The sequence below is a fragment of the Komagataeibacter swingsii genome (assembly GCF_003207895.1).
GTDB lineage: Bacteria > Pseudomonadota > Alphaproteobacteria > Acetobacterales > Acetobacteraceae > Komagataeibacter > Komagataeibacter swingsii.
The window spans coordinates 57,672-113,816 of record NZ_NKUB01000005.1 but is presented as its reverse complement, the minus strand read 5'-3'; the positions used below and the strand labels follow the sequence as shown (position 1 = coordinate 113,816).

Annotated in this window: 52 protein-coding genes; 25 read left to right on the top strand and 27 right to left on the bottom strand. The window is 65.2% G+C overall.

The genetic code is table 11. The features are described from left to right. Positions 1–4: 4 nt before the first annotated feature. Positions 5–958, bottom strand: coding sequence for a bifunctional enoyl-CoA hydratase/phosphate acetyltransferase (locus CFR76_RS06225; RefSeq protein ID WP_110556344.1), 954 nt, complete (start codon positions 956–958; stop codon positions 5–7). A gap of 180 nt (positions 959–1,138) precedes the next feature. On the opposite strand from CFR76_RS06225, the gene CFR76_RS06220 reads away from it, so the two are divergent. Beyond that, on the top strand, positions 1,139–2,014 hold the full coding sequence (locus CFR76_RS06220; protein WP_110556343.1) for an NAD(P)-dependent oxidoreductase: 876 nt from the start codon (positions 1,139–1,141) through the stop codon (positions 2,012–2,014). Between the two features lie 132 nt (positions 2,015–2,146). Here CFR76_RS06220 and CFR76_RS06215 read toward each other — a convergent pair whose 3' ends face one another. After that, on the bottom strand, positions 2,147–3,001 hold the full coding sequence (locus CFR76_RS06215) for a squalene/phytoene synthase family protein (protein WP_110556342.1): 855 nt from the start codon (positions 2,999–3,001) through the stop codon (positions 2,147–2,149). A 129-nt stretch (positions 3,002–3,130) separates the two neighbouring features. Between CFR76_RS06215 and CFR76_RS06210 the strand changes: the two genes are divergently transcribed. Further along, entirely contained in the window at positions 3,131–3,739 is a 609-nt protein-coding gene (locus tag CFR76_RS06210; protein ID WP_110556398.1) for a superoxide dismutase, read from the top strand. A 78-nt stretch (positions 3,740–3,817) separates the two neighbouring features. On the opposite strand, the gene CFR76_RS06205 is transcribed toward CFR76_RS06210, so the two are convergent. Both CFR76_RS06205 and yajC read right to left on the bottom strand, forming a co-directional pair. After that, positions 3,818–5,251, bottom strand: coding sequence for a sugar porter family MFS transporter (locus CFR76_RS06205; protein ID WP_208623944.1), 1,434 nt, complete (start codon positions 5,249–5,251; stop codon positions 3,818–3,820). 85 nt (positions 5,252–5,336) lie between these two features. Next, entirely contained in the window at positions 5,337–5,723 is a 387-nt protein-coding gene (gene yajC, locus CFR76_RS06200; RefSeq protein ID WP_110556340.1) for a preprotein translocase subunit YajC, read from the bottom strand. Positions 5,724–5,895: 172 nt separating this feature from the next. On the opposite strand from yajC, the gene CFR76_RS06195 reads away from it, so the two are divergent. The 4 genes from CFR76_RS06195 to mutT are packed head-to-tail and all read left to right on the top strand — an operon-like array spanning position 5,896 to position 9,167. Next, entirely contained in the window at positions 5,896–6,768 is an 873-nt protein-coding gene (locus tag CFR76_RS06195) for an ATP-binding protein (RefSeq protein WP_110556339.1), read from the top strand. A gap of 20 nt (positions 6,769–6,788) precedes the next feature. Next, positions 6,789–7,061 carry a hypothetical protein gene (locus tag CFR76_RS17955; RefSeq protein ID WP_167402067.1) on the top strand — a complete coding sequence of 91 codons (273 nt, stop codon included), beginning with the start codon at positions 6,789–6,791 and terminating at the stop codon, positions 7,059–7,061. Then, positions 7,039–8,160 carry an aromatic ring-hydroxylating oxygenase subunit alpha gene (locus CFR76_RS06190; RefSeq protein ID WP_167402066.1) on the top strand — a complete coding sequence of 374 codons (1,122 nt, stop codon included), beginning with the start codon at positions 7,039–7,041 and terminating at the stop codon, positions 8,158–8,160. Before CFR76_RS17955 ends, CFR76_RS06190 begins: the two co-directional genes overlap by 23 nt. Beyond that, positions 8,157–9,167 (top strand): 8-oxo-dGTP diphosphatase MutT, encoded by a 1,011-nt coding sequence (gene mutT, locus CFR76_RS18690; protein ID WP_110556338.1) that lies wholly within the window; start codon positions 8,157–8,159, stop codon positions 9,165–9,167. Before CFR76_RS06190 ends, mutT begins: the two co-directional genes overlap by 4 nt. A gap of 189 nt (positions 9,168–9,356) precedes the next feature. Here the strand turns inward: mutT and CFR76_RS06180 are convergent, their stop codons facing one another. After that, positions 9,357–10,274 carry an SMP-30/gluconolactonase/LRE family protein gene (locus CFR76_RS06180; RefSeq protein ID WP_110556396.1) on the bottom strand — a complete coding sequence of 306 codons (918 nt, stop codon included), beginning with the start codon at positions 10,272–10,274 and terminating at the stop codon, positions 9,357–9,359. A 98-nt stretch (positions 10,275–10,372) separates the two neighbouring features. On the opposite strand from CFR76_RS06180, the gene CFR76_RS06175 reads away from it, so the two are divergent. Continuing rightward, positions 10,373–11,131, top strand: coding sequence for a competence/damage-inducible protein A (locus tag CFR76_RS06175; protein ID WP_167402065.1), 759 nt, complete (start codon positions 10,373–10,375; stop codon positions 11,129–11,131). 17 nt (positions 11,132–11,148) lie between these two features. Here the strand turns inward: CFR76_RS06175 and CFR76_RS06170 are convergent, their stop codons facing one another. The 3 genes from CFR76_RS06170 to CFR76_RS06160 all read right to left on the bottom strand — a co-directional run bounded on the left by CFR76_RS06170 (position 11,149) and on the right by CFR76_RS06160 (position 13,332). Then, a complete protein-coding gene (locus CFR76_RS06170) occupies positions 11,149–12,105 on the bottom strand; it encodes an acetyl-CoA carboxylase carboxyltransferase subunit alpha (RefSeq protein WP_110556395.1) in 957 nt (318 codons plus the stop codon). A 75-nt stretch (positions 12,106–12,180) separates the two neighbouring features. After that, positions 12,181–13,107: a tyrosine recombinase gene (locus tag CFR76_RS06165; RefSeq protein ID WP_110556336.1), complete on the bottom strand. Its 927-nt coding sequence runs from the start codon at positions 13,105–13,107 to the stop codon at positions 12,181–12,183. Between the two features lie 12 nt (positions 13,108–13,119). After that, on the bottom strand, positions 13,120–13,332 hold the full coding sequence (locus CFR76_RS06160) for a hypothetical protein (RefSeq protein WP_110556394.1): 213 nt from the start codon (positions 13,330–13,332) through the stop codon (positions 13,120–13,122). Positions 13,333–13,460: 128 nt separating this feature from the next. Between CFR76_RS06160 and aroB the strand changes: the two genes are divergently transcribed. The 5 genes from aroB (at position 13,461) to CFR76_RS06135 (ending at position 20,296) form a co-directional block, all read left to right on the top strand. Continuing rightward, entirely contained in the window at positions 13,461–15,194 is a 1,734-nt protein-coding gene (gene aroB, locus CFR76_RS06155) for a 3-dehydroquinate synthase (RefSeq protein ID WP_110556335.1), read from the top strand. A gap of 275 nt (positions 15,195–15,469) precedes the next feature. Beyond that, positions 15,470–16,660 (top strand): OmpA family protein, encoded by a 1,191-nt coding sequence (locus CFR76_RS06150; protein WP_110556334.1) that lies wholly within the window; start codon positions 15,470–15,472, stop codon positions 16,658–16,660. Between the two features lie 403 nt (positions 16,661–17,063). Beyond that, positions 17,064–18,158: an OmpA family protein gene (locus CFR76_RS06145; protein WP_110556333.1), complete on the top strand. Its 1,095-nt coding sequence runs from the start codon at positions 17,064–17,066 to the stop codon at positions 18,156–18,158. A 361-nt stretch (positions 18,159–18,519) separates the two neighbouring features. Continuing rightward, on the top strand, positions 18,520–19,614 hold the full coding sequence (locus tag CFR76_RS06140) for an OmpA family protein (protein ID WP_110556332.1): 1,095 nt from the start codon (positions 18,520–18,522) through the stop codon (positions 19,612–19,614). A 157-nt stretch (positions 19,615–19,771) separates the two neighbouring features. After that, a complete protein-coding gene (locus tag CFR76_RS06135; protein ID WP_110556331.1) occupies positions 19,772–20,296 on the top strand; it encodes a GtrA family protein in 525 nt (174 codons plus the stop codon). Here CFR76_RS06135 and CFR76_RS06130 read toward each other — a convergent pair. After that, a complete protein-coding gene (locus CFR76_RS06130) occupies positions 20,218–20,922 on the bottom strand; it encodes a TenA family protein (RefSeq protein ID WP_110556393.1) in 705 nt (234 codons plus the stop codon). The genes CFR76_RS06135 and CFR76_RS06130 overlap by 79 nt on opposite strands. A gap of 167 nt (positions 20,923–21,089) precedes the next feature. Here CFR76_RS06130 and alaS point away from each other — a divergent pair, with 167 nt between their 5' ends. The 3 genes from alaS (at position 21,090) to CFR76_RS06115 (ending at position 25,623) form a co-directional block, all read left to right on the top strand. Continuing rightward, a complete protein-coding gene (gene alaS, locus CFR76_RS06125; protein ID WP_110556330.1) occupies positions 21,090–23,738 on the top strand; it encodes an alanine--tRNA ligase in 2,649 nt (882 codons plus the stop codon). A gap of 294 nt (positions 23,739–24,032) precedes the next feature. After that, positions 24,033–24,725: a carbonic anhydrase gene (locus CFR76_RS06120; protein ID WP_110556329.1), complete on the top strand. Its 693-nt coding sequence runs from the start codon at positions 24,033–24,035 to the stop codon at positions 24,723–24,725. Beyond that, positions 24,640–25,623: an endonuclease/exonuclease/phosphatase family protein gene (locus CFR76_RS06115; protein ID WP_244191806.1), complete on the top strand. Its 984-nt coding sequence runs from the start codon at positions 24,640–24,642 to the stop codon at positions 25,621–25,623. Before CFR76_RS06120 ends, CFR76_RS06115 begins: the two co-directional genes overlap by 86 nt. A 27-nt stretch (positions 25,624–25,650) precedes the next feature. On the opposite strand, the gene CFR76_RS06110 is transcribed toward CFR76_RS06115, so the two are convergent. Further along, the gene (locus CFR76_RS06110) at positions 25,651–25,989 is read right to left on the bottom strand and encodes a hypothetical protein (RefSeq protein WP_110556328.1); all 339 of its coding nucleotides are present in this window, start codon (positions 25,987–25,989) and stop codon (positions 25,651–25,653) included. Positions 25,990–26,111: 122 nt separating this feature from the next. Here CFR76_RS06110 and CFR76_RS06105 point away from each other — a divergent pair, with 122 nt between their 5' ends. Then, positions 26,112–26,885 (top strand): NADPH-dependent F420 reductase, encoded by a 774-nt coding sequence (locus CFR76_RS06105; RefSeq protein ID WP_110556327.1) that lies wholly within the window; start codon positions 26,112–26,114, stop codon positions 26,883–26,885. Here the strand turns inward: CFR76_RS06105 and CFR76_RS06100 are convergent. After that, positions 26,864–27,412: an HdeD family acid-resistance protein gene (locus CFR76_RS06100; RefSeq protein ID WP_110556326.1), complete on the bottom strand. Its 549-nt coding sequence runs from the start codon at positions 27,410–27,412 to the stop codon at positions 26,864–26,866. The genes CFR76_RS06105 and CFR76_RS06100 overlap by 22 nt on opposite strands. 316 nt (positions 27,413–27,728) lie before the next feature. On the opposite strand from CFR76_RS06100, the gene rpsD reads away from it, so the two are divergent. From rpsD to CFR76_RS06080, 4 genes are all read left to right on the top strand, one after another. Next, complete coding sequence (rpsD, locus tag CFR76_RS06095) at positions 27,729–28,346, top strand: 30S ribosomal protein S4 (protein ID WP_025437534.1); 618 nt, start codon at positions 27,729–27,731, stop codon at positions 28,344–28,346. 133 nt (positions 28,347–28,479) lie between these two features. Next, positions 28,480–30,030 (top strand): peptide chain release factor 3, encoded by a 1,551-nt coding sequence (prfC, locus tag CFR76_RS06090; protein WP_110556325.1) that lies wholly within the window; start codon positions 28,480–28,482, stop codon positions 30,028–30,030. A gap of 86 nt (positions 30,031–30,116) precedes the next feature. After that, a complete protein-coding gene (gene cysS, locus CFR76_RS06085; protein ID WP_110556324.1) occupies positions 30,117–31,496 on the top strand; it encodes a cysteine--tRNA ligase in 1,380 nt (459 codons plus the stop codon). Beyond that, on the top strand, positions 31,493–32,269 hold the full coding sequence (locus tag CFR76_RS06080) for an RNA methyltransferase (RefSeq protein WP_025437531.1): 777 nt from the start codon (positions 31,493–31,495) through the stop codon (positions 32,267–32,269). Before cysS ends, CFR76_RS06080 begins: the two co-directional genes overlap by 4 nt. Positions 32,270–32,376: 107 nt before the next feature. Here CFR76_RS06080 and gltX read toward each other — a convergent pair whose 3' ends face one another. Further along, entirely contained in the window at positions 32,377–33,714 is a 1,338-nt protein-coding gene (gene gltX, locus CFR76_RS06075; RefSeq protein ID WP_110556322.1) for a glutamate--tRNA ligase, read from the bottom strand. A 248-nt stretch (positions 33,715–33,962) separates the two neighbouring features. On the opposite strand from gltX, the gene CFR76_RS06070 reads away from it, so the two are divergent. Next, the gene (locus tag CFR76_RS06070) at positions 33,963–34,619 is read left to right on the top strand and encodes an IS1595 family transposase (RefSeq protein ID WP_110556321.1); all 657 of its coding nucleotides are present in this window, start codon (positions 33,963–33,965) and stop codon (positions 34,617–34,619) included. Positions 34,620–34,687: 68 nt separating this feature from the next. On the opposite strand, the gene CFR76_RS06065 is transcribed toward CFR76_RS06070, so the two are convergent. The 3 genes from CFR76_RS06065 to CFR76_RS06055 are packed head-to-tail and all read right to left on the bottom strand — an operon-like array spanning position 34,688 to position 37,699. Next, entirely contained in the window at positions 34,688–35,056 is a 369-nt protein-coding gene (locus CFR76_RS06065) for a hypothetical protein (protein WP_110556320.1), read from the bottom strand. 47 nt (positions 35,057–35,103) lie between these two features. After that, the gene (locus CFR76_RS06060) at positions 35,104–36,264 is read right to left on the bottom strand and encodes a beta/alpha barrel domain-containing protein (protein WP_110556319.1); all 1,161 of its coding nucleotides are present in this window, start codon (positions 36,262–36,264) and stop codon (positions 35,104–35,106) included. A gap of 31 nt (positions 36,265–36,295) precedes the next feature. After that, positions 36,296–37,699: a class II 3-deoxy-7-phosphoheptulonate synthase gene (locus tag CFR76_RS06055; RefSeq protein WP_110556318.1), complete on the bottom strand. Its 1,404-nt coding sequence runs from the start codon at positions 37,697–37,699 to the stop codon at positions 36,296–36,298. Positions 37,700–38,006: 307 nt separating this feature from the next. Here CFR76_RS06055 and CFR76_RS06050 point away from each other — a divergent pair, with 307 nt between their 5' ends. Beyond that, positions 38,007–38,351 carry a hypothetical protein gene (locus CFR76_RS06050; protein ID WP_110556317.1) on the top strand — a complete coding sequence of 115 codons (345 nt, stop codon included), beginning with the start codon at positions 38,007–38,009 and terminating at the stop codon, positions 38,349–38,351. 140 nt (positions 38,352–38,491) lie between these two features. On the opposite strand, the gene gorA is transcribed toward CFR76_RS06050, so the two are convergent. Both gorA and CFR76_RS06040 read right to left on the bottom strand, forming a co-directional pair. Next, the gene (gene gorA / locus CFR76_RS06045) at positions 38,492–39,892 is read right to left on the bottom strand and encodes a glutathione-disulfide reductase (protein WP_110556316.1); all 1,401 of its coding nucleotides are present in this window, start codon (positions 39,890–39,892) and stop codon (positions 38,492–38,494) included. Positions 39,893–40,027: 135 nt separating this feature from the next. Further along, positions 40,028–40,906, bottom strand: coding sequence for a ferredoxin--NADP reductase (locus CFR76_RS06040; protein ID WP_025437524.1), 879 nt, complete (start codon positions 40,904–40,906; stop codon positions 40,028–40,030). A 295-nt stretch (positions 40,907–41,201) separates the two neighbouring features. Here CFR76_RS06040 and CFR76_RS06035 point away from each other — a divergent pair, with 295 nt between their 5' ends. Further along, positions 41,202–43,655 (top strand): helicase-related protein, encoded by a 2,454-nt coding sequence (locus tag CFR76_RS06035; protein ID WP_110556315.1) that lies wholly within the window; start codon positions 41,202–41,204, stop codon positions 43,653–43,655. 89 nt (positions 43,656–43,744) lie between these two features. On the opposite strand, the gene serS is transcribed toward CFR76_RS06035, so the two are convergent. The 8 genes from serS to CFR76_RS05995 form a co-directional block, all read right to left on the bottom strand. Further along, positions 43,745–45,016 carry a serine--tRNA ligase gene (gene serS / locus CFR76_RS06030; protein ID WP_110556314.1) on the bottom strand — a complete coding sequence of 424 codons (1,272 nt, stop codon included), beginning with the start codon at positions 45,014–45,016 and terminating at the stop codon, positions 43,745–43,747. Next, positions 45,016–45,825 carry a twin-arginine translocase subunit TatC gene (gene tatC, locus CFR76_RS06025; protein ID WP_110556391.1) on the bottom strand — a complete coding sequence of 270 codons (810 nt, stop codon included), beginning with the start codon at positions 45,823–45,825 and terminating at the stop codon, positions 45,016–45,018. The genes serS and tatC overlap by 1 nt, the downstream gene beginning before the upstream one ends. 7 nt (positions 45,826–45,832) lie before the next feature. Beyond that, positions 45,833–46,414 carry a Sec-independent protein translocase protein TatB gene (tatB, locus tag CFR76_RS06020; protein ID WP_110556313.1) on the bottom strand — a complete coding sequence of 194 codons (582 nt, stop codon included), beginning with the start codon at positions 46,412–46,414 and terminating at the stop codon, positions 45,833–45,835. A gap of 67 nt (positions 46,415–46,481) precedes the next feature. Next, a complete protein-coding gene (gene scpB, locus CFR76_RS06015) occupies positions 46,482–47,144 on the bottom strand; it encodes an SMC-Scp complex subunit ScpB (protein WP_110556312.1) in 663 nt (220 codons plus the stop codon). Beyond that, entirely contained in the window at positions 47,144–47,986 is an 843-nt protein-coding gene (locus CFR76_RS06010) for a segregation and condensation protein A (RefSeq protein WP_110556311.1), read from the bottom strand. The genes scpB and CFR76_RS06010 overlap by 1 nt, the downstream gene beginning before the upstream one ends. Positions 47,987–48,025: 39 nt before the next feature. Continuing rightward, a complete protein-coding gene (locus tag CFR76_RS06005; RefSeq protein ID WP_110556310.1) occupies positions 48,026–48,994 on the bottom strand; it encodes an SPOR domain-containing protein in 969 nt (322 codons plus the stop codon). Beyond that, positions 48,991–50,796, bottom strand: coding sequence for an arginine--tRNA ligase (gene argS / locus CFR76_RS06000; RefSeq protein WP_110556390.1), 1,806 nt, complete (start codon positions 50,794–50,796; stop codon positions 48,991–48,993). Before argS ends, CFR76_RS06005 begins: the two co-directional genes overlap by 4 nt. A 108-nt stretch (positions 50,797–50,904) precedes the next feature. Next, positions 50,905–52,083: a deoxyguanosinetriphosphate triphosphohydrolase gene (locus tag CFR76_RS05995; RefSeq protein WP_110556309.1), complete on the bottom strand. Its 1,179-nt coding sequence runs from the start codon at positions 52,081–52,083 to the stop codon at positions 50,905–50,907. A gap of 126 nt (positions 52,084–52,209) precedes the next feature. Here CFR76_RS05995 and CFR76_RS05990 point away from each other — a divergent pair, with 126 nt between their 5' ends. Both CFR76_RS05990 and CFR76_RS05985 read left to right on the top strand, forming a co-directional pair. Continuing rightward, positions 52,210–52,569, top strand: a complete 360-nt coding sequence (locus tag CFR76_RS05990) for a HesB/IscA family protein (protein ID WP_110556308.1) — start codon at positions 52,210–52,212, stop codon at positions 52,567–52,569. Continuing rightward, positions 52,566–53,351, top strand: a complete 786-nt coding sequence (locus CFR76_RS05985; RefSeq protein WP_110556307.1) for an exodeoxyribonuclease III — start codon at positions 52,566–52,568, stop codon at positions 53,349–53,351. The genes CFR76_RS05990 and CFR76_RS05985 overlap by 4 nt, the downstream gene beginning before the upstream one ends. Here CFR76_RS05985 and CFR76_RS05980 read toward each other — a convergent pair. Both CFR76_RS05980 and aspS read right to left on the bottom strand, forming a co-directional pair. Continuing rightward, positions 53,326–54,231, bottom strand: a complete 906-nt coding sequence (locus CFR76_RS05980; protein ID WP_110556306.1) for an EipB family protein — start codon at positions 54,229–54,231, stop codon at positions 53,326–53,328. The genes CFR76_RS05985 and CFR76_RS05980 overlap by 26 nt on opposite strands. Before the next feature lie 8 nt (positions 54,232–54,239). After that, positions 54,240–56,036, bottom strand: a complete 1,797-nt coding sequence (gene aspS / locus CFR76_RS05975) for an aspartate--tRNA ligase (protein ID WP_110556305.1) — start codon at positions 56,034–56,036, stop codon at positions 54,240–54,242. Between the last annotated feature and the right edge of the window lie 109 nt (positions 56,037–56,145).

The following is a 56,145-nucleotide window of genomic DNA, read 5'->3' as shown; positions in this document are numbered from 1 at the left end:
AGCGTCATCCGCATTGATCCATGCTGGCCGCCGGATTCCCGCCATAACCCTGCCGGATCATGACCGCCGCCACCACGCATGACAGCACGCGCACCGGCACGGGATCGGCGCGGCTGGTCAGGATCACGGGCACGCGCATGCCCATGACGATGCCCGCCGCGCGTGCCTGGCCGATGAAGGTCATCTGCTTGGCAAGGATATTCCCGGCTTCAAGGTCGGGCACCACCAGTATGTCCGCCTGCCCCGCGACGGGGGAGACCACGCCCTTGCAGCGCGCGGCCTCGGGGCTTACGGCGTTGTCCAGCGCCAGCGGGCCGTCCAGCACCGCGCCGGTAATCTGGCCGCGCTCGGCCATCTTGCACAATATGGCCGCGTCCAGCGTGGATGGCAGGTCGGGATTGACCATCTCCACCGCCGACAGGACCGCCACCCTTGGCCGCACGATACCCAGCATGTGGCCAAGGTCGATGCTGTTCTGGACAATGTCGCGCCGGGCATCGAGGTCGGGGGCGATGTTCACCGCCCCGTCCGTCACCAGCAGCACGCGCGGGGCCTGTGGCGCGTCAAGGACATAGACGTGGCTCATGCGCCGTGTCGTGCGCAGGCCGCCTTCATGGTGGCCGAGTTCATGCAGGAAGATGCGCGAATGCAGCGATCCCTTCATCAGGGCGGCAACCGTGCCTTCATGCGCCATGCGCACGCCTTCGCGCGCGGCTTCGCCATCGGTGGGCACGTCCACATTGCGGCAGCCGGACAGCGTGATGCCGGCATCCTTCGCCATCTGGCCGATCCGTCCCGCGGGGCCGATCAGCACCGGCGTGGCCAGACCCGCATGCGCGATTTCGGCCGCCGCCTGCAACGCGGGCACGCTGCAGGGATAGACCACGCCCAGCGCCATGGGCGGATGGCCGGCAAGGGTCCGTGCAAGATCATCAAAAAAACGCAGGCTGCGCATCATGTCTCCTTCCCGTGGCGACAGGGTATGCGCACCTGATGCCACAGGACCCTGCCCTCCCCCGCCATCATCTTTGTGCGAGGCATGGCCGCCACGCGTCATCGGGGCGTGACGTCGCACCTGCTATTGCCCACCTTACGCACCGGCCCACGGGCCATCGCGCAACAGGCAAGGAGAACCCGCATGTCCACCACCCCATTGATCGGCTTTGTCGGATTCGGGGCCATGGCGTCCCGCATGGGGGCCAATCTGGTCAAGGCCGGCTACCGGATCGTGGCCTATACCCCATCGGGCAGGGGGGGCGATGGCAGCACCCGGTTCCTGCCCACCCCGCGCGCGCTGGCGCAGGAAGCCAATATCGTCATTGCCTGCGTGCCGGATGACGAGGCACTGGACAAATCCATGAACGGCCCCGACGGCGTGCTGGCGGGCATGAAGCCCGGTGGCCTGCTGGTCAACACCAGCACAGTCGCCCCCGAAACCTCCGTCGCACTGGCGCAGGCGGGCCATGCGCGCGACATCACCGTGATCGACGCCCCCGTGGCCGGCAGCACGCCGGAAGCGGAGTCAGGCAACCTGATCGTGCTGGCGGGCGGCACGGCGGCCGACATCAGCCGCGCGCAGGGCGTGTTCGACGCCATCGGCCGGCTGACCATCCATGCCGGGCCTGCTGGCAGCGGGTCCAAGCTGAAGCTGGTCATCAACGGCATCATGGGGGCAACCCTTGCGGTCGTGGCGGAGGGCGTCACCTACGGGCTGGCATCCGGGCTGGAGCGGGACATGCTGTTTGACGCGCTGGACGCGGTGCCGGTGATCTCGCCCCACCACAAGCGCAAGCTGAAGGCGGCGAAGGCGGGGGATTTCAGCCCGCAGTTCCCTGCCCGCCTCATGCAGAAGGACATGCGCCTGCTCATGACCGACGCGGCGCGCCAGACCGCGCCCCTGCCCGCCATGGCGGCGGCGACCCAGAGCCTGTCGCTGACGCGCCGCCGCCACCCGGACGAGGATTATTCCGCCCTGTTCGCCGTAATGGAAAGCATGGTGGCCAACACGCCCTGAACCCCCTGGAAATCAACAAAAGTTTTTGGTGAAGCTTTTTGCAAAAAGCTTCAGGGAACGCCGCCTTTCTGCAAAAAAGTCGGCACCCAAAAACTTTTATTATCTTGCCAACAGGATGTTTAAAAAAAATCCCTAGACCCACCCGCGCAGCAACGCACCCATGACCGCCAGCCGGTCGCCCACGCCACGAGGGGACGCATCCCTGCCCCCCACCACATGCCCGCGCATGTCACGCAGGCCGAGGACAGCCGGCAACCCGGCGGCAAGGGCCGCGCGCGGCAGGCGCGGTCCCTCACGCACCCTGTCCAGCCATTCCCGTCCCTGCTGGCGCAGGCCGTCGCGCAGGGTGGCGATCTGGGTGGGCGTGGCCTGCCCGGTGCGCAGGCCATCGCGTGTCAGGCCCACCGCCGCCAGCGCATCCTCGGGCAATGGGCAGCGCCCCGCGCGTAGCACGGCGGGCAGGTGGCGCACCAGCGCCCCCACCCCGTAAATCCCGCCCATAAGGCGGATGCGCGCCAGCAGCGTGGGATCGGCACACCCCGCGGCCTGCGCCATGGCGACCTGCACGCCGCCCGCGCCATCCAGCATGGATGCCTGCCAGGCTGCCCGGTCAGGCAGGCCATCGAGTTCACATTCGCGTGCTGTAATAATGCCCTCCAGCGTCTCGCGCCGCACCCTGCCCTGCGCCATCAGGCCCAGCAGGGCTGCCGCCGTATCGTGGCGCTGCGCATTACCGCTTTCCAGCACGTCGCGCCACCATTGTAGCCGGATCAGCCCCGCCATCGGCCCCGCCACCGCCCATGACGCGGGTGTGGCCACCGCGCGCGTGCATTCATGGTTGAAGGCGATCAGCACCATCGCCGCCATGCGCGCGGCGGGGGGGACGAACAGCGCACAGAAAAAGCGGTCAGGGTCGATACGGCGCGCCCCATGCAGGAATGAGGCCCCTGCGCCCACCGGCTGGCATGCATCCATCCGCCCCGTCATGGCGTTTGGTCCGGAAGGCGTGGCGCGGGGGTGTTCATGTGACCGTCACTTGACGCACCCGCTCCGCACCCATAGCAATCTTGGTATGGCGGCTTCATGCCGCTCCTTGCAATTCCCAGGAGAATGTTCATGGCTTTCGAATTGCCGTCCCTTCCCTTCGCCTACAATGCCCTTGCCAACCGTGGCATGTGCCAGGAAACGCTGGAACTGCATCATGACAAGCACCATCAGGCCTATGTGACGGCGCTGAACGGATTTGTCGAATCCAAGCCGGAGCTGCAGGGCAAGTCGCTTGAGGAAATCATCCTCATGGTCAAGGGCAAGCCCGACATGGCGCCCGTGTTCAACAATGCGGGACAGCACTGGAACCACATCCTGTTCTGGCAGAACCTTGCCCCCAAGGGCGGCGAGATCCCCCATGCCCTGTCCAGGAAGCTGGTCGAGGATTTCGGCACCATTGAAAAGTTCAAGGCCGATTTCAAGGCCGCCGCCGCATCGCAGTTCGGCTCGGGCTGGGCATGGCTGGTGCTGGGTTCCGACGGCAAGCTGAAGGTGACCAAGACCGCCAATGGCTCCAACCCGCTGGCCGAAGGCCAGGGCAAGGTGCTGCTGGGCCTGGATGTGTGGGAACACTCCTACTACCTCGACTTCCGCAACCGCCGTCCCGACTACATCACCAACTACCTGGACAAGCTGGCCAACTACGAGTTCGCCGAAGCCCAGCTCCAGTCCGCCTGATTGCCTGTTTTCAGGTAACGGACCGAAAAACCCGGCCCTGCGCCGGGTTTTTTGCGTAAGCAGGTCACGGCGTCCCCGTCACGCCCGCGAATGCATCCGCGTGCCCAGCGCCCGCAGCGGGGTGCCGCGCATCAGTTCCACCTCGATCTGTTCCAGCGTCATGCCACGTGTTTCAGGCACGCGCAGCGCCACCATGACCATGAACACCGCATTCAGCCCGGCATACCCCCACAGCACCCCGTCCGCGCCCATGATTTCCAGCCCGGTCAGGAACGTGGCGCTGACCAGCATGTTGGCGACCCAGTTGGCGCAGGTGGAACACGCCATGCCGAATTCACGCCCGCGCAGCGGCAGGATTTCGGCGCAGAGCAGCCACGTCAGCGGTCCCGCCGCAAACGCGAACGCCGCGACGAACACCAGCATGCACGCCCCCATGAGCAGCCGCATCCCCGGCGCGGGGGGCATGCCGTGCGCCACCATGACCGCCTGCCCCGCCATGGCCAGCGCCATGACGGCAAAGCCGCCGATCAGCATCGGCCTGCGCCCGACCCGGTCCACGCAGGTCGTGGCGATGCAGGTGGACAGCAGGTTGATGAACCCGATCCCGACCGGCCCCCAGACCTGCACGTAATGGCCATACCCCACCAACCCGATGATGTAGGGCGCGTAATACAGCACCGCGTTGATGCCCGAAAACTGCTGCGCCACCTGCAGCCCCACCGCCAGCCACATGGCGCGGCGACAGTTCGGGTCCTTCATGAAACTGCCGATCCCGTCCCGCCGCGCGGACAGGCGGGCCATGATGGCGTTGCGTTCGGCCATGACCAGCCGGGGCAGGCCGCGCAGTTCGATCAGCACGCGGCGCGCATCGCGCTCGCGCCCCTGCGCCAGCAGCCAGCGCGGGCTGGGTGGCAGGAACAGCACCCCCATCATGAACACCAGCCCCGGAAAGCCCACGACGCCCAGCATCCACCGCCATCCGCCAAAATAGGAAAACAGCCCGTCGGACACGAACGCCGCAAGCAACCCGCACGAGATCATGAGCTGGTAGCCCAATATCATCGCGCCCCGGCGCCCGGAATCGGCAATTTCGGCGATATAAAGCGGTGTGGTGAACGTGGTCGCCCCGGTCGCCAGCCCCAGCAGCAGCCGCGCCAGCATGAGCGTGCGGTAGGATGTGGATTCGGCGCATAACAGGGGACCGATCACGAACAGCCCCGCCGTCAGCACCAGCGTGCGCTTGCGCCCGCAGCGATGCGACAGCCATGCCGCGCCCAGCACGCCAAGCGCCGCACCCAGCAGCATGACGCCCACCATGGATTCGCGCTGGAAATCCGACAGGATGAATTCCTGCGAGATCAGGTCCAGCGCACCGGACATGACACCCGTATCCAGCCCGAACAGGATGCCCGACAGCGCCGCAAGACCACCGATCAACCCCGCACGCCCCCGCAGGGCCGGCCCATGCCGGATGACGGGACCAGTCTCTGCGTTGCCAGGCTGCCTGTGCATCATGCCTACTCCAGATGTTACAGTAAGCAACGGCATAATGCGGGGGAAGTTCACCCCCGCCCGCGATCAGGCGGGGAAAAGGGCGTCAGCTGTTCCTGGCGGGCTTGTCGGGGGCCGTATCATTGGCGGGCGCGCCCGCGCTGGTAATGACCGAACCGATGGTGTCACGCAGCACGTTCACGCGCACGCCGGGCGCGATCTCGACCTCGACCTCGTTCGATTCCGCCTGGACTTTCTGCACCACGCCGATGATGCCGCCCGCCGTCAGCACCCGGTCGCCCCGGCGCAGGCCGGCAAGCTGGTTGCGCAACTGCTTCTGCTTGACCTGCTGCGGGCGTATCAGCAGGAAATAGAAAATGGCGAACATGGCCACGTACGGCAGCACGGCCATGATGCCGTCCCCGCTCAGCAGGCCGCCAGCCGACTGGGCATGGGCGGGAGTGGTCAGCAAATCATTGATAATGGAAGGCATTATGATCTTTCCGGCATAATGAGGGATTGAACGGGTTGCGACTTTGCCATGCGGACCATAGTTTTCGCCTGTTTCCCGTCAAGGCGTTCGCCTGCCCCGGCTGGCCAACGCGCTCCGGATCGCCTGGTGGCATACGCCATCGCACACAGTCATGCTGGAATCAGGAACGACGATGGACAGTACTTCCCTCCCCCTTCTCGAACGTATCGCGGCGGCCCTTGAACGGCTTTCGCCGCCCGCGCCCTCGCTTGCCGGGCTGGACCGGGCGGACGCCTTCATCTGGCATCCCGGCCTTGGCCGCCTGACGGCCGTGCCCCATGTCGCCCATGTGGACATGGCCCTGCTGCAGGGCATCGACCGCCAGCGCAGGATGCTGCTGGACAACACGCTGCATTTCGCAGGGGGCCTGCCGGCCAACAACGCCATGCTGTGGGGCGCGCGCGGCATGGGCAAGTCATCACTGGTCAAGGCGGCCCACGCGCAGGCGAACCTGGTGGATGGCAGGCCCGCGGCGCCGGGCCGGGGGCGGCTGGTGCTGGTTGAAATCCAGCGCGAGGACCTGTCCACCCTGCCCGACCTGCTTGCCCTGCTGCGTGAAAGCCCGCGCCGCTTCATCGTCTTCTGCGATGACCTGTCGTTCGAGCGCGAGGACGCGGATTACAAGGCCCTGAAATCGGTGCTGGATGGCGGGATCGCCGGGCGGCCGCAGAACGTGCTGTTCTATGCCACATCCAACCGCCGCCACCTGATGCCGCGCGAGATGATCGAGAACGAAAGTTCAACCGCCATCAACACCGCCGAGGCGACAGAGGAAAAGGTCTCGCTGTCCGACCGCTTCGGCCTGTGGATCGGATTCCACAACTGCGCGCAGGATACCTTCATGGACATGGTCCGCGCCTATGCGAAGGAACGCCGCCTGCCGATCACGGATGCGGACCTGACCCGGCGGGCCAATGCGTGGTCGCTGTCGCGCGGTGGCCGGTCGGGACGTGTCGCATTCCAGTTCATCGAGGACCTGAGCGCGGAACTTTCGGCCCAAGCATGATCCATAACAAGGATTGATCCATGTCCTGCCTGCCATGGTGGCATCACCATCAACACCCATGGCAGCAGCGGGGAAACGGTCGGGGCACGGTGCGACAATACATTACAAAACATTATGGCGCTGAACCATTTGCCCTGCGGTTAAAAAACATCCTTAATATCGCCATGGCGGCACGATACGGTCGAATATGCACCACCTTCCGGCATGTGACCGGCATCCTGTTCCATGGCACATCCGGCTGCCATGCCCTGTTAACAGTCAAGAGAGACAATGGATCAGTCGTTATCGCCTGACAGCATGCAGTCCTCCGCCCCGGTCACCGGGCGGGATCTGCGCCGAATTCGTGCCAACCCCGATTTCTGGTACCCCGTCGCCTGGTCGCGGGAACTGAAGCCAGGCAAGACCATAGGCACCCGCTATGCCGGGCAGCCCATCGCCCTTGTGCGCCCGAAGGAAGGCGGCAGCGTGTTCGCGCTGGAAGACCGCTGCGCCCACCGGCAGGTTCCGCTGAGCAAAGGCACCGTCAAGGGCGAATCGGTCCAGTGCTGCTACCACGGCTGGGCCTATGGCCGGTCGGGGCGCTGCATTGACGTGCCATACCTGGGCAAGGGCAAGCTGCCCAACGGGGTGCGCACCTATCCCGTGCGCGAAGCCGATGGCCTGATCTTTGTCTTTCCCGGTGATCCCGCCAAGGCGGAGACAACACCCTTCCCCCGCCTGGCGGAAGTGGCCAACCCGGCCTACAAGACCCGCCGCTTCGGCCAGCTCGTGCAGTGCCACTACAGCTTCATGCACGAGAACCTGATGGACATGAACCACCAGTTCATGCACATGAAGCAGATGGGCCAGATGAAGCCCCGCTTCCTGGGGCAGGAACGTGGCCCCGGGCTGGTGGAAGCGCGCTACAGCTTCGCGCGCACCGGCGGCAAGCAGCCGATCGGCGAGGCGCTGATCTTTGGCCAGAAGCGCGACAACAGCGAAAAATTCGCCCATCGCGACGTCATGACCATCCGCACCACCTATCCCTACCAGACACTTCATATCCAGACAGGCGACAGCGCGCCGGTCATGGACCTGTGGATCGCGTACGTGCCGCAGGATGAGGCGGAACTGACCAACCGGGTTTTCGGGCTGCTGTCGATCAAGCGGCCGGGCATCCCGGGCATACTGGACCTGGCATGGCCGTTCCTGACCGCGTTTACCGAACGGATTTTCCGTGAAGACCGGGAGATCGTGGAACTGGAACAGAACGCCTGGTACGAACAGGGCGGCGACCGGAACCAGGAAATCTTCCCGGTCATCTGCAACCTGCGCGAACTGCTGGTGGAATGCGGGCTACCCGCCAGGCAGGATGCCCCGGCACCGGTCGCCAGGGGCGCCCTGCCCGCATGAGCATGCAGGGAGCACATGGTTCGGGCACCCTTCTGGATGCCGGGGAATACCGCCTGCGCGAAGTCCGCACCTCCGATGCGGGCACCATGCACAGGCTGATCAATGATTGGAGCGTGGTGCGGATGCTCAGCCGCGTTCCATTCCCCTACTCGCTGGCCCTGACCGAGGACTGGATCGCCGCCACCATCGAACAGTCGCAGCGTGGCGAAGCCTATCATTTCGCCATTACATGCCCCGGCTCCGACCAGCCTGATTCGCTGATCGGGTGCATCGGCCTGCGCATCAACAGCGCCGACCGGTCCTGTTCGCTGGGGTACTGGGTGGGCCGGGCGCACTGGAACCGCAAGGTCGCCACCACCACGGCGGGCCGGCTGGCGCGCTGGGCGCTGGCGAACCTGCCGGTGGACCGCCTGACGGCATCGGCGGCGCACGACAACCATGCCTCCGTCGCGGTGCTGAAGCGGATCGGCTTTCGGGAAAACGGGACGGGATCGCAGGAATTCGTCTCACGCGGGGGGGAATATCCCGTCCGCCTGTTCGAGGCGCGCCATGCCGACCTGTCGGGCGAGGCTATGGCCGGGGAAATGGCGCAGGCCACGGGCAATGCCCGCAAGGTCGTGCTGGTCGCGGCCGTGGCCCTGGTGGATTCCGATGCCCGCGTGCTGCTGGCCCGCAGGCCCGAGGGCAAATCCATGGCGGGGCTGTGGGAATTCCCCGGCGGCAAGGTCGAGGCAGGGGAAACGCCAGAGGAAGCCCTGATCCGCGAACTGGATGAGGAACTGGGGCTGGATGTCGCGCGCTCCTGCCTTGCGCCGTTTACCTTCGTTTCCCACGATTACGGGCATTTTCACCTGCTCATGCCCGTTTATGTCTGCCATCGGTGGAAAAACACGCCAACCCCGCGCGAAGGGCAGACGTTGAAATGGGTGGCGGCCCATGACCTGCGGGATTACCCCATGCCCGATGCCGACCGGCCCCTGATCCCGCTGCTGCAGGACCTGCTGTAAGGCGCTTTTAAACAGCCTGCCTTCAGGAAATCATAAAGACGTTTTGGGTGAAGCTTTTTTTCAAAAAGCTTCAGGAAACGTCACCTTTTTGAAAAAAGGTGACACCCAAAAACTTCTATTTTTGTCCAATGGCCTGTTTTCAAAAAAGACCTACAGGGCGCGGGATATGCGCCCCTACAGGCGGCGCGGTCAGTCCCGGCCCAGCGTCATGCCATGCAGGGCGTCGAATTCGGTGGCGGGAAAGGCAACCGGCGCCTGTCCCGGCACATCGACACGCAGGCTGAACAGGCTGCCCGCCTGTGGCATCCGCGCCAGACGGTCAGGCGGCGTATTCCTGCGCGCCGTGGTAACATAGGCCGTGCGCAGGTCCGGACCGCCAAAGGCCACCTTGGTCACGTTCAGCGCCCCGGGCACGGGAATGGCCGGCAGCGCGGTGCCATCGGGCAGAAACCGTGCGATCCGCCCCCCGTTCCATACGCCAACCCATAACGTGCCCGCGCTATCGACCACCACGCCATCGGGGTAGCCGTCACCGACACGTGCGAAGACGCGCCGGTTCGACAGGCTGCCATCATCGGCCAGGTCGAACACGTAAATGATCCCGGCGGGGGAATGGTTATGGTACAGACGCCGACCGTCGGGGGAAATGCCGGGGCCGTTGGTGACGACATATCCCTCATCATGGTGCCGGACATCCAGCCCGCCCGCCCTGCGGGTCACGGAATACAGCGCGCCGCTAGGTACGCTTTCGCCATCATCCATGGTGCCGAACCACAGCCGCCCCTTCGAATCGACACAGCCATCGTTGATCCGGTTGCCCGGCAGGCCGGGTTCGACCGCGACCTCCCTGCGGAATTCACCGCCTGTCGGGTCCAGGCTGTACAGCCCGTCCTTCAGCCCGCACAGGAGCGTGCCGTCACTGACCGGCGTCACAAAACCGGGACGCAGCGGCGTGGGCCATGACGCGCGTGCGCCGCTGGCGGGGTGAAGGCGATGGATGGCCTGCCCGGCGATATCGACAAAATAAAGCACCTGTTCCCGTACGGACCATACGGGGCCTTCGCCCAGTTCCGCCCGGATATCCCATACGCACTGCAGTTGTGGCATCGCCGCCGTATTCATGGCTTCTCCTTCCGGTAGGGGGGCTGTCGTTATAGGGTGGCGGCAAAACGGCTTCCACCCGCAACCTGTTGGACACACGCATCATGAACCCCACCGCCTGCCTGCTGGTCATCGGCAACGAGATCCTGTCCGGTCGCACACAGGACGTGAACGTGCAGTATATCGCCCGCCGCCTGTCGGAAACCGGCATTACATTGAGCGAGGTCCGGATCATACCGGACATCCGCGCCGTCATCGTGCGCAACGTGACCGAAGCCCGCGCCGCCTATGACAATGTCTTTACCACCGGCGGCATCGGGCCGACGCATGACGATATCACCTCCGCCTGCGTGGCGGAATCGTTTGGCGTGCCCTGGGTCCACCATCCCGAGACGTTCCGCCTGCTTGAAGCCCATTTCACGCCCGCCGAATTCAACGCCGCCCGCCAGCGCATGGCCACGATGCCGCAGGGGGCGGTGCCCATCCGCAATGCGGTTTCGGTGGCCCCCGGCTTCACCATGGGCAATGTCCATGTCATGGCGGGCGTGCCGCGCATCATGCGCGCGATGTTCGAGGAAGTGCTGCCCACCCTGCCCCATGGCACGCCGGTCACGTCAGCGGCATGGCATGCCAACGGCCTGTATGAAGGCAGCCTGGCCGCCGGCCTGGAAATGATACAGCAGCGTTACCCCGACATCGATATCGGGTCCTATCCCTACCGCCTTGATGAAAGCAGCCGGGGCGTGTGCCTGTTGTGCAAGGGAACGGACGCGGACGGTGTAAAGGCCGCATCCAGCGCCGTGCGCGACCTGATCGAACGCCTAGGCTTCACCCCGCAGGCGGGGGAGCCGCCGAAGGCCTGAGGCAGGCCGGGCGCGGGTCAGGCGACGGCGTCACGCCCCATGGCCAGGAATTTCTCACGCCGCTGCGCCTTGAGCAGCACGGGGTCCTTGGCCAGCAGCCCCGGCAGTTCGGCGGCAATGGCGTCACCCACCGCGCGAATCGCGGCCGCCGGTTCGCGCTGCGCGCCGCCCAGCGGTTCGGGAATGATCCGGTCGATCAGCCGCAACTGCAGCAGGTCCTGCGCCGTCAGCTTGAGCGCATCCGCCGCCGTGGGGGCCTGCTTGGGATCACGCCACAGGATGGAGGCGCATGCCTCGGGCGAGATCACGGAATAGATGGCGTGTTCCAGCATCATCACCCGGTCACCGGCCCCCAGCGCCACGGCCCCGCCGGAGCCGCCTTCGCCAATGACGGTGGCGATCACCGGCACGGGCACGTTCAGGCAGGTTTCGATGGACCGCGCGATGGCTTCCGCCTGTCCGCGCGCTTCCGCATCGATGCCCGGCCATGCGCCGGATGTGTCGATAAAGGTCAGGACCGGCAGGCCGAATCGCCCGGCCAGCTTCATCAGCCGCTGCGCCTTGCGATAGCCTTCCGGCCGGGCCATGCCGAAATTGTGCTTGAGCCGCGTCTCGATCTCGGCCCCGCGTTCGGTCCCGATCACCACGACGGGCGTGCCCTTGAACCGGCCCACGCCGCCAATGATGGCCTTGTCATCACCAAACAGGCGGTCACCGGCCAGCGGCGCGAATTCCGTAATCAGGGCCTTGATGTAATCAAGCGTATGCGGGCGCTGGGCGTGGCGGGCGACCTGCACCTTCTGCCACGGCGTCAGCTTGGCATAGGCCGTACGCAACTGCCGGTCGGCTTTCTCGCTCAACCGGGTGATCTCTTCGGCGATGTTGATCCCGTCCGGACCGGACATCCTGCGAAGCTCGTCGATCTTGTTCTCAAGTTCGGCGACCGACTTTTCGAAATCTAGAAACTGGCGCATGCGCTGCCGATAGCACAGCCTGCACGCCAGCCAAACATTTTCACGCAGGGAATTCGCCCTGCCGTGCATTTTTGTCTATGTCGCCGCCGCGTCATGCATTGCCGACAGCGGATGGTGCTGCGCCACCGCGTCACGCAGGCGGTCCAGCATCACGTGGGTATAGATCTGGGTCGTGGCGATATCGGCATGGCCCAGCATTACCTGCAACGCCCGCAGGTCGGCCCCGTGGGCCAGCAGGTGCGTTGCGAAGGAATGCCGCAGCACATGCGGCGACAGCCGTTGCGGGTCCAGTCCCGCCCGCAGCGCCACATCATGGATGATCCGGTCAAAGCCCTGCCGCGTCATGGGCCGGACCGCCGCCCCCCGGCCGGGAAACAGGTACGGGCTTTTCCGCCCCGCGTCCTCATCCATAAGCGCCCGGGCCGCGGCGCGGGCGCGGGCGGACATGGGCACCATGCGTTCCCGCCCGCCCTTGCCACGCACCAGCATCATGCCCGGCGCCGCATCCAGCGCGCGGCGCGGCAGCGACAGCAGTTCGGATATGCGCAGGCCCGATGCATACAGCATTTCCAGCGCCGCGCGCGCCGCAAGCAGCCTGCGCCTGCGCGCGGGCGTCGCATCCGCTTCCGGCGCGCACGCGGCCAGCAGCGCCGTGACCTCCGCCTCCGACAGGAAACGTGGCAGGGGCGTATCCAGGCGCGGGGCTTCCAGCAGGGCGGCCGGGTTGCCGGGTCGCATCCCCTCACGCGCCAGGAACAGGAAATACTGCTTCAGGCAGGACAGCCTGCGGGCCTGCGTGCGCGGGGCCAGCCCCTGCCGCGCAAGGCCGGACAGGTAATCGCGCAGGTCGTCCTCCCCCGCGTCAAGGGGCGAGACGCCCCGTGCGCGCAGCGCCTGCATCATGTCCCCCAGGTCGCGGGCATAGGCGCTGATGGTGTTCAGCGCCGCGCCACGCTCGGCCGCCTGCATTTCCAGAAAGGCGTCAACCCCGTCCGCGACCATGTGGCCCGCCGCCTACTGCGCGGGCGCGGCCATCGGGGCCGCCACCGGGGCGAGCGGCGCCACCGGCAGGGGGGCCGGCGTGCCCAGCGCCGCGGGGGCCGCGAACGCAATATCCCTGTGCACGTCCTGCTGCACCAGCGCGGGCGGAAAGGCGCCAAGGGAGAAGAATCCCCCCACCGCGCACACGACCAGGACGCCTATGACGGCAATAACAATACGGATCATCCAACCGCTTCCCATATCCAGCACATCCGGTGGTCCATGACCGGGCCGGTGACACACTTTCGCGCGCATGGCCGGACCCAGGCGCGGACTCTACCGGTTCCATCCTGCTGTATGTTAGGTTGTCCGGCATGTCACGCCAGATTCCCCCCGACCGGCACGCGCCGGCCGCCCCGTCGCTCGCCATACCGCTTGACCTCAATGCCGTCGGCCCCGCCATGCCACGGCTGCCGGGCAGTGGACGCACCATCGTACTGGTCGGGCTTATGGGCGCGGGCAAGACGACGATCGGCCGCATCCTCGCCGCGCAACTGGGGGTGCCCTTTGTCGATTCGGACGAGGAAATCGAGCGCGCGGCCGGCTACACCATCGCCGACCTGTTCCAGAAATACGGCGAACCCGAATTCCGCCGGGGCGAACGGCTGGTCATCCGCCGCCTGCTGTCCGGCCCCCCCGTGGTGCTGGCGACGGGCGGGGGCGCATTCATGGATTCCCGCACGCGCGCCAGCGTGCGCGAACATGCGATATCCATCTGGCTGCGCTGCCCGCTGCCGGTGCTGGTGCAGCGCGTGGCCGACCGCACGCACCGCCCCCTGCTGAACGCGGCGTCCCCCCATGCGGTGCTGGCGAACCTTATGGAACTGCGCCATCCGGTCTATGCCGAAGCCGATATCATCGTGGATTGTGGAGACGACAACGTGGAACACAGCGCCGACCATGTCATGCAGGCCCTGAAACACAACCGGCAGCCATTGCGGGTGCCGGTGCGGCTGGACCGCGCCAGCTATGACGTCGTGATCGGCCCCGACGTGATCCGGCGCGCCGGCGCGCTGCTGGCCCCCGTCCTGCCGCAGAAGCGCGTGATGGTGCTGACGGATGAAACCGTCTCCCCCCTGCACCTGCCCCGCCTGCTGGAAGGGCTGGAGGAAACCGGAATTCGCGCCGAGGTCATCACCATCCCCCCCGGCGAGGGGTCAAAGACCATCACCATGTACGAACGCGTGACCAACGCCCTGCTGGAGGCGCATGTCGAACGCGGCACCACGGTCGTGGCGCTGGGCGGTGGCGTGGTGGGGGATCTGGCCGGTTTCTGCGCCGCCACCACGCTGCGGGGCCTGCCCTTCGTGCAGATCCCCACCACGCTGCTGTCGCAGGTGGATTCGTCCGTGGGCGGCAAGACCGGCATCAACACCCCGTTTGGCAAGAACCTGCTGGGCGCGTTCCACCAGCCGATCGCGGTGCTGGCCGATACCTCCGCCCTTGCCACCCTGCCGGTGCGCGAACTGCGCGCGGGCTATGCCGAAATCGTCAAGTCGGGGCTGCTGGGGGATGCCGGCCTGTTCGACTGGTGCGAACGCCATGGGGCGGACGTGCTGGATGGCGACCCGGCCATGCAGGCCGAGGCCATCCGCATGGCCTGCGCGTTCAAGGCGCGGGTGGTCGTGGCGGATGAACGCGAGGAACGCAAGGCCGATGGCCGCGCGCTGCTCAACCTCGGCCACACCTTCGGCCACGCGCTGGAGGCCGAGATGGGCTATAATGGCAGCCTGTTGCATGGGGAGGCCGTGTCCATCGGCCTGCGGCTGGCGTTCATGCTGTCGGTCCGGCTGGGCTACTGCCCGGCGGAGGACCTGGACCGCGTGACCCGTCACCTCGAACGGCTATCCATGCCCGCGCGGATCAGCGATACGGGGCGCAATTTCTCCGCGGCCCAGCTTGTACGCAACATGCAGCGCGACAAGAAGATGCGCGACGGCCGCCTGTCCTTCGTGCTGGTGCGCGGCATTGGCCGGGCCTTCACCTGCCGTGACGTGCCCGATGATGTCGTGCTGGACGTGCTGCGCGCGGATGGCTGCACGCCCTGACCCCATGCCGGCGCATGTGATATTTGTGCAACGCCATTCCAGACAGGGCCGGTCTGGAAACGACGTTTAATATTATCTCAACCTTTGCCCCGCACAACGATCCAGCCATGGACAGGTGCGGGCAGGTTTCCCTGCATTCCCGTCTCACCCCTTCCCGCTGGCATTGCGATATGGCCCCCGGGCCAACTGTATCAACATGCATCAGGCCAGTGTGGAACATGCCCCCATCTCCACAAAAAGAAGGCATCTGATCAAGCATCCTCAAGGACGGGAATATGCGTCTTCGCATGGTATTACTGGCGACCGCACTTGGTGCCGCGCCGTTCGCCACCGCCATGGCCACGACGATTACAGGCCCCTATGTCGATATTGGCGGCGGCTACGATCTGACCCAGACCCAGCATGCGCATGGCTTTGACAGGAACCAGTACGAAAACAATGTGAAAACCGATGGTTACCTTGACGCATCGGATAATGCCCGGTTGCTGAAGGAAGCCCATTCACGCGAACGCATGGAACATGGCGACGGCTGGACCGGGTTTGCCACGTTCGGCTGGGGCTTCGGCAACGGCCTGCGCGCTGAAATCGAAGGGGATTACAACTGGTCCGCCCTGACCGGCTATCGGGACTCCACGGGCGATGGCCGCCACCAGAGCGGCAGGACCAGCGGCAGCGACCGGTCCTATGGCGGGTTCGTCAACGTGCTGTATGACATCGACCTGAAGCGCCTGTTCAACATCGACGTGCCCGTGACACCCTTCGTCGGTGTCGGCGCCGGCTACCTGTGGCAGAACGTGGATGCCAGCACCCCCATCACCAGCAGCCTGAACATACGCCAGAACGGCACGAATGGCAGCTTCGCCTATCAGGGCATCGTGGGCGCCGCCTATGACATCCCCGGCGTGCCCGGCCTGCAGATGACCACCGAATACCGCATGATCGGGCAGGTGGAATCCTTCGCCATGGGCAATATCAACCAGACAGGCGGCGGCGACCGCACGCTGAGCTACGACCATCGCTTCAATCACCAGTTCATCGTGGGCGTCCGCTACGCCTTCAACCACGCGCCGCCACCGCCGCCGCCCGCACCCGCCGTGGTGCCCCCCGCCCCCAGCGCGGCGCGGACCTATCTCGTGTTCTTTGACTGGGATGGCGCGGCCCTGACCGACCGCGCGCGCGCAATCGTGGCGGAAGCGGCCCAGGCTTCCACCCATGTCCGGACGACCCGCATCGAGGTCAACGGCTATACCGACAACACATCGGCCCATCCCGGCCCGCGTGGCGAGAAATACAATCTTGGCCTGTCCCTGCGCCGCGCGGACAGCGTGAAGGCCGAACTGATCCGTGATGGCGTACCCGCCAGCGGCATCGACATCCACGGCTATGGCGAGGCCCATCCCCTGGTCGTGACCCAGCCCGATACACGTGAACCCCAGAACCGTCGCGTCGAAATTATCCTGCACTGACGCCGCATACGGCAATAAACTGATAAATATGCCTATTTGCAGGGGAGCACCGGATGCTCCCCTTTCCATATCGAATCGTTCCGATGCACGACAGGCCACGAATCAGCCCCCCGGTTTGCGGCACTGTCCTATGCAAAATAAAGGGGTCTATTATACGACTTCCAAAAAAACCTTATAAAATCGGGACTTTTCATGAAATGTCGCCAAAGGGCCTGAAAGATATGTGTGTTTTTGGTCACACCTCATTGCCATGCGGCATTTTGCCCATTCTCAAGTCAGCCCAGACAGGCTAATCCCGCATCATAGCTTGCGGGTAATCTCAGGCTGCCCTGTCTCGGGGCAAATCCATTGCCCGACACAAGATAGGGCTCTGCCCTGCAACAACAGAGTTAAGGACTGAAACATGCGTCTTCGCGCAGCGTTACTGGCAACCAGCCTGCTGGCCGCGACACCGTTCGCCGCCAAAGCAACGACCATCACCGGCCCGTATGTCGATATCGGCGGCGGCTACAACCTGACCCAGACCCAGCACGGGCACTTTGCCGACACGGAAGACGGCCCGGGCCGTGAAAAGCTGGGCCACCGTCATGGCTGGACCGGCTTCGGTGCATTCGGCTGGGGCTTCGGCAACGGCCTGCGTGCTGAGATCGAGGGTGACTACAACTGGTCCGAGATCTACAGCAAGACCCGTGGCGACAAGGGCAGCGACCGCTCCTATGGCGGCTTCATCAACGTCCTGTATGACATCGACCTGAAGCGCCTGTTCAACATCGACGTGCCCGTAACGCCGTTCGTCGGTGTCGGCGCCGGTTACCTGTGGCAGAACGCGCATGACGTGACCGTCGGCAACAATGCCGCGCGCAGCCTGAGCGGCACCAAGGGCGGCTTCGCCTATCAGGGCATCGTGGGTGCTGCCTACGACATCCCCGGCGTCCCTGGCCTGCAGATGACCACCGAATACCGCATGATCGGCCAGCCCTCCTCCTTCACCATGGGCAACTACACCGCCAGCGGGCCGGAAGGCACGGGTCACGCCAGCTTCGACCACCGCTTCAACCACCAGTTCATCGTTGGCGTCCGCTACGCGTTCAACAACGCGCCGCCGCCGCCGCCGCCGGCCCCTGCCGTCGTGCCGCCCGCACCGACCGCAGCCCGTACCTACCTGGTGTTCTTCGACTGGGATGGCGCAGCCCTTACCGGCCGCTCGCGTGAGATCGTGGCGGAAGCCGCCCAGGCTTCCACCCACGTCCAGACGACCCGTATCGAAGTCAACGGCTACACCGACAACACCGCGGCCCATCCTGGCCCGCGTGGTGAGAAGTACAACCTTGGCCTGTCCATGCGTCGTGCGGACAGCGTGAAGGCTGAACTGATCCGTGACGGTGTGCCCGCCAACGCCATCGACATCCATGGCTACGGTGAAGCGCACCCGCTGGTGCCGACTGGCCCCGACACGCGTGAACCCCAGAACCGTCGCGTCGAGATCATCCTGCACTGATCCCGACCAACCGGTCACAAAAGAAAGGGAGCACTTTGTGCTCCCTTTTTTATGCCCAAACTTTCATATGCGCGAAGAAACAGCCCCACTGTGCTGTCCATGCCACGAAATGTCCTGAATATTTTATTAAACCATTGTTTCGCGTGAACTGTTCCCCACATATTCAATTGTAATCAGATACAAAAAGTCTCCAGCCCCGTGCATGTCTGTAACAATGCGCCTTTTATGCTGCCAGACAACATCAAGGGCACGCAACTACAGGCGGTACACCGTGTTTAAGGGTGATGGACTGGCAGGTCTGCGCAGCCCGCGCACGCTGCATGACCTGTAAAGAAGCAATAATGTGAGGAAGGACGAACATATGCGTCTCCGTTCTGCCCTGCTGGCAACAAGCCTGCTGGCCGCAACACCGCTGGCCGCCAAGGCCACGACCATTACCGGCCCGTATGTCGATATCGGCGGCGGCTATAACCTGACACAGACCCAGCATGGCCACTTCGCTGACACGGAAGATGGCCCCGGGCGTGAAAAACTGGGCCACCGGCATGGCTGGACCGGCTTTGGCGCCGTTGGCTGGGGCTTTGGCAATGGCCTGCGGGCAGAGGTGGAAGGGGACTACAACTGGTCCGAAGTCTACAGCAAATCCCGTGGCGACCGGGGAAGCGACCGTTCCTATGGCGGTTTTGTCAATGTGCTGTATGACATCGACCTGAAGCGCCTGTTCAACATTGATGTGCCCGTAACGCCGTTCGTCGGCGTCGGCGCCGGTTACCTGTGGCAGAACGCGCATGACGTGACGGTAGGCAATACCCCCGGTCGCAGCCTGAGCGGCACCAAGGGTGGATTCGCCTATCAGGGCATTGTCGGTGCGGCCTACGACATTCCCGGCATCGCCGGCCTGCAGTTGACTGGCGAATACCGCATGATTGGCCAGCCCTCGTCCTTCACCATGGGCAACTACACCGCCAGTGGGCCGGACGGAACGGGTCACGCCAGCTTCGACCACCGCTTCAACCACCAGTTCATCGTTGGCGTCCGCTACGCGTTCAACAGCGCGCCACCGCCGCCGCCGCCGGCCCCTGCCGCCGTCCCCCCCGCACCGACCGCGGCCCGGACCTACCTGGTGTTCTTCGACTGGGATGGCGCAGCCCTTACCGGCCGTGCGCGTGAGATCGTGGCGGAAGCCGCCCAGGCCTCGACCCATGTCCAGACGACCCGCATCGAGGTCAATGGCTATACCGATAATTCAGCCGCCCATCCCGGCCCACGGGGTGAGAAGTACAACCTTGGCCTGTCCATGCGTCGTGCGGACAGCGTGAAGGCCGAGCTGATCCGTGATGGCGTGCCCGCCAACGCCATCGACATCCATGGCTATGGCGAAGCCCACCCGCTGGTGCCCACCGGCCCCGACACGCGTGAACCCCAGAACCGCCGTGTCGAGATCATCCTGCACTAAGTGTAAGGAAATGAAAGGAGGCATTGATCTGCCTCTTTTCCCCTTCCATTCCCATAGTGTTATACCGTATGAGATATTCGCGCAGCGCGGTGCCTCGATGTCACATGCAGGCCTGCCCATGTGACTATCGCCTGTCTACGGGCATAAGGATGATGTCTTGCCAAATCTCTCTTCCCAGAAAATTACACAGTTCCTGAAATTTGGCGTTGTCGGGCTTCTGGGGCTGTGTTGGGATACGGGAACGGTTTACAGCCTTCGCCCCTTCGTGGGGCTGACGATTGCGACGATCGCCGCGTATTTCATCGCGGCGTCGATCAACTGGTTGATCAACCGCCTGTGGACCTTCCGCAACGTGGGCAACCAGCATCATTTCGTCATCCAGTGGCTGCGTTTCCTTGCGGGCAATTCACTGGGCTTTTTCCTGAACCGCGGCTGCGTCTTCACGCTGTTCCACCTTTCCCCCATATTCAAGACCTATCCGGTGCTGGCGCTGGCGGCCGGGGCGGCAGCGGGCATGATGGCGAACTTCCATATCAGCCGGAAGCTCGTTTTCCATCCCGAATCCACCCACCCCGAACGCAAGACGGCGGAAATCGTCCCGTTTCAGCCTGAACGCGCCGTAGTCCAGAATACGGTTTCCAGCCGCACGGCGGTCGTGAATTCCCGCAGCAAGCTCGGATAACGGGCCTGCGCGCCATAGGCCGCGCCCACCACATCCAGCCGGCGGACCCCATCTTCCACCAGCGCGGTATATTCATCCCCGCCATATAACGCGATCCATGACCAGTACGGATTGCCCTCGCGCAGCGTGCGCGGGCTGGCGTGCAGGCGTGCGCCCACCTCGGCATACCCGATCAGGCATGGGGCCAGCGTCACCAGCAGGTCGAGCATGTCGCCCGTCTGGGCACGGTCAAGTATAAAGCGGCTGTAGGCAAGTAATTCGATCGATTCCTCCGCCTGTTCCAGCGCCGGGTCCCCTATCCCCCACTGGCGGCAGTAGCCCACATGCATGGACAGTTCGGTATCCAGTATGCCCGACAGCAGGCCGGCCGCATGCCGCATGCCCGCAAGGGTATCCGACTTGTGAACCAGCAGGGCGCAGGCGCGGGCGTACTGGATCAGGTAGAGATAATCCTGGATCAGGAAGTTGCGGAACGCCGCCACCGCCAGCGTGCCATCCGCCACGCCATGCACGAACGGATGGTCCACAAAATCCAGCCACTGCGCCATGCTGTCATGGCGCAGGCGGCCAGCAAGCCCCTGCGTCAGCAGCGGCCAGTCCCGTTCCGCCTGCCATTCTCCGGTCATGTTTCCTGTCTCCTGCTGGGCCTGCCCACCCTGCGCCGCGCATGGCACGCAACAGCCATATGGGTGCAACACGCATGTTCGTGCTTCCGGTCTGGCGCTACGTGCGCTAGGTGAATGAAACCGGTTTTACATCTATACCTTCAATACAGGATCGTCTGTTTCCCGCCATGCCCACAACAAACGACATTCGTGCCACCTTCCTCGACTATTTCGCGGGGAACGGGCATCAGATCGTGCCGTCCTCGTCCCTGGTGCCGCACAACGATCCGACGCTGCTGTTTACCAATGCTGGTATGGTGCAGTTCAAGAACGTGTTCACCGGGCAGGAAACGCGCCCCTATTCCCGCGCCACCACGGCCCAGAAGGTCGTGCGCGCGGGCGGCAAGCACAACGACCTGGACAATGTGGGCTACACCGCCCGCCATCACACGTTTTTCGAGATGATGGGCAATTTCTCGTTCGGGGATTATTTCAAGGCCGAAGCCATCGAACTGGCCTGGAAACTGGTGACCGGCACGTTCGGCCTGCCCCGCGAAAAGCTGCTGACCACCGTCTATGCCGATGACGAGGAAGCCGCCAGCCTGTGGCGCAGGATCGCGGGCCTGTCCGATGACCGGATCATCCGCATTCCCACCTCCGACAATTTCTGGCGCATGGGGGATACGGGTCCATGCGGCCCGTGTTCCGAAATCTTCTACGACCACGGCCCCGAAGTGGCGGGCGGCCCGCCCGGTTCCCCTGATGAGGACGGCGACCGGTTTACCGAGATCTGGAACCTCGTGTTCATGCAGTATTTCGAAAACCCGCCCGGCACGCGCTCGCCGCTGCCGCGCCCGTCCATCGACACCGGGCTGGGGCTGGAACGCTTTGCGGCCATCCTGCAGGGCAAGCGCGACAACTACGACACCGATACCTTCCGCGCCCTGATCCTGGCCTCGGCCGAAGTAACCGGGCAGGACCCGGACGGGCCGTTCAACGCCAGCCACCGCGTGGTGGCCGACCACCTGCGCTCCACCTCGTTCCTGATTGCCGATGGCGTGCTGCCGTCCAAGGACGGGCGGGGCTACGTCCTGCGCCGCATCATGCGCCGCGCCATGCGCCATCTGCACATGATGGGCACGACGGAACCGACATTCTACAAGCTGGTTCCCGCGCTGATCCGGCAGATGGGCGAAGCCTATCCCGAACTGGTCCATGCCCGCGCCCTGATCGAAGGGACGATGAAGGGCGAGGAAGAACGCTTCAAGGCCATGCTGGACCGTGGGCTGTCGCTGCTGGCGGACGAGACGGCGCACCTTGGCGATGGCGCGCCCCTGCCCGGCGCCGTAGCCTTCAAGCTATATGACACGTTCGGCTTCCCGCTTGACCTGACACAGGACGCCCTGCGCGGCACCAGCCATGGCGTGGACGTTGAAGGCTTCAACGAGGCCATGGACGTGCAGCGCAAGCGCGCCCGCGCGGCATGGAGCGGGTCGGGCGACAGCGCCACCGAAACCGTATGGTTCGAGGCGCGCGATACCTTCGGCGCCAGCGAATTCCTTGGCTACACGACCGAGACCTCGGATGCCGAGGTCCAGACCGTGGTCGTGGATAACGCGCAGGTGGACAGCGCCGGACCGGGCACCAAGGTGGCCCTGCTGCTGAACCAGACCCCGTTCTATGGCGAAAGCGGTGGTCAGGTGGGCGACACCGGCACCATCACCGCACCCGGGCTGCATATCGCCATTACCGACACACAGAAGAAGCTGGGCGACCTGCTGGTGCATTACGGCACGGTCATCGAAGGCACGGTCAAGCCCGGCATGGCGGTCACGGCTCAGGTTGACCATGCCCGCCGCGGTGCCATCCGCGCGCACCATTCCGCCACCCACCTGCTGCACGAGGCCCTGCGCCGCCGCCTGGGCGATCATGTCACGCAGAAGGGCAGCCTGAACGCGCCCGACCGCCTGCGCTTCGACGTCAGCCAGCCCCGCCCGATCACGCCAGAGGAACTGGCGGATATCGAGGCCGAGGTGAACGCCCGAATCCGTGAAAACACGGACGTCACCACCCGCCACATGACGCCCGAAGAAGCCATTGAACAGGGCGCCATGGCCCTGTTTGGCGAGAAATACGGCGATGAGGTCCGCGTGGTGTCCATGGGCGGCCCGGAAGACGGGCGCGCGGGCTGGTCGATCGAACTGTGTGGCGGCACCCATGTGCGCCGCACCGGCGATATCGGCCTGTTCCGCATCACGTCCGAAAGTGGCGTGTCATCGGGCGTGCGGCGGATCGAGGCCGTAACCGGCCTTGCCGCGCAGAACGCCACCATCGCTACCGAGGAACGCCTGAACCAGGTGGCCGCCATGATGCGCGTGCCGCCTGCCGAAGCCCCCGAGCGCCTTGCGGTGCTGCTGGAAGAGCGCAAGGTGATGGAGCGCCAGATTTCCGACCTGCAGCGCAAGCTGGCATCGGGCAGCCAGTCGGCGGCATCGATCGTGGAAATCAACGGCATCAGGCTCGATGCCCGCAACGTGGGTGAACTGCCGCCCAAGGAACTCAAGCCGCTGGCCGATTCCCTGCGGAACGAAATCGGGTCGGGCGTGATCGCCCTGATCTCCACCGCCGATGGCAAGGGCAGCATCGTGGTCGCCGCTACCCCTGACCTGGCGGAAAAGGTGGACGCCGTAACCCTGGTCCGCGCGGCCAGCACCGCCATGGGTGGCAAGGGCGGCGGTGGCCGTCGCGACATGGCGCAGGCTGGCGGCCCGGACACCAGCAAGGTGGAGGCCGCACTCGACGCCGTGCGCACCGCCATGGCGGGCGGGGCGGCCTGACCCACGGCCCCATTTACACGCAACGGACACGCAACGGCGCACCCTGTGCGCCGTTGTGCTGTACGCCCCCGCCCGCGATGCATGAATACTGCAATACAGGAAGTGAATGTTTCTTAATTATATTGTGGTTACATAGTATTTCCACAAACCCGCATGAAGAAACAGTTGTGCCCCACAGGTGTTCCCATGATACAGCTATCATGGGATACCACCCCAGCCGCCGGATTGTGCCGCAACGTCATTGCGGCGGGCGGATCTGTCTTTATCCGGACATTCAGGTGACAGGATTTTACAATGGCCGCTACCCATACCGCCCGCGATACCCTTATTGACCTGCTGCATGGCGTGGAGCGGTTCAATACCGAAGTCTTTCCGCAGAACCGTGAACTGTTCGCAAGCCTGGCGGAAAGCCAGTCCCCCGACACGCTGTTCATCGCCTGCGCCGACAGCCGGGTAAACCCCAGCATGATCACGCAGACCCAGCCGGGCGACCTGTTCGTGCTGCGCAACATCGGCAATATCGTGCCCGCCTATGGGGAAATGCTGGGGGGCGTGTCATCCGCCATTGAATATGCCGTAAGCGCGCTGAAGGTTTCGCATATCATCGTATGCGGCCATTCCAACTGCGGCGCGATGAAGGCGCTGCTGGACCCCGACCCCACCAAGCTTGCGAAAATGCCCACCGTCGCAAGCTGGCTGCGCAATGCCGAAGCCGCGCGCGCCGTGCTGGAAGCATCCGACGCCGGTCCCGCCAGCGTGCGCAGCCTGTCCGAACAGAACGTGCAGTTGCAGATCGCGCACCTGCGCACCCATCCCGCCGTCGCGGCAGGGCTTGCCCGCGGCACCCTGACGTTGCAGGGATGGTTCTATGACATTGCCAGCGGGGAAGTTGTGGTGCTGGATGAAACGTCACGCACGTTCATCCACGTGGACGAAGCCATCGCCAAGCTGCAGGCGCAGCAGGCGGCTGATACCACCACGCCATAATCCCGGCCCCCTTTCCACGTGGGGACTGCGGCAGGCATGGCCGGGCCTGGCCGCAGCCCTTGCGCTGGCCGCCCTGCCTGTTGGCGCGGGGGCTACCGGCAGCCTCAAGCTTTCCACATGGAACCTTGAATGGCTAACCACGCGCCCGCAGGGCGACCCTGCCCTGCCCGCCGATGTCACGCCGCGCACACCGGCGGAACTGGACCGGCTGGCGCATTATGCCAGCCGCCTTGCCCCCGATATCGCGGCGCTGGAGGAAATTGACAGCCCGCAGCTTGCAGCCCGGCTGTTTCCCGCGCAGCACTACCGCATCTTCATCTCCAATGACCCTGTCGTGCAGAAGGTGGCGCTTGCGGTGCGCGCGGACCTTGCGGTCGTGCGGCATGCGGATGTCACGGCGCTGGATGTCTATCCCCCTTCCGCCCCCCATCACCTGCGCGCCGGGCTGGACCTGACGATAGGACAGGGTACGGACAGCGTGCGCGTGCTGGTGGTGCACCTGAAGGCGGGATGCCGCGATTCGCGGCAGACGGACCGCAAGCCTGCCTGCCAGACGCTGATGCGCCAGATCGCGATCGTTCAGGACTGGATCATGGAACGGCAGGACGAAGGGGAAGCCTTTGTCGTAATGGGGGATTTCAACCGCCTGCTGGCGCCTGACGATCCCGCATGGCGGGCACTGTCTGAAAACGGCCCGCTGGCGCTGGCGACATCGGGCCACGCCAGCCCCTGCGCGCAGGGGCGTTATTTCATCGACCATATCATCGCAGGCGGCCCCGCGCGTGAATGGCTGCGGCCGGACAGCCTGCGCGTCATGCTGTACCGCGAAAACGGACATGATGATCCCACGCGCCTGTCCGATCACTGTCCCGTATCGGTCAGGCTTTCACTCCCCTGATGCAGGCGGTATGAACAGGCCAGCCAGTCATTCCGGCCAGATACCCGACGCATGCATGGCGTTCCACCCCACCGCCAGCACGATCAGAACAAACACGATCGCCCCCATGAGCTGGAACAGTTCCTTGTAAGGCATGAATTCGGTGGCCATGGCGGCCGCCTGACTGGTCGCCACGGCGTCACTGTCGGTCGGCCCGACATGTGCCTGGGCCTCGGGCACCGGGCCGGGATCGGGAATGGCGGTGGCCGCAAGCGCCGCCTCATCTTCCTGCACGGCTTCATGCAGGGCCTCCACAGGGTGCGCCACGCCTGCGGGAACAGCGGACTGCGCGACTGTGGTCCGGTCCTGATCGGGGGTATCGGTCATTGACGCTGTACTCCTGCTTCAGCCAAGTCTGTGCCATATATCGACAGGTCGGCAAAGAACCAACCATAGGATCAGGCCATCCCGTGCCATACTACCACATGCCGCCAGAACAGGAGAGATGCATGCCAGCCCTGAAACTGACCCGCCGACACGGCCTGCTTGCCGCACTGGCTACGCTGCTGCCCGCCGGCCTGCCGGGGGTGGCGCAGGCACGCCGGCCCCTGCGTATCGGCATGATCGGGTCGGGCCATGTCGGCAGCACGCTGGGGCATCTGTGGACCCGGGCGGGGCACCAGGTCATGTTTTCCGACATCCATAAGGGGCCTGCGAAAAAACTGGCGTCGGAACTCTACCCCCTCGCGCGTGAGGGCACCCCGCAGGAAGCGGCGAAGTTTGGCGACGCCGTGGTGCTGGCGGTCCCCTATGGCGCGCTGCCCCAGCTACGGCACACCATCGGGACGATCGTGGGCACCAAGCCGCTGATCGACCCGACCAATCCCTATGGCTGGCGGGACGGGAAGATCGGGCGGCTGGCGCTGCGCAAGGGGGCGGGCATCACCACGCAGGCGCTGTTCCCGCAGGCATCGGTGGTACGGGCCTTCAATTCCGAGGACATGACCACGCTGGAGGCCGAGACATTCCGCACGCCGCCCCGCCTGGCCCTGCCCATGGCGGGCGACGTGGTGCAGGCGCTGTATGTGGCGGGCTGGCTGATCCATGACGCGGGGTTCGACCCCGTCATGGTCGGCCCGCTTTCGACGGCCATGCTGTTCCAGCCCGGCAACCCCGGATTCGAGGCCCGGATGAACGCCACCGACCTGCGCAACCTGCTGGGGGTTTCGGCCGACAATCCCGTTGACCGGAACCTGGCCGCTCAGTTCTCGGGCGGGATGTAGGCGGCCTGCCGCAGGGCAAGGCCAAACTGGATCCAGCCAATGCCCGCGGCAATCAGTTCAACCGCGACAAACGTGCCGATCAGCCACAGCCCCGACCACGGCAGCGTCACATACAGGCACACCCCCACCAGCAGGCTGATCAGGCCACCAAGCCCGATCAGCCACCAGCCCTGCAGCCCGCGCTGCTGGAACGCCATGATGATGCGCCCGATGCCGGATACGACCAGGCAGGCGGAAATGAAGATGGTGATGACCAGGGAGCCGGTGGCCGGTTCCTCCATCATCATCGTACCCGCAAGGATATACAGCGCGCCCCCCAGGATGGACATGAGGCGCCCGCTCCAGTCACGCACGACAAAGGCATGCACAAGCTGGATCGTGCCCGCGACAAACAGCAGCACCCCAAGCAGGATGGTGCTGGCCAGCGACACCGCCAGCGCATCCACCCACGCCACGATGCCCAGGCCGAACGATATGGCGCCCAGGCCGACAAACAGCCCCCAGCGCTGCGTAAATGGCGTTTCCATGCACAAAAACCCTTTATTCCTGTAATGTATTCTTCCGGTTCCCGTTTCATAACAGGCCGGCGGCACTGTGCGATACAGGCTTTTGGACACGGCGCCATGACGGACGGTGATTGACAGGACGGGCACAGTACTTCTATACGCGCCCGACTGCCGGGAACGTGGACGGTACGGCTGGTGCCCATGGGTGATTGCTCCCCGGTGCCGGTAATACGGATCGCGCCCGTCCTGTTCATGCGGAACAGGACCTACCGGTGCAACGACATGGCCATACGGTCCCGCCGCATGCCATGCAGATGAATGAAGAGAGAGCGCGCAGATGAGCAAGCGCCTTGAGAGCAAGTATAAAATCAACCGCCGCCTTGGCGTAAACCTGTGGGGCCGTGCGAAGTCCCCGGTCAACAAGCGCGAATACGGCCCCGGCCAGCACGGCCAGCGCCGCAAGCAGAAGCCCTCCGACTTCTCCGTGCAGCTGATGGCCAAGCAGAAGCTGAAGGGCTACTACGGCAACATCGGCGAAAAGCAGTTCCGCAAGTATTATGACGAGGCCGTCCGCCGCAAGGGCGATACCTCCGAAAACCTGATCGACCTGCTGGAACGCCGGCTGGACGCGGTCGTGTACCGCCTGAAGTTCGCGATCACCCCGTTCGCGGCGCGTCAGTTCATCAGCCATGGCCACATCACGGTCAACGGTCGCAAGGTCAACATCCCCTCCTTCCTGGTGCGTGATGGCGACGTGATCGAAGTCCGTGAAAAGTCCAAGCAGCTGGCGATCGTGCTGGATGCGGCGCAGAGCGGCGAACGCGACGTGCCGGAATACATGGAAGTGGACCACCGCCAGATGAAGGGGTCGTTCCTGCGCAGCCCCAAGCTGTCGGACGTGCCCTATCCGGTGCAGATGGAACCGAACCTGGTCATCGAATTCTACTCTCGCTGATCATTACCCGGAACCGGGCAGGCGTGACGCCGGGCGTGGGGGCTTTTGTCCCTGCGTCCGGCGTCCGCGTTTCTGGCCCCTGCCCGCTTCCGCCTTCCGTCCATCGGGCCAGCCGCAGGAATGGAGCAAGACCATGACCGCCACCGCCGCCGATACCCCGCTTGCCGCCGAAATTACCCGGCGGCGTACATTCGCCATCATCTCGCACCCTGATGCGGGCAAGACCACGCTGACCGAACGCATCCTGCGCGCCGGTGGCGCGATCCAGATGGCAGGCAACGTGCGGGCCAAGGGCGAGCGGCGGCGCACGCGTTCGGACTGGATGGGGATCGAGCGCGACCGTGGCATTTCCGTCGTGACCTCGGTCATGACGTTCGAATATGGCGGCTGCATCTTCAACCTGCTCGACACGCCGGGCCATGAAGACTTTTCCGAAGATACCTACCGCACGCTGACGGCGGTGGACGCCGCGGTGATGGTGATCGACGCCGCCAAGGGCATCGAGGCGCGGACGCGCAAGCTGTTCGAGATCTGCCGTCTGCGCGATATTCCCATCGTCACCTTCATCAACAAGATGGACCGCGAATCACAGGACCCGTTTGCCCTGCTGGATGAAATCTCGTCCTCGCTGGCGCTGGATGTCTCGCCGGCTACATGGCCGGTGGGGCGGGCGGCCAAATTCGTCGGCACCTACGATATCCGCCACCGCGAACTGCATGTGACCGAACCGCTGGACCAGACCGACCCGCGCATGGTGCAGTTGGGCGAGGACCTGGAACTGGTTGAGGCGGCGCTACCGGAATTCGACCTTGAAAGCTTCAATGCAGGGCACCTGACGCCGGTGTTCTTCGGCAGTGCGATGAAGGAGATCGGCGTGACCGACCTGCTGGACGCGCTGGCCGCCTTCGGCCCGCCGCCGCGCGACCAGGCGACGGAAACACGCAACGTGCGCGCCGATGAACCGGCGCTGACCGCGCTGGTGTTCAAGATCCAGGCCAACATGGACCCCAACCACCGCGACCGCATGGCCTTTGCCCGTATCTGTTCGGGCAAGCTGCAACGCGGCATGCGGCTCAAGCATGTACGCATTGGCAAGCAGTTCGCGCTGCATACGCCGCAGTTCTTCTTCGCACGTGACCGGCAACTGGCCGAGGAAGCGTTCGCGGGCGACGTGGTGGGCATTCCCAACCACGGCACGCTGCGCATTGGCGATACGCTGACCGAAGGCGAGGACCTGCGCTTTACCGGCGTGCCCTATTTCGCACCTGAGATCCTGCGCCGCGTGCGGCTGGATGACGCGATGAAGGCCAAGAAGCTGCGGCAGGCCCTGACCGAACTGGCGGAAGAAGGAGTGGTCCAGTTGTTCCGCCCGCAGGATGGCGCCCCACCCATCGTGGGCGTGGTCGGCACGCTGCAGCTTGATGTGCTGCAATCGCGGCTGAAGGGGGAATACGGGGTTGCGATCGGCTTCGAATCGACGCCCTACAACCTGGCCCGCTGGGTCACCGGCCCGCGTGACAAGCTGGAAGCCTTCTGCATGGCCAACCGTACGGCCATGGCGGATGATATTGATGGGGACCCGGTCTTCCTTGCGTCGTCAGCGTTCATGATGAAGCGCACGGCGGAAGGCAACCCGGACCTGACATTCCATGACATCAAGCAGATCGGGCAGGAAATCGCCTGACCGTGCGGGCTGGCGCAACCGGCCCGCATTACAGGCGCAGATGAGGTCTTGCCTAATCCCGCCCGTCTGTCGCATCTAGGCGCATCATGTCCGACACACAGCCCCGCCCGCACCTGCCCCGCCTGCATCTGCACGACAGCAGGACGCGCAGCACCGTTCCCTTCGTCCCGCTGGCACCCGACAACGTGCGGGTCTATTACTGTGGCCCCACGGTCTACGACCTGGCGCATATCGGCAACCTGCGCGCCATGCTCACGGCCGATGTGCTGGTGCGCCTGCTGCGCCACCTGTACCCAAACGTGACCTACGTGCGCAACATCACGGACGTGGATGACAAGATCAACGCCCGCGCCCATGCCAATGGCGAATCCATTGCCGACCTGACCGCGCGCACCATCCGCGATTTCCATGAGGACCTGGCCGCCGTGTCCATCCTGCCACCGGATGTGGAGCCGCGCGCGACCCATCATATCGGTGAAATGCAGGACATGATCCGCAGCCTGATCGAAAGCGGCCATGCCTATGAGGCCGAAGGACACGTCCTGTTCGCGGTGAACACCTACCCGTCCTATGGCGCGCTGTCGGGCCGCACGCCCGATGACCTGATCGCGGGCGCGCGGGTGGAAGTCGCCCCCTACAAGCGTGATCCGGGTGATTTCGTGCTGTGGAAGCCGTCCGATGACCAGACGCCGGGATGGGACAGCCCGTGGGGCCGGGGCCGCCCGGGCTGGCATATCGAATGTTCGGCCATGTCGCAGCGTTACCTGGGCGAAAGCTTCGATATCCATGGCGGCGGGTCGGACCTGCTGTTCCCCCATCACGAGAACGAACGCGCGCAGAGCATGTGCTGCCACCCGCATGGCCGCTTCGCCAATCACTGGGTGCATAACGCCATGCTGCTGGTGAACGGGGAGAAGATGTCGAAATCCCTCGGCAACTTCCTGACCGTGCGCGACGTGCTGCGTGATACCCCGGCGGAAGCCCTGCGCCTGCTGCTGCTGCGCGCGCAGTACCGTTCGGTGCTGAACTTTACACAGGAAGGTCTGGACGAGGCCAAGCAGATGCTTGACCGCTTCTACCGGGCATTGGAAAACCTTGATCCCATGCAGGATTCCGTGCCCGCGCCGGGCAGCGTGGTGCAGGTGCTGTGCGATGACCTGAACACACCCCGCGCCCTGGCGGAAATGCACGCGCTGGCCGATGCGGCCATGACGGGTGACAGCAGGGCCGCAGCGCAACTGAAGGCCGCGGGCAACCTGATCGGCCTGCTGCAGGACACACCGGAGGCATGGTTCCGTGGCGGGGCGAAGGTAGACCCGGCCCATGTCGAACGCCTGATCGAAGAACGGCTGGCCGCCCGCAAGGCGCGTGACTTTGCCCGCGCGGATGAAATCCGCAACGCCCTTGCCGCACAGGGTATCGTGCTGGAAGACGGGCCACAGGGCACGACATGGAGGCAAGCATGACCGGCCGCGATGGCGGGGCGGATATCGGCCCCATCGGCAACAGCCCGGTCGTGATCCTTGTCCGGCCCCAGATGGCCGAGAACATCGGCACCACGGCGCGCGCCATGGCCAATGGCGGGCTGTTCCACATGCGCATTGTCGCCCCGCGTGATGGCTGGCCACAGGAACGCGCGTGGCGCAGTGCGTCCGGTGCCGACCGTATCCTTGAATCCGCGCAGGTGTTTGACACGGTGGATGACGCGGTGGCCGACCTGCACCATGTCTTCGCCACCTGCCCGCGCCCGCGCCATATCGTCAAGCCGGTGCTGACCGCGCGCGGCGGTGCGGCCGAACTGCGCGAAATGACCGATCGCGGGCTGAAGGTCGGCCTGATGTTCGGCCCCGAACGCGCGGGGCTGGATAATGATGACATGGCGCGCGCCGATGCGCTGATCCGCTATCCGCTCAATCCTGCGTTCATGTCGCTCAACCTGGCGCAGGCGGTGATGATCATGGCGTATGAATGGTGGATGGCGGCGGACGATACGCCGCCGCGCACGCTCATGACCAACGAGACGCATGTGGCGACCCGTGGCGAGCTGGACAACTTCATGCGCCACCTGATTGCCGATCTGGATGAATGCGGTTTCCTGCGCAATGAACAGAAGCGCCCGGGCATGGTGCGCAACCTGCGGCACTTCTTCCTGCGTGGCGAGGTCACGGAACAGGAACTGCGCACGCTGCACGGCGTGGTGACGGAACTGTCGCGCGGGCGCAAGGCGCGAAAAGAGTAAAGCTTCACGGAACGCCGCCTTTTTGAAAAAAGGCGGCACCCAAAAACTTTTATGACTTCTGGACCTTCTCCATAAAAAAGCCCGGTGCGAAACCGGGCTTTTTCTTATCAGCGCGCCGCGACCTGCAGCCGGTCGGCCACGCGCGCCCGGCCCATAAGGGGCAGCAGGTCGCGCATTTCCGGCCCGCTCTCCTCCCCCGTCAGCGCAAGGCGCAACGGGTGGAACAGGGCGCGCCCCGTGCGGCCCGTGGCGTCCTTTACGGCCGTGGTCCATGTCTTCCACGTGGTTTCATCCCATGGTTCCGCAGGCAGCGACTCCAGTGTGCGCAGCAGGAAGGGACGGTCGGCCTCCTCGATTACCGGGGGGATGATCTCACCGGCCACGACATCCCACCAGTGGCGCAGTTCGCCCGCCATATCCACATTGCCCCGCACCGCCAGCCAGAAGGCTTCGGTCGCGCCTTCTGGCAGGCGGGCGCGGATGTCCTCAAACGGCATGGCGTGCATGATGCGGCGGTTCAGGCCAAGGAGCTGCCGCATGTCAAACCGCGCGGCGGAGCGCGAGACACGGCCAAGGTCATAAGTCTTGGCCAGTTCATCAAACGACAGCGGCGCCGGGTCATCCGCACTGCCCAAGCGTGCGAGATAGGACACGATGGCCGACGGTTCGACCCCGTCCTGCCGCAGCGCGCGAATCGACAGCCCGTCAAACCGCTTGGACAGCTTGCCGCCGCCCTCGTCCAGCAGCAGCGGCAGGTGCGCGAAGGTGAACTGGTTGCGCCTTGCCCCCAGTGCCTCGGCAATGTCGATCTGCACGCCGGTATTGGTCACATGGTCCTCGCCCCGGATAATGTGGGTGATGCCCAGTTCCATGTCATCCACGACGGATGCCAGCGTGTACAGCACCGTCCCGTCCGCGCGCACCAGAACGGGGTCGGAAATGGCGGGCAGCTTGACGCGCGACGGTCCCATGACCAGATCATTCCATTCCACCGTGCGATGGTCGGACAGCCTGAAGCGCCAGTATGGCACCTTGCCATTGGCTTCGGCCTGCGCGCGCTGCTGGGGCGTCATGCGCAGCATGGCGCGGTCATAGACCGGCGGCTTGCGCATGCGGATGCGGGCCTCGCGCTTGGACGCCAGTTCCTGCTCACTCTCGAAGCACGGATACAGCCGCCCGCTGGCCTTCAGCTTTTCAATGGCCAGTGCGTAACGGTCCAGCCGGTCCGACTGGCGCACGAATTCGTCCCAGCCAATGCCAAGCCAGCGCAGGTCGTCCTGCAGGGCCTGCACGTATTCCTCTTTCGAGCGACCGCGATCGGTATCGTCAATGCGCAACAGGAATCTGGCCTTGTGGCGGCGGGCGAACAGGGCATTGGCAATGGCCTGACGCGCATTGCCGACATGGATCAGCCCGGTCGGGCTGGGCGCAAAACGGAGTTTCATGCCCCCTATATGCGGCGATTACGCCCCGAATGCCAGAGAACACATGCGCAATACGGTGTGGAATACGCCAGCCCTACAAGGTTGGGCCGGTACACGCCCGACCTGCAGGAGACTGCCCACATCATACCGGGCGCATCGGGGCAATTTTTCCAGGCGGGCTACAGGGAACGCCGCCTTTTTGGAAAAAGGCGGCACCCAAAAACTTTAGGGGCTGGCATAGGTAAGCCAACAGAGGCTTGATATGTCGCATGAAAGTACGTCGTCGCAGCAGGCTGCCTGTCAGCATCCAAAAACGCCTTCTGGAGCACTTCGTCGCGGGCACGCCCGCCCGGAGTGCTGCCGAACTTGTCGGCGTCAATCGCAATACAGCGACCCTGTATTACCGCAAATTGCGAGAGATCATCGCGGAACAGATTGCTCATGAGGCACCGGTCTCAGGTGAAATCGAAGTCGATGAGAGCTATTTCGGTGGACATCGCAAAGGAAAACGGGGCCGGGGCGCTGCCGGGAAAGTGGCTGTCTTTGGCCTGCTGAAACGGCATGGCCGCGTCCATGCCGTCATGATCCCCAATGCCGGGCACCAGACGCTGATGTCGATCATTCGAAGAAAAGTGCAGCCGGATTCAATCGTCTACAGCGATTCCTGGCACGCTTACGACAAGCTGGATGTCTCGGAATTTCATCATGAACGCATCGACCACAGCAGGCATCTTGCCCTGGGCAGAAATCATATAAACGGCATCGAGAATTTCTGGAGCCAGGCAAAACGGCATCTGCGGCGATACAATGGAATACCACGCAAGGACTTCCATCTCTTCCTGGCCGAGTGCGAGTGGCGCTTCAACATCCGCTCGCCGGCAAAACTCCTGAAAATCCTCACTCAATGGGCTAAACTGCCCGCGTGAACCGTCCCAAACAATGCTTACCTATGCCAGCCCCAAACTTTTATATCTTTAGGGATTCAGGGGCGTTCTTATGCCTCGTCATCCCCATCACCGCCACGGCGGGGGTCGAACGCGCGCCAGTCACGTTCCATCGGACTTGCGGCATGGGCCGCGAAATCGTCCAGTTCGTTGGCCGAACGCCATCCCTGATCGCCCGCTTCCAGCACTTCCGCGTCCTCGCCAAAGGAAAACCATGCCTTGAGGATATCGGCCGCCGACAGGCCGGGCATGCGGCAGCGTTCGATGCTGTCACGCACATAGGCGCGCGCAAAGGCATTGGCCTGGATCAGGTCGGGAAAGCCGCCGACTTCCTCGACAATATTGTCCTCGGCACCGCCTGACAGATCCAGAATCCGCACGCGCCAGCCCCCTTCGGGGGCAAAAATGGTTTCCGACAAGTTGAAGCCTTTCGTTATGCGTCCCAGCGCGGGACGTGACCTGCGGCCTAGCGGTTGCGCATGTGGCGCAGCAGGAACTCACGCCCCGCCTTGACCCGTGGCACATCGTCATAGGCCACGATATCGGCCGTGGCATAGGTTTCCGACCAGCGGTCGGGGATGAACGATCCGGTGCCGATCACATCGACCGGGGCATGGGCATCGGCCATGCTGAGGCATTTTTCCACGCTGAACCCCGATGACGCGATGATGCGCACATGCGCGAACCCGGCCTCGTCCAGCGCCTCACGCATGCGCCAGATGGCGGCGGCGGAAACCCCTGTGCCCACAAGGTAGCGCAGTTCCTTGTCCGAGCGGTACCGCCGGATGCTGCCCGGCGTGTGGCGTTCCAGCACGTCATAGGATGATTGCGGGTCCAGCCCCTCCAGAAAGCGGCCACCATGCGTATCCAGACGCACGGCCAGCCGCCCGGTTGCGGCAAGGTCCGGGAAATGGCGGCAGACTTCCAGCGCGTCCGTCACCTCGCGCCCAAAATAATCCACCAGCACCACAAGGTCCATCTCCGGATAGACTTCATGAAACATCTCGGCCGCCCGCAGGGTGGACCCGGCATAGCCCACCAACGCGTGCGGCATGGTGCCCAGCCCCTTCGTGGTGCCGAAATAATGCGCCGTCGCGTCATTGGCGCCGCCGATAAAGCCCAGCGCCCCTTCCTTCTGGGCGGCATGGCTGCCGACGGAGGCGGCATAGGCCATCTGTTCCTGCATGCCAAAGCCCGCGCAGTGCCGTGCCTCCATCGCCATGAAGCGCACATGCGGCAGCGCCATGGCCATCTGGTAGGCATTGTGGGCGGCGACACAGGCCGGGCCAAGGCGCTGGAGCACCAGCGTCTCCAGCACCGCAAGCTGCGCGAACGACCCGGTCACATAGGCCAGCGGTTCGCCCGCGCCCACCCATGTCCCCTCGGGGAACATGAGGTCGCGTTCAATGGCGATCCCGCGTTCGGCGGCGACGGCGCGCAGCCAGTCCACCATCAGCCGGGGCGCGGACACGACGGGGCGGCGCAGGAAGACGGCGTATGTCACCTTCCTGTCCCCAAAGTGTTCGACAATGGCACGCGTGCGGTTGAAATACGCATCGGTGCGGGCGGCGATCACGTCACGTTCCACCGCGCCCGCACCCCGGCCTGCCTTCTCACCATGGGTCATAGCCCCTCCAATCCCCCCGATACGGGCGGGACTAGCGTGTCCCGCCCTGCGTGCGATGCATCCGCGTCTTCAGTTCCTCAGACAGGCGGAACGCCATTTCCAGCGACTGTTCCGCATTCAGGCGCGGATCGCAGAAGGTCTCATAGCGTTCACCCAGATCGGCTTCCGTCAAGCGGTGGGCACCGCCGATGCACTCGGTCACGTTCTGGCCGGTCATCTCGAAATGCACGCCGCCGGGATGGGCGCCGGCGGCCTCGAACACGTCGAAAAAGCCATGAATCTCCGACAGGATGGCATCGAACGACCGCGTCTTGACGCCCGTCGAGGTCGAGCTGGTATTGCCATGCATGGGGTCGCACAACCATGTGACCGTCCGCCCCGTGGCCATCACTTTCTCAAGCAGCGGCGGCAGGTAGTCACGCACCTTGCCCGCCCCCATGCGCGAGATGAGCGAAATGCGCCCGGCTTCATCGCTGGGGTTGAGGATATCGAGCAACTGCTCCAGGTCCTCGATGGTCGTGGTGGGGCCGACCTTGATCCCGATGGGGTTGCGCACCCCGCGCAGGAACTCGACATGCGCGCCATCGGGCTGGCGGGTGCGGTCGCCGATCCATACGAAATGGGCCGAGCAGTCATACCATTCGCCCGATGTCGAATCGATGCGGGTCAGCGCCTGCTCGTACGGCAGCAGCAGGGCCTCGTGCGAGGTATAGAACTCGGTCTCGTCAATCTGGGGCGTGGTGGCCGCCGTCAGGCCGCACGCGCCCATGAAGTCCAGCGTTTCGCCAATGCGTTCGGCCAGCAGCCCGTAACGCTGCGCCAGCGGCGAGCGTTCGACGAAGCCCAGGTTCCAGCGATGCACCTCATGCAGGTTGGCGTATCCGCCGCTGGCGAAGGCGCGCAGCAGGTTCATGGTGCCGACGGACTGGAAGTAGCCGGTTTCCATGCGCCTGGGATCGGGAATGCGCGCGGCTTCGCTAAAGTCCGAACCATTGATGATGTCACCGCGATACGACGGCAGCGTCACGCCATCCTTCGTCTCGTTATCGGACGAACGCGGCTTGGCGTACTGGCCGGCCATGCGCCCGATCTTGATGACGGGCACCTTCGCGCCAAAGGTCAGCACCACGGCCATCTGCAGCAGCACGCGGAAGGTGTCGCGCACGATATCGGCGGTGAATTCGCTGAAGCTTTCGGCGCAGGCGCCGCCCTGCAGCACGAAGGCCTGCCCCGTGGCGGCCTTGGCCAGATGGGCGCGCAGGCGACGGGCTTCCCCCGCGAAGACCAGCGGGGGGTAGCGGCGCAGGCGCGCCTCCACGCCTTCCAGGGCGGTCTCGTCGGGATATCGCGGCATCTGCCGCGCCGGAAACGACCGCCAGCTCTCCGGCGTCCAGGCCTGCCGGGAAGAACTGTTGTGGCTGTGCGTCGCACTCATGGGTCGGATCCTAATTCCTCTTGATACAAGACAGTCCCCGCCGCCCGTGGCGGAAGGGCAGTCTTTATGTCGAAAAAAGCCCCGCATGGCAAAGCCTGTTCTGGCCCGCCCCCCGGTGGCGACACCACCGGCGGGGGATCAATGTTGCATTGACGCCACAAACCAACGCGATCCATACAGTTGCAGGTCGCATTACAGTCATGCTTCCCCCATATGTAAAAGCAGCATGGTTGGGCTGCCAGACCACGGCTTCCCCTGACGGGGCATGGTTGGCATGGTGCCCCCTCTGGTAAAAGGATTACGGATCATGGCCACCACACGTGGGAAATTCATAACCGCCCTGGCAGCCGGGCTGTGCCTGTTCAGCGTGACGGCCATGGCCGCGCCCGACAACAGTGACGACAGCAACAGCCAGAACGAGGACAAGATGACCGTTCATGGCCAGCGCAACCACCTGCCGCCCGGCTATGAGGAAGCGCCGTCCATGGAACTGAACCACGGTCCCGACCCCGACCATCTGGAACACGTGCATCGTGATTCGGTCACCGGCACGGACCTGTCACGCTTCGGCACTGCATACCAGAGCAGCGGGATCAATGGCGATGGCCAGCTTGGCGATTCGACCGGCAATGGCTGGGTAGCGCCCCGCTAAAAACGGCTTCAGGGATAATAAAAGTTTCCGGGTGTCGCCTTTTTTTAAAAAGGCGGCGTCCCTTGGGGCTTTTTTTGATGTCCGGGATATTGCAACCGTTGCCGGGAGCCGGCCGACAACGATTTTTTGCATGGGCTGTATCAGACCGGGTGATGCGGCGTGACCCGCGTGCGGGTGCGCATGGTCACGAATTCCTCCGCCGAGGAGGGATGGATGCCGATGGTCCGGTCCCAGTCCCCCTTCTTCAGCCCCGCCGTCACGGCAATGGCCAGGCCCTGCATGATTTCCGGCGCGTCATCGCCCAGCATGTGCGCGCCCACCACCACCTGGCTGGCCTGATCCACCACCAGCTTCATGAAGGTGCGCTGCTGGCGGCCACTGAGCGTGTTGCGCATGGGGCGGAAGCGGCTGACATATACATCCACGTCGTCCTTATGCGCGGCCTCGGCTTCCGTCAGGCCGACACTGGCCAGGGCGGGGGTAAAGAACACCGCCTTGGGCGTCGTGCCGTAGGACCACTCGCGCGCCGGTGCGCGGCCAAACAGGCGGTCGGCCAGGTTATGCCCCTCCGCAATGGCCACGGGGGTCAGGTTCAGCCGGTTGGTCACGTCGCCAATCGCATAGATGCCGGGCACGGTTGTCTGGCTGCCTTCATCGACAATGATGCGCCCGTTCTCCTCCATCGCCACGCCAAGCTGGGTCAGGCCAAGGCCGGTGACCTTGGGGTGGCGGCCGGTGGCGAAGAAAACGCAGTCGGTTTCGATCCGGGTGCCGTTATCAAGGGTGACGGCAAGGCTGCCATCCCCGTTCTTTTCAATTCCAGTAGGCGATGCGCTGACATGCTGGCGGATGCCGCGCAGGTCGATGGCGTCATGCAGGGCGTGGCGCAGGTCGCCATCAAAGCCACGTAGCGGCTGCTGCTGGCGGTAGACCAGATCGACTTCCGAGCCGAGTCCACGGAATATCCCCGCGAACTCCACGCCGATATAGCCGCCGCCCACCATGCATACCCGCTGCGGGCGCTGTTTCAGGTGAAAGGCCTGATCGGAGGAAATGGCGTATTCCGCACCGGGAATTTTCGGGGCTGTCGGTGTGGACCCCACGGCTATGACGATCCGCGCGGCAGTCACGCGACGGGGCGCTTCATGCGGGGCCAGCGGGGACGGGTCGATGCGCAGGGTATGCGCGTCCTCGATGGTGGCATGGCCGGTGAACAGCGCCACCCCCGCCTTTTCCAGCATCGAGACATACAGGCCGTTCAGGCGCGTGATCTCCCGGTCCTTGGCTTCAATCAGCGCGGCCCAGTCATGCTGTCCGCGCTTCGTGTTCCAGCCGAAACCGTGGCTGTCATCCACCCAGTCGCCATACTCGCTGGCCTGGACCATCAGTTTCTTGGGTACGCAGCCAAGGTTGACGCAGGTGCCGCCCCAGTGGCGGCTTTCCGCCACGGCCACGCGCGCCCCATGGCTGGAGGCGATGCGCGCGCACCGCACGCCGCCCGAACCCGCGCCAATTACAAACAGATCGAAGTCATAACTCATGCCGGTTGTGCATCCTGCTTCCGGCCGGAAGGACGGCGCGCAGCCTGCGTCATTCCGGCAATCCCCGCCCGGACGCGGGGCGGGACCAATAAAAAAGCCCCGGCCATGTTTTCACTGGCCGGGGCTGGGGCGGGATCAGCGTTCAGCGAACGCCTTTTCCACCACATAGGCGCCGGGGTTGGAGTTGTTCCCCTCGTCAAAGCCACGGTCCTGCAGCATCTTTTCCGTATCGGCCAGCATTTCCGGCGACCCGCAGATCATGACGCGGTCATGTTCGGGGTCCAGTTCGGGGATGTTCAGGTCCCTGAAGATCTTGCCCGTTTCGATCAGCTTGGTAATACGGTCGGTGACGGCGAATTCCTCACGCGTCACGGCCGGGTAGTACAGCAGCTTGCCCTTCACGTCCTCGCCCAGGAACTCATGTTCGGGCAGTTCGTGGCGGATGTGGTTGGAATAGGCCAGCTCACCCGAAATCCGCACCGTGTGGCTCAGGATCACGTGGTCGTAGCGTTCGTAGCATTCCGGGTCCTTGATCAGGCTCATGAAGGGCGCAAGCCCCGTGCCGGTGGACAGGAAATACAGGTTGCGGCCCGGACGCAGGTTGTCCAGCAGCAGGGTGCCCACGGGCTTGCGGCCGATCAGCACCTTGTCGCCCACCTTCACATGGCGCAGGCGCGAGGTCAGCGGGCCATCGGGCACCGCGATCGACAGGAATTCGAGGTGGTCCTCGTAATTCGCGCTGGCGATGCTGTAGGCGCGCAGCAGGGGCTTGCCCTCGACCTCGATGCCGATCATCGTGAACTGGCCGTTCTCGAAGCGCAGCGCCGGGTCGCGCGTGGTGGTGAAGCTGAACAGCCGGTCGGTCCAGTGGTGGACCGACAGCACGGTTTCCGCATTCAGGTGGCTGTATTCCTTGGTCGGTTCGGCCAGGTGGAACACGCCTTCCTGCCCCGCGACCGGGGCAAGGCCGGTAAGCATGGTCTCGGTGGTTGGCATAATCAACGTATCTGACATCTGGTTATCATTCTCCCGGCTGGATATGACGCAGACACAGGATTCCCTGAAACATGCGCCCGGCCACAGCTACATAACTAAGGCGGGCATGTTTAGGCCATCCACAGCGTGGAATTCCAGCACAAAACTAACATATCACGCGCCATGGGGAACGGATCTGGCGCATGATGTCCGTTCCGGGGCGCGCTTGTCACGCCACACGCGTACGATATGGCGTTCTATTCAATGATTTCGGGCATGGATGCAAGTACGGAGTCCATTGTCGTCAGCGCGCGGATGACGCACATAGTCAGGTATGACTCCTGAATTCCCTGACCGGGCCGCCCCTGCCCTGCTGGCGCTGGACGCGGCGATCGCCGCCACCGGCCTGCATGTTGAAACCCGCGAGCGCCCGAAGCTGGAGCGCGTGATCGCCCGCATGCTGCCCCCCGGCGCGGCGCGCATAGATGATGCCGCGTTCCGCGCGGCCCTGTGCACCGTCCGGCGCAAGCCGTGGGGATCGCGGCTCATGGACCTGACCCGCCGCGCGGGGCAGGTGTGGGTGACGCGCGCGGATACGGAAGCCGCCGCCGCAGGCGTGGACGACCCCGAACCCGATGATGCCCGCCTGCTGTCGGCCCTGGCCCCCGTGCTGCGCGAAAAGCTGCGCGCGCAGGGCGATACGCCGCACGCGGTGGTGGAAAATGTCCGCGCCGACCTGTTTGACGGCACTGGCCGCATGCTGGCGCCGGCCGAACTGCGCACCCTTGCCATGGCGGTGGCCGATGCCTTCGCCCTGCCGGACGCGGATGCCTTCGCCACCGGGCTGGAACGCGAGGACGCAAGCCGCAAGGACCGCGACACCCGGATCGAGGATACGGCGCGCGCGCGCAGGCGCGAGGAAGTGCTGCGCCTGCGCGAATGGGAAAAGAGCCTTGTCCCCTTCAGCGACGTGCCCGGCCTGCTGCGCTGTTCGCACCGCGAGGCCCTGCGCTGGATCGCGGAAAACCGCCTGCCCGTCGCCCGCCGCGTGCCGCAGGCGGATGGGCAGGAACGGTGGGAATTCGACCCCGCCGAACTCATGGCCCTGCGCCAGCAGTTGCCCCAGTGGCGCAGGGAGGGGCAGGAAACCCCGTCCCGCACGCCGCTGGCCCCCGACCTTGGCAACCGCCGCGTAGGCAACGCCGTCATCGCACAGGTCGCGGCCCTTGACCGCTACGCCGCCCATTTCCGCACCGCGCGCGCGCTCAAGCGCCGCATCACGCTGGTTACGGGACCGACCAACAGCGGCAAGTCGCACACGGCGCTTGATGCGCTGGCGCGGGCCGAAAGCGGGCTGGCGCTGGCGCCGCTGCGGCTGCTGGCCCATGAATTCCGCGAGTCGCTGATCGCACGCGGCGTACCGACATCGCTGGCCACGGGGGAGGAACGCATCGACGTGCCCGGCAGCCGCCACCTGGCCGCCACGGTGGAGATGTGCCCGCTGAACAACCCGGTCGATGTCGCGATCATTGACGAAGCCCAGATGCTGACCGACCCCGACCGGGGCGCGGCATGGACGGCGGCCATCATGGGTGCGCCCGCGCGGCACCTGTTCGTGCTGGGGGCGCCCGACTGCATCCCCATGGTCAGGCGCATTGCCGAACTGTGCGGCGACCCGGTGGATGAAATCCGGCTGGAACGCAAAAGCCCGCTGGTCGCCGCCGAACGCGCGGTCAGCCTGCACGAGTTGCAGAAGCACGATGCGCTGATCGCCTTCTCCCGGCGCGAGGTGCTGGACCTGCGCGCCCTGCTGCTGGCGCAGGGCAAGCGGGTGGCGGTGGTGTACGGCGCGCTCAGCCCCGAAGTCCGCCGGGCGGAAGCCCAGCGTTTCAATGATGGCGACGCCGACATCCTGATCGCGACCGACGCCATCGGCATGGGGCTGAACCTGACCATCCGCCGGGTGGTCTTTGCCGCCCTGCGCAAATATGACGGCAACCAGACGCGCGACCTCAACCCGCAGGAAGTCAAGCAGATCGGCGGCCGCGCCGGGCGTTACGGCAAGCATGAAAAGGGCGTGGTGGCCGTGCTGGAAGGTGTCGGCAGCCCGTCCTTCATCCATGCCATGCTGGCCGCCCCCCCGCAGCCGATCGAGGACATGCGCCCGCAGGTGCAGCCCGATGCGGATATCGTTCAGGCCGTCGCGGCCGAGATCGGGTCCGACAGCCTGTTTGGCGTGCTGGTGCGCATCCGCCGTGCGGTGCTGCGCCGTGATGACCCCAATTACCGTCTGGCCAACATGGAACAGGCCTTTGCCATCGCCACCGCACTGGAAGGGGTTGCGGACCTGACGCTGGCCCAGCGCTGGGTCTACGCCATGTGTCCGGTGGATGACCGTGACAATGGCATCCAGCGCCTCGTGCACTGGGCGGCGGACCATGCGGCGGGCAACGCCGTGCCGCCACCGGGCACGGGCCGCCTGCCACCGCCCGAACGGGCCGAGCGCACGGAACTGGAACGCGCCGAAAAACGCCACAAGCGGCTGGTGGCCTGGCGGTGGCTGGCGCTGCGCTTCCCCGAAGCGTACGTCAACCGTGAGGAAGCCGAGGCCACGACCGCCCGCCTCAATGACTGGATTGAGGACGTGTTGCGCCAGCAGAGCGTCCGCGCCCGCGCGCCCGGTGCCTCCCCCTTCAGCCCGGACAACCGCGCCAACCCGCCCGGCCGCCGCAACCGCGATGGCGGCGGCCCGCCTAAGGGCAGGCGCCCCCACCGCAAGGGGCGCTGACTGAAGAACAGAAGTTTCCGGGTGCCGCCTTTTTTCAAAAAGGCGGCGTTCTTCGAAGCTTTTTGAAAAAAGCTTCACCAAAAACTTTTCTACGGTTTGCGGACGACCTCGATGCCACCCATGTAGGGCCGCAGCACATCGGGCACCGTAATGCTGCCGTCCTCGTTCTGGTAGTTCTCCATCACCGCAATCAGCGTGCGGCCCACGGCCAGGCCGGAACCGTTAAGCGTATGGACAAAGGCGGGCTTGCCATCTGCCGCCCGGTAACGGGCATTCATGCGCCGGGCCTGGAAATCGCGCGTGGTGGAGCACGACGAGATCTCGCGCCACGCCTTCTGCCCCGGCAGCCAGGCCTCAAGGTCAAACGTCTTTGCCGCGCCAAAGCCGGTATCGCCCGCGCATAGCAGCATGCGGCGATAGGGAATGCCCAGCTTTTCCAGCACCATTTCCGCGCAGCGGGTCATGCGTTCGTGCTCGGTGTCGCTTTCCTCCGGCGTGGTGATGGACACCATCTCCACCTTCTGGAACTGGTGCTGGCGCAGCATGCCGCGCGTGTCGCGGCCCGCGGCCCCGGCCTCGCTACGAAAACATGACGACAGGGCGACAAGGCGGCGGGGCAGCGCATCGCCTGCTACGATCTGGCCTGCGACGCTGGCGGTCAGCGGCACCTCCGCCGTGGGGATCAGCCAGCGGCCATCCTCGGTGCGGAAGGACTGGTCGGCAAATTTGGGCAGCTTGTCGGTGCCGTACATCGCCTCGTTATTGACCAGCACGGGCACGGCCGTCTCGGTGTAGCCGTTTTCACCCGTATGCAGGTCCAGCATGAACTGGCCCAGCGCACGCTCCATGCGCGCAAGCTGGCCACGCAGCACCACGAAACGCGCGCCCGACAGGCGGGACGCGGTCTCGAAATCCATCATGCCCAGCGCTTCACCAAGCTCGAAATGCTCACGCGGGGCAAAGGCGAATTCACGTGGCGTGCCGCTCTGGTGCACCTGCACGTTGGCATTTTCATCCGCGCCCGGGGGCACGCTTTCATCCAGACGGTTGGGCAGGCGTTCCAGCATGCCACGGATCTGGCCATCCAGATCATCGGCGCGGGCCTGCAGTTCTTCCATGCGGGCCTTGGCGCCGGCCACCTCGGCTTCCAGCGCCGAACTGTCCGCGCCGGATTTGCGCATGGCCCCGATTTCCCTGGAAATCTGCTTCCGGCGGGCCTGCAGTTCCTGCAATGCGGTTTCAGCGGCGCGGCGGTCATGGTCCAGCAGCAGCAGTGCGTGCGCCACGGCAGGCTCGCCCCGCCGCTTCAGGTCGGCGTCAAAACCGTCGGGATCGGCGCGAAGGGCGCGCAGGTCGTGCATCAGGGGGTCTCCTCGGTGTCTTCAGGCGGTCTGCGCGGCTCGACAAGGCGGGCGCAGAAAATGGAAATCTCGTACAGCCCGATCAGCGGCACGGCCAGTCCGGTCTGGGTAATCACGTCGGGCGGCGTCAGGATGGCGGCGGCCACGAACGCGCCGACATAGGCATAGCGCCGCACGCGCGCCAGCCCCTTTGACGTGACCAGCCCCACCCGCGCCATGAGTGTCAGCACCACCGGCAGCTCAAACGCCATGCCGAACGCCAGGATCAGCTTCATGACCAGTGTCAGGTATTCCGACACCTTGGCCTGCAGTTCGATCTGCAATCCGTCCTGCCCGTCCGCCGTCTGGAACGACAGGAAGAACTTCCACGCGGCGGGGAAGATGAAGTAATACGCCAGCGCCGCCCCCATGGCGAACATGATGGGCGTTGCCACCAGAAACGGTGCGAAGGCCCGTTTTTCGCTGCGGTACAGCCCCGGTGCGATGAAGATCCACGCCTGCACCGCCATCATGGGGAACGACAGGCAGGCCGCGCCGAAAAAGGCGACCTTCATGTAGGTGAAGAAGGCTTCGTACAGCGCGGTATAGATCAGGTGCGGCTGTTCCCCCTTCTGGCGCATGATGTCGCCCAGCGGCCTGGCCAGGAAGAAATAGATCTGTTCCGAATAATAGTAACAGACGGCAAAGCACACCATGAACGTCACGATGGACCACAACAACCTGCGCCGCAGTTCCACCAGATGTTCCAGCAGCGGCATGGGCTGGTCGTTGATCGAATCCTGGTTCAGGGTTTCGTCTCCTGCATCCATCGCGTTCTTATTCCCGCCCATCGGCTGTAACGGAGACACGCTGCCCCCGGTGAATGACCCTGACCGGCGGCAGGAAGGCCGGGGGCGTCAGGCTTGGCAGTTCCGCCGCGATGCGGCGTGCGATACGCGGCGGCAGGAAGTCGGGCGCGCTGGCCAGTACCGCCTCATCCGCCTCATCCGCCTCTTTCGGCGCGGTGGCGGACAGCGGCGGGATATAATGGCGCGATGGCACCTGCTGTTCCGGCAGCGCGTCACCGGCCACCGGCGCGGCCGGACGGGTGGCGGGGGCGTCCGCCGTCAGCGTGGCGGGATCGAGCGAGCGGCGCAGCGTGCCATCCCCGTCAATCGCCTTCATCAGCTTGTCGCGCACGTTCAGCCGCTTGAGCTGGCCAAGCTGGTCACGCGCCTCCGTCAGGTCCGCCTCCCGCACCATTTCATCCACATGGGACTGGAATTCGGTGGCAAGGCCGCGCGCCTTCTTGATCAGCCCGGTCACCGTGCGGATGGCGACGGGCATGTCCTTTGGCCCGATCAGCAGCAGGCCCACCACCCCGATCAGGGCAAATTCAGACCACGCGAAATCGAACATGACCACCTATCCTTCCCACCACGCACGCGCGGCTTCACATTTCGTCCGTGCACGCCCTGCACACCTATCACGACGCGGGCGGGTCAGGAACCTCGTCCGGCGCATCGGGCGGCATGGCGGTATCGGGCACATCAACCAGCAGTTCCTCCCGCCGGGGCAGGTCACCAAGGTCCTTCAGCCCGAAATGCCGCAGGAACCCCGATGACGTGCCCCACAGGATCGGCCGCCCCGGTACTTCCTTACGGCCCAGCGGCATGATCAGTTCCGCCTCAAGCAAAGTATCCAGCACCTGCTGGCTCAGGCTGACGCCACGGATTTCCTCGATCTCGGCACGGGTGCAGGGCTGGTGATAGGCAATGATCGCCAGCGTTTCCATGGTTGAACGCGCAAGCCTGCGCGGGCGCGGCATGACGCGGGTCAGGCGCGGGGCCAGGTCGGGCGCGGTGCGGAACTGCCAGCCGCCGGCCACCTCCACCAGCACGACGCCGCGCCCCGCGTACTGCGCCGCAAGCGCGGCCAGGGTGGCGGTGACATAGGCATCCCGGTCGGCGGTATCATGCGGTATGCCGCCCTGCCCGCCCAGCACTTCGCCAATGGCGCGGGTGCTGAGCGGGTCGGCGCGGGCGAAGATCAGGGCTTCGACCAGACGGAGCGAAAAATCCCGTACCTCGACCATTGCCACATCCGCATCCTTTCCGGGTAACAGCCCGGGCTGTTGCGTTTCGTCCATTACGCCATGTCCCCTTCCGGTTCCGTCCCGGCATTGTCCGGCCGCACCGTGCGTTCACGCAGCCATATGCGGCCAAACTGCTGCGCCTGCTGGAGTTCGATCGCCCCGCTGCGCGCCATCTCCAGCCCGGCCAGCAGCGTGCCCGCCACGGCGGCGCGGCGTCCGGTCCGGATCATTGTTTCCGTCATGTCGGCCTGTGGCGGCAGGTCGGGGACGAACCCGTCCAGCCCGCACCAGTCCGCCTTCAGCTCAGGCGTGCCCAGCATGCGACGCAGCCGCGCCAGCGCGTCCTGCACCGTCCAGAACTGCAGCACGCGCGGCTGGTAGACGGATTTGCGCGCCCGTCGGCGCATGGCCGCCATATACCCGCGCATAAGCTGCGGCACATCGACCGCAAGGCCCGAGCGGTCGATTGCCACAAGGTTTTCCGCCTGCCCGCGCTCGAACACGTCCAGACCCAGTTGCGGGCGCGCGGCCAGCCAGCGGCCAAGCTGGACCATGCGCTCCAGTTCCAGCAGGCGTTCGTGCAGCAGGCTGGCCGCCTCCTCCGCATCGGTGGCCTGTTCATCATCCTCGGGCAGCAGCAGGCGGGACTTGAGCCACGCCAGCCACGCCGCCATCACCAGCCAGTCCGCCGCCTGTTCCAGCCGCACGTCATCCGCCGCGCGCACCACGGCCAGGTACTGATCCACCAGTTGCAGGATGGAAATGCGCCACAGATCCACCTTCTGCGCCCGCGCCAGCTCCAGCAGCAGGTCCATCGGCCCGTCAAACCCGTCCAGATGCACGATCGGGGCGTTGGTGGACGCGGATGGGCCGGGCGGGGCGTCAGCCCCGCTCACCGTCCCCTCCGCAGCACGGGCGCGCGGGCCATGGCGGGATCAGGGACGGACCAGTTCGCAGGCCTGGCCTTTCGCCTTGGCCTTTTCACACAGGCTGACCGCCTGTGCCTTCGCCAGTCCCTTCACGCGCAGGCGATAGAAGGTCTTGCCGCCGCGTTCCGCCTTCACCACGGTAGGCTGGTATGACCCGAACACATCGGGATGGCGCGCACTCAGGCGGGTCCAGCTTTTCAGCGCCGCTTCCTGCGAATCAAGGGCGGCAAGCTGCACGCCATACGCCCCCGTTCCGGCACCGGGCGTACGCGGTACGGGCGGTGGCAACGGGGCGGCCTGCGGTTCGGGGGCTTCCGCCCGCGCCGGGGCGGCGGGCTGGGGCGCGGGCGGGCTGGCGGACGTATCCGCCGCCGGTGGCGTGGCGGGGGGGACCGCTGGCGCCGCCTGTGCCGGGGCGGGTGCGGGTTCCCCATCACCCGCCGCCTGTCCGTACTGGCGGGCCATGGCGTCGGGCTGCGGCTGTTCGGGCGGCGGGGACAGGCGCATCACGCCGCCATCGGCGGGCATGCCGTCGCCCGCGCCCAGGATCTGCATGCCGCCCGGATCGGCGGGCTTGACGCGCACCGGGCCGGGCGGCGGCCCCAGGATGGGAATCCCGCCCTGATGGTGCCCGAACAGCGACCATCCGCCAATCGCCACCACCAGCACGCCGCCAAGGCCCGCCGCGCCATAGACCAGCCTGCGCGTAAGGGGATCATCACCCAGCAGGTTGCTGCCCGCCACGCGCGCCATGAGCGCGTGGATGTCAAAACCACCCCGTCGGCCCCGGCGGGAGGTGGCCGAACCGATGTCATCCGCCGGTTCCATGGGTTTACGGCTGTTCAGGTCGGGATTGGAATCGGCCCCCATGCGCTCCCGCCCCGGGCCTGCGGGCGCGGAATAGGGGTCGGGCGCCGGCGGGTTGTCGCCCCTGCCATCAGGGGGGACATTGGGGGATGTGTTGTCAGGGCTCATCGCATCTCCTCGACCGGCTGTACGCCGAGCACTTTCATCCCCGATCGCAGCACGGTTGCCGTGGCCTCGACAAGGGCAAGCTTCATGCGGGTTGCGGCAATATCATCTTCCTGCAGGAAACGCAGGGTCGCATCGTCACGGCCCCGGTTCCACAGCGCATGGAAATCCGACGCCAGTTCATTGAGGTAGAAGGCGATCCGGTGCGGTTCATGGGCGCTGGCCGCCGATTCGACCATGCGCGGCCACTGCGCCATGCGCTGCAGCAGCGCCAGTTCCGCATCAGCCGTCAGGCCCGACAGGTCCACGCCCGCCAGTTCCGCAGGCGTGATCCCGCCGGGAATCCTGCCGTCATTGACCATTTCCGCCGCCGAACGCAGCACGGAGCAGCAGCGCGCATGGGCGTACTGCACGTAGAATACCGGGTTGTCCCGGCTCTGCGCCACGACCTGGTCCAGGTCGAATTCCATCTGCGCGTCGGCCTTGCGGGTCAGCATGGTAAAGCGCACGGCGTCGCGCCCGACCTCGTCAATCAGGTCGCGCAGGGTGACGAAGGTGCCCGCGCGCTTGGACATGCGCACCGGCTGCCCGTCGCGCACGATGCGCACGATCTGGCACAACAGCACGTCCAGCACCGGCTTCCCGTCGGTCGCCAGCGCCGCGACCGCCGCCTTCATGCGCGTGACATAGCCGCCGTGGTCGGCTCCCCATACATCCACCAGCACGTCAGCGCCCCGGCGGATCTTGTCGGCATGGTAGCCGATGTCGTTGGCGAAATAGGTGTTCGACCCGTCGGACTTGCGCAGCGGACGGTCCACGTCATCGCCAAATTCGGTGGCGCGGAACAGCGTCTGCGGCCGGGCTTCCCAGTCATCGGGCAGCTTGCCCTTGGGCGGTTCCAGCACGCCTTCGTAGATCAGGCCCTTTTTGTCCAGTGCCGCTATGGCGCGGTCGGTTTCCCCATCGGCCAGGATCTTCGCCTCGCTGGTGAAGACATCATGATGCACGCCAAGGGCCGCCAGGTCCTCGCGGATCATGGCCATCATGGTATCGACCGTCTCCCGCTTCACCGTATCCAGCCATACGGCGGGATCAGCCGGCTTCAGGCCGGGGGCGGCGAGCCTGTCGCCATGTTCACGGGCCAGCGCCGCGCCCACCGGCACCAGGTAGTCGCCACCGTACTGGATCTTGCCACCGGGCACGACAGCAGCGAATTCCGCCTCGGTCACGGTGGTGCCCAGCGCCTGCAGGTAGCGCCAGTAGGCCGCCCATGCCAGCGCGATGACCTGCGCGCCGGCGTCGTTGATATAATATTCCTTCGTGACCGCGTAACCCGCCTTGATCAGCAGGTTGGCCAGCACGTCGCCCACCACGGCCCCACGGCAATGGCCGACATGCATCGGGCCGGTGGGGTTGGCGGACACGTATTCCACATTCACCTTCACCCCGTTGCCCGCGGTGCTGGTGCCGTAATCCTCACCGGATGCCAGCACGCTGCGTGCAACATCCTGCCACACGGCGGGCGCCAGGCGCATGTTGACGAAGCCGGGGCCGGCCACTTCCGCATGCGCGATACCGGGCGCATCCGCCAGCGCCGTTACCAGTTCGGCCGCGATTTCAGCCGGGCGGCGCCGGGCGGCCTTGGACACGACCAGCGCCGCGTTGGTCGCAAGGTCGCCATGGGCCGGGTCGCGCGTGGGCGTGACCTCAACCCGGTCCAGCAGCGCAGGCGGCAGGTCGGGCACGATCCGGTCCAGTGCGGCGCGCACATGCGTAAGGTAACGGACGAACAGACTGTCAGACATGCGGCACGGTTTCCCAACAAAAACGGTCAATGGGCCATCTGGCCCGGCAGGACGGGCCTGCCGTGACAGCGGCACGGCAGGCAGTCGGATAAATGCGATGGGCGTGTTTCACCCCGGCGAGGACAGGTCCGTCAACCGTCGATATTCCTCCATCGCGCAGCGATCGGTCATACCGGCAATATAATCCGCCACCACGCGGCATGCACCTGCCCTGTCGCCCCCATCATGGGCGGCCAGCGCAGGCTCACGCGCGCCATCGGGCAGCAGTGTGAGGTTTTCCGACAGGATGGTGAAGATCGATTCGACCGTCAGCCGCGCCTTGCGCGTCATGCGGTTGACGCGCCAGTGCCGGTACAGCCGCGCGTACAGGAATTTGCGGATTTCCAGGTTGGCGGCGGCGATATCCGGGCTGTACGCCACCACGGGACGGGCGGCATGGCGGATGTCATCGGAACATTGCGGGGCAAGGCGTTCAAGGTTGCGCTGCGTCTGCCCGATCAGGTCCATGGCCAGCGTGTTGATGACCCGGCGGATGGTTTCATGGCGCAGGCGGGGGTCGTCATTGCCGGCCTGACAGCCGCTGAGGCACTGGGCCTTGCGGGCATCCGCCAGCGCTTCGCGCACCACGGGCAGGGTTTCCAGTTCCCCGATATGCAGCAGGCCCGCGCGCAGGCCGTCATCAAGGTCGTGGGCGTGGTAGGCGATATCATCCGACAGGGCCGCGACCTGCGCTTCCGCTGCGGCATAGCTGCCCAGTTCCAGCCCATGCCGGGCCGCGTAATCGGCCACATAGGGCGTGGGGTGGTCCACCGGCCCGTTATGCTTGGCCAGCCCTTCGAGCATTTCCCATGTCAGGTTCAGGCCGTCAAAGGCGAAATACCGCCGTTCCAGCAGCGTCACCAGCCGCAGGGACTGCGTATTGTGGTCGAAACCGCCCCATGGCTTCATGGCCGCCGACAGCGCTTCCTCCCCCGCATGGCCAAAGGGGGTGTGGCCAAGGTCATGCGCCAGGGCCAGACCTTCGGTCAGGTCTTCCTCCAGCCCCAGCCTGCGCGCGATGGACCGGGCGACCTGGGCCACTTCCAGCGAATGGGTCAGCCGGGTGCGGAAAAAATCCCCTTCGTGGTTGAGGAATACCTGCGTCTTGTACTGCAGCGTGCGAAACCCCGCCGAATGCAGCACCCGGTCACGGTCACGCTGCCATGGGCTGCGGGTCGGGGCCTCGGCTTCGGGATAGAGCCTGCCACGGGCCGTGGCGGTCTGGACAGCATAGGGTGCAGTGCTCATATAGGATCAGGATCCAGCCATGGATGGAACGGCACGTGATGATACCGCCCCCATCCATAACCCGCGCGCAGCCCGTGGCCAACATGGTCCCATGGCCCTGCGCGCCACAGATCATGGTGAAACCCGATGTCCATGCCCCCCGCCCCCGAAAACTTCCGCGTATCGGACGCGGCGGCCCGCCGCCTGCGCGAAATACTGGATGAACAGCCAGCCTCCCCCACGGGCGAACCCGCGCTGCGGGTATCGGTCGAAGCCGGGGGGTGCAACGGCTTCCAGTACAAATTCGCGCTGGATGGCGAAAGCCGGCCCGATGACATCGTGATCCCGGCGGGCACGGTCCGTGTGGTGGTCGATCCGGCCAGCATGGACCTGCTGGGCGGGGCGGAACTGCATTTCGACGACAGCCTGATGGGCGCGCACTTTACCGTGCGCAATCCCAATGCCGCGTCATCATGCGGGTGTGGCACGAGCTTTTCGGTCGAATGATGAAATTCGCCACCTGGAACGTCAATTCCATCCGCCAGCGCCAGGACCACGTGCTGGACTATCTGGCCCGCGAACAGCCCGACGTGCTGGCGTTGCAGGAAATCAAGTGCCAGACCGAGGTCTTTCCCGTCGATGCGTTCAGGGCGGCGGGTTATGACAGCATCGTGGTGGGACAGAAAAGCTACAACGGCGTCGCCATCCTAACCCGCCACCCGCATGAGGTCACGCACACCGCCCTGCCCGGCTGGGAAACCGACCCGCCCCAGGCGCGCTATGTCGAGATCCGCAGTTGCGGGCTGGTGTTTGGCAACCTGTACCTGCCCAACGGCAATTCCGGTGGCTCGGCCGGCTACGACTCCAAGCTGGCGTTCATGGAGGCGCTGGCGCTGCATGCACGTGGCATGCTGCAGGCGGGGCAGGATTTCGTCCTGCTGGGCGATTACAATGTCTGCCCCACCGATGAGGATTGCGCGCCCGGCGCGCTGTCCCCCGATGACGCGCTGGTCCGCCCGCAGAGCCGCGCCGCCTTCCGCCGCCTGCTGTGGCTGGGCCTGACCGATGCGCTGCGCGCGGTGCACCCGGTGGGCCGGTTCTATACATTCTGGGATTATCAGGCGGCTTCATGGCAGCGCGACAGCGGGCTGCGCATTGACCATGCCCTGCTGTCCCCCCGTGTTGCCCAGCGGCTGCTGACCGCCCTGCCCGCGCGTGATGAACGGGGCAAGCCGCAGCCATCCGACCATGTGCCGCTGGCGGTTACGCTGGCGGATGCGCTGGGCTGACACGGCCATGCCCGCGTGCCCCGGCGGGCACCGGGCAATGGTCGGGCGCTGGCAGCAGCCGGAATTCACGCAGCGTGCCCGCCATGCGGAACTGCCCGAAATCCATATCCACCCGGTCGGCCACGCCATTGCTGAAATAGCGCATCCCCGTCTCGAACACCGGCGCCATGTCGCGGGTGGTTGGATTGTAATAGGCGATATGGACCCGCTGCGCCGCAAGCGGGGCAAGCACCGGGAACGTGGTCGCGACCGGCGGCGCATCGTGCCCCAGAAACAGCACGTAGGTGCCAAGTGCGCCCGTATCCACCGTGCCATCGAACAGATAGGGGGCGATCGGCCCCTGCCCGTCCTGCCCCGCCTGGATGATGGCTGCCGTATGGGCCACGGGAAACAGCGTGCCCGCGGGCAGCGCCACGTCATGCACGGCGGGGTCGGTGTAGTGCGCCAGCCCCCCGGTGGCGCGCATATGCGCCTCCCCCGCGATACGGGGGTCGGGATGGCCGTTTTCCGTCTGGTCGGCGCGGAACACGAGGGATGAGCCGTCCTTTTCCTCCAGCACGGCGTAATCCGAATCACTGACAGTTTCCGCCCCGTCCCGGTCCACGGTGCGCAGGCGCAACTGCTGCTGCGTGGACCATGCCGAACACATGTCGGACAGGACGAAGGTCAGCCTGCCTTCCGCCGTGACGACATCGCCACCGCTGACCGCCACCAGCGTCAGGTCATAGACCGCGCGGTGGGCGGCCATGACCGGCGCGGCCTGCACCGGCGGGGCGCGCCACAGGGCGGCCAGCGTCATGCCCACCATCACGCACCGCCCCACCGGCACCCCGTACTGCACGGCACGGGGCATCAGGCAGGCAAGTGCATCGGCTGGCATCACGCCACTCAGTTCTTGGCCTGACCGGGCTTGGGGCGCGGCAGGTCAAGGGCAAGGGAGAGTTCCTTGAGCCGCTGCGGTTCGACCGGGGCGGGCGCGCCCATCATCAGGTCCTCGCCCTGCTGGTTGAGCGGGAACAGGATCACCTCGCGGATGTTCGGCTCATCGGCCAACAGCATCACGATCCGGTCCACGCCCGGCGCCGAACCCCCATGCGGCGGCGCGCCGTAACGGAAGGCGTTGAGCATGCCGCCAAAGCGGGCCTCGACCTCGCTGGCGGGATAACCCGCGATCTCGAAGGCGCGGATCATCACATCGGGCTGGTGGTTACGGATCGCGCCCGAGGACAGTTCGATGCCGTTGCACACGATATCATACTGGTAGGCCTTGATGGTCAGCGGGTCCTGGTTCTGCAATGCATCCATGCCACCCTGCGGCATGGAGAACGGGTTGTGGGAGAAGTCGATCTGCCCCGTTTCCTCATTGCGTTCGTACATCGGGAAATCCGTGATCCAGCAAAAGCGGAAGGCGTTCTGTTCGATCAGGTCCAGTTCGGTCGCAACCCGCGTGCGCACGGCACCGGAGAACTTGACCATCTCATCACCCTTGCCCGCGACGAAGAACACGGCATCCCCCGCCTTCAGGCCGGTCTTCGCACGGATCGCCTCGATCCGGTCGGCCTCAAGGTTCTTGGCGATCGGCCCCTTGCCGCCGTCTTCGGCGAAGATGATGTAGCCAAGGCCACCGGCACCGGATTCGCGCGCCCAGTTGTTCAGCTTGTCAAAGAACGCGCGCGGGCGGTCCCCCGCGCCGGGGGCCGGGATGGCGCGGATCTGGCCACCATCGGCCGCGATACGCGCAAACAGGCCAAAGCCGGAACCGGCGAAGGCCTCGGTCACGTCCGACAGCTTCAGCGGGTTGCGCAGGTCGGGCTTGTCGCTGCCATAGACTTCCATCGCCGTGGCGTAGGGAATGCGCTCGAACGGCCCTTCGCTTACGATGCGGCCACCGCCGAATTCGCGGAATACGCCTTCCATCACCGGCTCAAGGGTCGCGAACACGTCTTCCTGCGTTGCGAACGCCATTTCGAAATCAAGCTGGTAGAACTCACCCGGTGAGCGATCAGCGCGGGCGGCTTCGTCACGGAAACACGGCGCGATCTGGAAATAGCGGTCGAAGCCCGCCACCATCGCAAGCTGCTTGAACTGCTGCGGGGCCTGCGGCAGGGCATAGAACCTGCCGGGGTGCATGCGCGCGGGCACCAGGAAGTCGCGCGCCCCTTCGGGCGAGGATGCGGTCAGGATCGGGGTCTGGAATTCCACGAAGCCAAGGTCCGTCATCCGCCTGCGCAGGCTGGCGATCACCTGTGCGCGCAGCATGATGTTGCGGTGCACCTTGTCACGCCGCAGGTCGATGTAGCGGTAGGTCAGGCGCAGGTCCTCGGGGTAGTGCTCGTTGCCCGCCACCTGCAGCGGCAGCACGTCGGCGCTGGACTGCACTTCGATCTCGCGCGCGCGCAGTTCGATCTCGCCCGTGGGCAGGTTCGGGTTCTTGGTCGCGCCATCGCGCAGCACGACCTCGCCCGTGACCGTCAGCACGCTTTCCACGCGCACGCGTTCCGCCGTTTCCAGCACGGGGGAGCCTGCGGGGATCACGATCTGCGTCATGCCGAAATGGTCGCGCAGGTCGATGAACAGCAGGCCGCCATGATCGCGCTTGGAGTGTACCCATCCGGAAAGGCGGGCCGTCTGCCCGGCGTCGGCAGCCCGCAGGGCCGCGCAGCTATGGGTACGATAGGGATGCATGATCTTGTCCTGATTCTACCAGATTTGGGAGGATGCGCCCCATGGGGCCACACCCGGTTGCAGGCGCGACAAAGCCAATCCCGCCCGCGCCTGTCAAGGTCATAGGTGG

What these genes read in the sequence shown, in the direction of transcription:
- CFR76_RS06225 (WP_110556344.1), bottom strand. Translation starts at nt 958, where the DNA reads ATGATGCGCAGCCTGCGTTTTTTTGATGATCTTGCACGGACCCTTGCC.
- CFR76_RS06220 (WP_110556343.1), top strand. Translation starts at nt 1,139, where the DNA reads ATGTCCACCACCCCATTGATCGGCTTTGTCGGATTCGGGGCCATGGCG.
- CFR76_RS06215 (WP_110556342.1), bottom strand. Translation starts at nt 3,001, where the DNA reads ATGACGGGGCGGATGGATGCATGCCAGCCGGTGGGCGCAGGGGCCTCA.
- CFR76_RS06210 (WP_110556398.1), top strand. Translation starts at nt 3,131, where the DNA reads ATGGCTTTCGAATTGCCGTCCCTTCCCTTCGCCTACAATGCCCTTGCC.
- CFR76_RS06205 (WP_208623944.1), bottom strand. Translation starts at nt 5,251, where the DNA reads ATGCACAGGCAGCCTGGCAACGCAGAGACTGGTCCCGTCATCCGGCAT.
- yajC (WP_110556340.1), bottom strand. Translation starts at nt 5,723, where the DNA reads ATGCCTTCCATTATCAATGATTTGCTGACCACTCCCGCCCATGCCCAG.
- CFR76_RS06195 (WP_110556339.1), top strand. Translation starts at nt 5,896, where the DNA reads ATGGACAGTACTTCCCTCCCCCTTCTCGAACGTATCGCGGCGGCCCTT.
- CFR76_RS17955 (WP_167402067.1), top strand. Translation starts at nt 6,789, where the DNA reads ATGTCCTGCCTGCCATGGTGGCATCACCATCAACACCCATGGCAGCAG.
- CFR76_RS06190 (WP_167402066.1), top strand. Translation starts at nt 7,039, where the DNA reads ATGGATCAGTCGTTATCGCCTGACAGCATGCAGTCCTCCGCCCCGGTC.
- mutT (WP_110556338.1), top strand. Translation starts at nt 8,157, where the DNA reads ATGAGCATGCAGGGAGCACATGGTTCGGGCACCCTTCTGGATGCCGGG.
- CFR76_RS06180 (WP_110556396.1), bottom strand. Translation starts at nt 10,274, where the DNA reads ATGCCACAACTGCAGTGCGTATGGGATATCCGGGCGGAACTGGGCGAA.
- CFR76_RS06175 (WP_167402065.1), top strand. Translation starts at nt 10,373, where the DNA reads ATGAACCCCACCGCCTGCCTGCTGGTCATCGGCAACGAGATCCTGTCC.
- CFR76_RS06170 (WP_110556395.1), bottom strand. Translation starts at nt 12,105, where the DNA reads ATGCGCCAGTTTCTAGATTTCGAAAAGTCGGTCGCCGAACTTGAGAAC.
- CFR76_RS06165 (WP_110556336.1), bottom strand. Translation starts at nt 13,107, where the DNA reads ATGGTCGCGGACGGGGTTGACGCCTTTCTGGAAATGCAGGCGGCCGAG.
- CFR76_RS06160 (WP_110556394.1), bottom strand. Translation starts at nt 13,332, where the DNA reads ATGATCCGTATTGTTATTGCCGTCATAGGCGTCCTGGTCGTGTGCGCG.
- aroB (WP_110556335.1), top strand. Translation starts at nt 13,461, where the DNA reads ATGTCACGCCAGATTCCCCCCGACCGGCACGCGCCGGCCGCCCCGTCG.
- CFR76_RS06150 (WP_110556334.1), top strand. Translation starts at nt 15,470, where the DNA reads ATGCGTCTTCGCATGGTATTACTGGCGACCGCACTTGGTGCCGCGCCG.
- CFR76_RS06145 (WP_110556333.1), top strand. Translation starts at nt 17,064, where the DNA reads ATGCGTCTTCGCGCAGCGTTACTGGCAACCAGCCTGCTGGCCGCGACA.
- CFR76_RS06140 (WP_110556332.1), top strand. Translation starts at nt 18,520, where the DNA reads ATGCGTCTCCGTTCTGCCCTGCTGGCAACAAGCCTGCTGGCCGCAACA.
- CFR76_RS06130 (WP_110556393.1), bottom strand. Translation starts at nt 20,922, where the DNA reads ATGACCGGAGAATGGCAGGCGGAACGGGACTGGCCGCTGCTGACGCAG.
- alaS (WP_110556330.1), top strand. Translation starts at nt 21,090, where the DNA reads ATGCCCACAACAAACGACATTCGTGCCACCTTCCTCGACTATTTCGCG.
- CFR76_RS06120 (WP_110556329.1), top strand. Translation starts at nt 24,033, where the DNA reads ATGGCCGCTACCCATACCGCCCGCGATACCCTTATTGACCTGCTGCAT.
- CFR76_RS06115 (WP_244191806.1), top strand. Translation starts at nt 24,640, where the DNA reads ATGAAACGTCACGCACGTTCATCCACGTGGACGAAGCCATCGCCAAGC.
- CFR76_RS06110 (WP_110556328.1), bottom strand. Translation starts at nt 25,989, where the DNA reads ATGACCGATACCCCCGATCAGGACCGGACCACAGTCGCGCAGTCCGCT.
- CFR76_RS06105 (WP_110556327.1), top strand. Translation starts at nt 26,112, where the DNA reads ATGCCAGCCCTGAAACTGACCCGCCGACACGGCCTGCTTGCCGCACTG.
- CFR76_RS06100 (WP_110556326.1), bottom strand. Translation starts at nt 27,412, where the DNA reads ATGGAAACGCCATTTACGCAGCGCTGGGGGCTGTTTGTCGGCCTGGGC.
- rpsD (WP_025437534.1), top strand. Translation starts at nt 27,729, where the DNA reads ATGAGCAAGCGCCTTGAGAGCAAGTATAAAATCAACCGCCGCCTTGGC.
- prfC (WP_110556325.1), top strand. Translation starts at nt 28,480, where the DNA reads ATGACCGCCACCGCCGCCGATACCCCGCTTGCCGCCGAAATTACCCGG.
- cysS (WP_110556324.1), top strand. Translation starts at nt 30,117, where the DNA reads ATGTCCGACACACAGCCCCGCCCGCACCTGCCCCGCCTGCATCTGCAC.
- CFR76_RS06080 (WP_025437531.1), top strand. Translation starts at nt 31,493, where the DNA reads ATGACCGGCCGCGATGGCGGGGCGGATATCGGCCCCATCGGCAACAGC.
- gltX (WP_110556322.1), bottom strand. Translation starts at nt 33,714, where the DNA reads ATGAAACTCCGTTTTGCGCCCAGCCCGACCGGGCTGATCCATGTCGGC.
- CFR76_RS06070 (WP_110556321.1), top strand. Translation starts at nt 33,963, where the DNA reads ATGAAAGTACGTCGTCGCAGCAGGCTGCCTGTCAGCATCCAAAAACGC.
- CFR76_RS06060 (WP_110556319.1), bottom strand. Translation starts at nt 36,264, where the DNA reads ATGACCCATGGTGAGAAGGCAGGCCGGGGTGCGGGCGCGGTGGAACGT.
- CFR76_RS06055 (WP_110556318.1), bottom strand. Translation starts at nt 37,699, where the DNA reads ATGAGTGCGACGCACAGCCACAACAGTTCTTCCCGGCAGGCCTGGACG.
- CFR76_RS06050 (WP_110556317.1), top strand. Translation starts at nt 38,007, where the DNA reads ATGGCCACCACACGTGGGAAATTCATAACCGCCCTGGCAGCCGGGCTG.
- gorA (WP_110556316.1), bottom strand. Translation starts at nt 39,892, where the DNA reads ATGAGTTATGACTTCGATCTGTTTGTAATTGGCGCGGGTTCGGGCGGC.
- CFR76_RS06040 (WP_025437524.1), bottom strand. Translation starts at nt 40,906, where the DNA reads ATGTCAGATACGTTGATTATGCCAACCACCGAGACCATGCTTACCGGC.
- CFR76_RS06035 (WP_110556315.1), top strand. Translation starts at nt 41,202, where the DNA reads ATGACTCCTGAATTCCCTGACCGGGCCGCCCCTGCCCTGCTGGCGCTG.
- serS (WP_110556314.1), bottom strand. Translation starts at nt 45,016, where the DNA reads ATGCACGACCTGCGCGCCCTTCGCGCCGATCCCGACGGTTTTGACGCC.
- tatC (WP_110556391.1), bottom strand. Translation starts at nt 45,825, where the DNA reads ATGGATGCAGGAGACGAAACCCTGAACCAGGATTCGATCAACGACCAG.
- tatB (WP_110556313.1), bottom strand. Translation starts at nt 46,414, where the DNA reads ATGTTCGATTTCGCGTGGTCTGAATTTGCCCTGATCGGGGTGGTGGGC.
- scpB (WP_110556312.1), bottom strand. Translation starts at nt 47,144, where the DNA reads ATGGACGAAACGCAACAGCCCGGGCTGTTACCCGGAAAGGATGCGGAT.
- CFR76_RS06005 (WP_110556310.1), bottom strand. Translation starts at nt 48,994, where the DNA reads ATGAGCCCTGACAACACATCCCCCAATGTCCCCCCTGATGGCAGGGGC.
- argS (WP_110556390.1), bottom strand. Translation starts at nt 50,796, where the DNA reads ATGTCTGACAGTCTGTTCGTCCGTTACCTTACGCATGTGCGCGCCGCA.
- CFR76_RS05995 (WP_110556309.1), bottom strand. Translation starts at nt 52,083, where the DNA reads ATGAGCACTGCACCCTATGCTGTCCAGACCGCCACGGCCCGTGGCAGG.
- CFR76_RS05990 (WP_110556308.1), top strand. Translation starts at nt 52,210, where the DNA reads ATGTCCATGCCCCCCGCCCCCGAAAACTTCCGCGTATCGGACGCGGCG.
- CFR76_RS05985 (WP_110556307.1), top strand. Translation starts at nt 52,566, where the DNA reads ATGATGAAATTCGCCACCTGGAACGTCAATTCCATCCGCCAGCGCCAG.
- CFR76_RS05980 (WP_110556306.1), bottom strand. Translation starts at nt 54,231, where the DNA reads ATGCCAGCCGATGCACTTGCCTGCCTGATGCCCCGTGCCGTGCAGTAC.
- aspS (WP_110556305.1), bottom strand. Translation starts at nt 56,036, where the DNA reads ATGCATCCCTATCGTACCCATAGCTGCGCGGCCCTGCGGGCTGCCGAC.